At 68.5% G+C, this 57,671-nt stretch carries 47 protein-coding genes and 1 tRNA gene (1 of these 48 running past the window's edge); 26 read left to right on the top strand and 22 right to left on the bottom strand.

Annotation, left to right across the window (positions count from 1 at the left end):
* The 3 genes in view from pstA to phoU are tightly spaced (at most 4 nt apart) and all read left to right on the top strand, a layout consistent with a single transcriptional unit that may run on beyond the window.
* On the top strand, positions 1-350 hold the end of the coding sequence (gene pstA, locus RN901_RS11970; protein ID WP_310758518.1) for a phosphate ABC transporter permease PstA. It extends 535 nt beyond the left edge of the window; 350 of the gene's 885 nt are visible here — the last part of the coding sequence; its start codon lies beyond the left edge, outside the window; it ends in the stop codon at positions 348-350.
* A complete protein-coding gene (pstB, locus tag RN901_RS11965) occupies positions 347-1,108 on the top strand; it encodes a phosphate ABC transporter ATP-binding protein PstB (protein ID WP_310758517.1) in 762 nt (253 codons plus the stop codon). The genes pstA and pstB overlap by 4 nt, the downstream gene beginning before the upstream one ends.
* A 4-nt stretch (positions 1,109-1,112) precedes the next feature.
* Positions 1,113-1,781, top strand: a complete 669-nt coding sequence (phoU, locus tag RN901_RS11960; protein ID WP_310758516.1) for a phosphate signaling complex protein PhoU — start codon at positions 1,113-1,115, stop codon at positions 1,779-1,781.
* Positions 1,782-1,814: 33 nt separating this feature from the next.
* Here the strand turns inward: phoU and ppk1 are convergent, their stop codons facing one another.
* Both ppk1 and RN901_RS11950 read right to left on the bottom strand, forming a co-directional pair.
* The gene (ppk1, locus tag RN901_RS11955; RefSeq protein WP_310758515.1) at positions 1,815-4,217 is read right to left on the bottom strand and encodes a polyphosphate kinase 1; all 2,403 of its coding nucleotides are present in this window, start codon (positions 4,215-4,217) and stop codon (positions 1,815-1,817) included.
* Positions 4,218-4,332: 115 nt separating this feature from the next.
* Complete coding sequence (locus RN901_RS11950; protein ID WP_310758514.1) at positions 4,333-5,916, bottom strand: Ppx/GppA phosphatase family protein; 1,584 nt, start codon at positions 5,914-5,916, stop codon at positions 4,333-4,335.
* A 99-nt stretch (positions 5,917-6,015) separates the two neighbouring features.
* Here RN901_RS11950 and RN901_RS11945 point away from each other — a divergent pair, with 99 nt between their 5' ends.
* Together RN901_RS11945 and RN901_RS11940 are read left to right on the top strand one after the other, a co-directional pair.
* On the top strand, positions 6,016-7,350 hold the full coding sequence (locus tag RN901_RS11945; RefSeq protein ID WP_310758513.1) for an amidohydrolase family protein: 1,335 nt from the start codon (positions 6,016-6,018) through the stop codon (positions 7,348-7,350).
* The gene (locus tag RN901_RS11940) at positions 7,347-8,780 is read left to right on the top strand and encodes a glycosyltransferase (RefSeq protein WP_310758512.1); all 1,434 of its coding nucleotides are present in this window, start codon (positions 7,347-7,349) and stop codon (positions 8,778-8,780) included. The genes RN901_RS11945 and RN901_RS11940 overlap by 4 nt, the downstream gene beginning before the upstream one ends.
* Here the strand turns inward: RN901_RS11940 and RN901_RS11935 are convergent.
* The 4 genes from RN901_RS11935 to RN901_RS11920 all read right to left on the bottom strand — a co-directional run bounded on the left by RN901_RS11935 (position 8,679) and on the right by RN901_RS11920 (position 11,107).
* A complete protein-coding gene (locus RN901_RS11935; protein WP_310758511.1) occupies positions 8,679-9,965 on the bottom strand; it encodes a glycosyltransferase 87 family protein in 1,287 nt (428 codons plus the stop codon). The genes RN901_RS11940 and RN901_RS11935 overlap by 102 nt on opposite strands.
* Positions 9,966-10,015: 50 nt before the next feature.
* Positions 10,016-10,327 (bottom strand): hypothetical protein, encoded by a 312-nt coding sequence (locus RN901_RS11930; protein WP_310758510.1) that lies wholly within the window; start codon positions 10,325-10,327, stop codon positions 10,016-10,018.
* 20 nt (positions 10,328-10,347) lie between these two features.
* On the bottom strand, positions 10,348-10,731 hold the full coding sequence (locus RN901_RS11925; RefSeq protein ID WP_310758509.1) for a hypothetical protein: 384 nt from the start codon (positions 10,729-10,731) through the stop codon (positions 10,348-10,350).
* A gap of 187 nt (positions 10,732-10,918) precedes the next feature.
* On the bottom strand, positions 10,919-11,107 hold the full coding sequence (locus tag RN901_RS11920; protein ID WP_310758508.1) for a hypothetical protein: 189 nt from the start codon (positions 11,105-11,107) through the stop codon (positions 10,919-10,921).
* Positions 11,108-11,666: 559 nt separating this feature from the next.
* On the opposite strand from RN901_RS11920, the gene RN901_RS11915 reads away from it, so the two are divergent.
* Positions 11,667-12,470 (top strand): SDR family oxidoreductase, encoded by an 804-nt coding sequence (locus tag RN901_RS11915; protein ID WP_310758507.1) that lies wholly within the window; start codon positions 11,667-11,669, stop codon positions 12,468-12,470.
* A gap of 4 nt (positions 12,471-12,474) precedes the next feature.
* Entirely contained in the window at positions 12,475-12,693 is a 219-nt protein-coding gene (locus RN901_RS11910) for a hypothetical protein (protein ID WP_310758506.1), read from the top strand.
* Between the two features lie 6 nt (positions 12,694-12,699).
* Here RN901_RS11910 and RN901_RS11905 read toward each other — a convergent pair whose 3' ends face one another.
* Positions 12,700-14,148 carry an OmpA family protein gene (locus RN901_RS11905; protein WP_310758505.1) on the bottom strand — a complete coding sequence of 483 codons (1,449 nt, stop codon included), beginning with the start codon at positions 14,146-14,148 and terminating at the stop codon, positions 12,700-12,702.
* A gap of 157 nt (positions 14,149-14,305) precedes the next feature.
* Between RN901_RS11905 and pruA the strand changes: the two genes are divergently transcribed.
* The 11 genes from pruA to RN901_RS11850 all read left to right on the top strand — a co-directional run bounded on the left by pruA (position 14,306) and on the right by RN901_RS11850 (position 25,416).
* Positions 14,306-15,961 (top strand): L-glutamate gamma-semialdehyde dehydrogenase, encoded by a 1,656-nt coding sequence (gene pruA, locus RN901_RS11900; protein WP_310758504.1) that lies wholly within the window; start codon positions 14,306-14,308, stop codon positions 15,959-15,961.
* Complete coding sequence (locus RN901_RS11895) at positions 15,958-16,917, top strand: META domain-containing protein (protein WP_310758503.1); 960 nt, start codon at positions 15,958-15,960, stop codon at positions 16,915-16,917. The genes pruA and RN901_RS11895 overlap by 4 nt, the downstream gene beginning before the upstream one ends.
* A 60-nt stretch (positions 16,918-16,977) precedes the next feature.
* A complete protein-coding gene (locus RN901_RS11890) occupies positions 16,978-17,916 on the top strand; it encodes a Phenylacetic acid catabolic protein (protein ID WP_310758502.1) in 939 nt (312 codons plus the stop codon).
* Positions 17,913-18,374 carry a metal-sulfur cluster assembly factor gene (locus RN901_RS11885; RefSeq protein WP_310758501.1) on the top strand — a complete coding sequence of 154 codons (462 nt, stop codon included), beginning with the start codon at positions 17,913-17,915 and terminating at the stop codon, positions 18,372-18,374. The genes RN901_RS11890 and RN901_RS11885 overlap by 4 nt, the downstream gene beginning before the upstream one ends.
* The gene (locus tag RN901_RS11880) at positions 18,371-18,619 is read left to right on the top strand and encodes a hypothetical protein (protein ID WP_310758500.1); all 249 of its coding nucleotides are present in this window, start codon (positions 18,371-18,373) and stop codon (positions 18,617-18,619) included. Before RN901_RS11885 ends, RN901_RS11880 begins: the two co-directional genes overlap by 4 nt.
* Positions 18,616-19,440: a Phenylacetic acid catabolic protein gene (locus tag RN901_RS11875; protein WP_310758499.1), complete on the top strand. Its 825-nt coding sequence runs from the start codon at positions 18,616-18,618 to the stop codon at positions 19,438-19,440. Before RN901_RS11880 ends, RN901_RS11875 begins: the two co-directional genes overlap by 4 nt.
* Before the next feature lie 3 nt (positions 19,441-19,443).
* Positions 19,444-19,653, top strand: a complete 210-nt coding sequence (locus RN901_RS11870; protein ID WP_310758498.1) for a hypothetical protein — start codon at positions 19,444-19,446, stop codon at positions 19,651-19,653.
* Positions 19,654-19,831: 178 nt separating this feature from the next.
* Positions 19,832-20,398 carry a methyltransferase domain-containing protein gene (locus tag RN901_RS11865; RefSeq protein ID WP_310758497.1) on the top strand — a complete coding sequence of 189 codons (567 nt, stop codon included), beginning with the start codon at positions 19,832-19,834 and terminating at the stop codon, positions 20,396-20,398.
* 153 nt (positions 20,399-20,551) lie between these two features.
* Positions 20,552-20,758: a hypothetical protein gene (locus RN901_RS11860; RefSeq protein WP_310758496.1), complete on the top strand. Its 207-nt coding sequence runs from the start codon at positions 20,552-20,554 to the stop codon at positions 20,756-20,758.
* 79 nt (positions 20,759-20,837) lie between these two features.
* The gene (locus RN901_RS11855; RefSeq protein WP_310758495.1) at positions 20,838-23,297 is read left to right on the top strand and encodes a glutamine--tRNA ligase/YqeY domain fusion protein; all 2,460 of its coding nucleotides are present in this window, start codon (positions 20,838-20,840) and stop codon (positions 23,295-23,297) included.
* On the top strand, positions 23,284-25,416 hold the full coding sequence (locus RN901_RS11850) for a TonB-dependent receptor (RefSeq protein ID WP_310758494.1): 2,133 nt from the start codon (positions 23,284-23,286) through the stop codon (positions 25,414-25,416). The genes RN901_RS11855 and RN901_RS11850 overlap by 14 nt, the downstream gene beginning before the upstream one ends.
* A gap of 47 nt (positions 25,417-25,463) precedes the next feature.
* Here RN901_RS11850 and RN901_RS11845 read toward each other — a convergent pair whose 3' ends face one another.
* Positions 25,464-27,242, bottom strand: coding sequence for a proline--tRNA ligase (locus tag RN901_RS11845; RefSeq protein WP_345782387.1), 1,779 nt, complete (start codon positions 27,240-27,242; stop codon positions 25,464-25,466).
* 244 nt (positions 27,243-27,486) lie between these two features.
* On the opposite strand from RN901_RS11845, the gene RN901_RS11840 reads away from it, so the two are divergent.
* The gene (locus RN901_RS11840) at positions 27,487-28,893 is read left to right on the top strand and encodes a M28 family metallopeptidase (RefSeq protein WP_345782388.1); all 1,407 of its coding nucleotides are present in this window, start codon (positions 27,487-27,489) and stop codon (positions 28,891-28,893) included.
* A 36-nt stretch (positions 28,894-28,929) separates the two neighbouring features.
* Here RN901_RS11840 and RN901_RS11835 read toward each other — a convergent pair whose 3' ends face one another.
* The 10 genes from RN901_RS11835 to RN901_RS11790 form a co-directional block, all read right to left on the bottom strand.
* On the bottom strand, positions 28,930-29,601 hold the full coding sequence (locus RN901_RS11835) for a M50 family metallopeptidase (protein ID WP_310758491.1): 672 nt from the start codon (positions 29,599-29,601) through the stop codon (positions 28,930-28,932).
* 115 nt (positions 29,602-29,716) lie between these two features.
* Entirely contained in the window at positions 29,717-30,784 is a 1,068-nt protein-coding gene (locus RN901_RS11830; protein WP_310758490.1) for a DUF402 domain-containing protein, read from the bottom strand.
* Positions 30,785-32,962, bottom strand: a complete 2,178-nt coding sequence (locus RN901_RS11825) for a 3-hydroxyacyl-CoA dehydrogenase NAD-binding domain-containing protein (RefSeq protein WP_310758489.1) — start codon at positions 32,960-32,962, stop codon at positions 30,785-30,787.
* A gap of 96 nt (positions 32,963-33,058) precedes the next feature.
* Positions 33,059-33,820: a hypothetical protein gene (locus RN901_RS11820; protein ID WP_310758488.1), complete on the bottom strand. Its 762-nt coding sequence runs from the start codon at positions 33,818-33,820 to the stop codon at positions 33,059-33,061.
* Between the two features lie 73 nt (positions 33,821-33,893).
* Positions 33,894-34,835: a M23 family metallopeptidase gene (locus tag RN901_RS11815; RefSeq protein ID WP_310758487.1), complete on the bottom strand. Its 942-nt coding sequence runs from the start codon at positions 34,833-34,835 to the stop codon at positions 33,894-33,896.
* A 214-nt stretch (positions 34,836-35,049) separates the two neighbouring features.
* Complete coding sequence (metG, locus tag RN901_RS11810) at positions 35,050-36,573, bottom strand: methionine--tRNA ligase (RefSeq protein WP_310758486.1); 1,524 nt, start codon at positions 36,571-36,573, stop codon at positions 35,050-35,052.
* A gap of 33 nt (positions 36,574-36,606) precedes the next feature.
* Positions 36,607-37,671: a regulatory iron-sulfur-containing complex subunit RicT gene (gene ricT, locus RN901_RS11805; protein WP_310758485.1), complete on the bottom strand. Its 1,065-nt coding sequence runs from the start codon at positions 37,669-37,671 to the stop codon at positions 36,607-36,609.
* Positions 37,668-38,615, bottom strand: coding sequence for an acetyl-CoA carboxylase carboxyltransferase subunit alpha (locus tag RN901_RS11800; RefSeq protein ID WP_310758484.1), 948 nt, complete (start codon positions 38,613-38,615; stop codon positions 37,668-37,670). The genes ricT and RN901_RS11800 overlap by 4 nt, the downstream gene beginning before the upstream one ends.
* 134 nt (positions 38,616-38,749) lie before the next feature.
* On the bottom strand, positions 38,750-42,268 hold the full coding sequence (gene dnaE, locus RN901_RS11795) for a DNA polymerase III subunit alpha (RefSeq protein WP_310758483.1): 3,519 nt from the start codon (positions 42,266-42,268) through the stop codon (positions 38,750-38,752).
* Positions 42,269-42,318: 50 nt separating this feature from the next.
* Complete coding sequence (locus RN901_RS11790; protein ID WP_310758482.1) at positions 42,319-43,341, bottom strand: DUF4837 family protein; 1,023 nt, start codon at positions 43,339-43,341, stop codon at positions 42,319-42,321.
* A gap of 69 nt (positions 43,342-43,410) precedes the next feature.
* On the opposite strand from RN901_RS11790, the gene RN901_RS11785 reads away from it, so the two are divergent.
* The 4 genes from RN901_RS11785 to RN901_RS11770 all read left to right on the top strand — a co-directional run bounded on the left by RN901_RS11785 (position 43,411) and on the right by RN901_RS11770 (position 50,428).
* On the top strand, positions 43,411-44,985 hold the full coding sequence (locus tag RN901_RS11785) for an alkaline phosphatase D family protein (protein ID WP_310758481.1): 1,575 nt from the start codon (positions 43,411-43,413) through the stop codon (positions 44,983-44,985).
* An 86-nt stretch (positions 44,986-45,071) separates the two neighbouring features.
* Positions 45,072-45,146 (top strand) — tRNA-Ile (locus tag RN901_RS11780).
* A 60-nt stretch (positions 45,147-45,206) separates the two neighbouring features.
* Positions 45,207-47,564: an SLC13 family permease gene (locus RN901_RS11775; RefSeq protein WP_310758480.1), complete on the top strand. Its 2,358-nt coding sequence runs from the start codon at positions 45,207-45,209 to the stop codon at positions 47,562-47,564.
* A gap of 128 nt (positions 47,565-47,692) precedes the next feature.
* Positions 47,693-50,428, top strand: a complete 2,736-nt coding sequence (locus tag RN901_RS11770) for a TonB-dependent receptor (RefSeq protein WP_310758479.1) — start codon at positions 47,693-47,695, stop codon at positions 50,426-50,428.
* Between the two features lie 24 nt (positions 50,429-50,452).
* Here RN901_RS11770 and RN901_RS11765 read toward each other — a convergent pair whose 3' ends face one another.
* Both RN901_RS11765 and RN901_RS11760 read right to left on the bottom strand, forming a co-directional pair.
* On the bottom strand, positions 50,453-50,848 hold the full coding sequence (locus RN901_RS11765) for a type II toxin-antitoxin system VapC family toxin (RefSeq protein ID WP_310758478.1): 396 nt from the start codon (positions 50,846-50,848) through the stop codon (positions 50,453-50,455).
* Positions 50,839-51,099: a hypothetical protein gene (locus RN901_RS11760; RefSeq protein WP_310758477.1), complete on the bottom strand. Its 261-nt coding sequence runs from the start codon at positions 51,097-51,099 to the stop codon at positions 50,839-50,841. The genes RN901_RS11765 and RN901_RS11760 overlap by 10 nt, the downstream gene beginning before the upstream one ends.
* Before the next feature lie 211 nt (positions 51,100-51,310).
* Here RN901_RS11760 and RN901_RS11755 point away from each other — a divergent pair, with 211 nt between their 5' ends.
* Positions 51,311-51,793 (top strand): hypothetical protein, encoded by a 483-nt coding sequence (locus tag RN901_RS11755; protein ID WP_310758476.1) that lies wholly within the window; start codon positions 51,311-51,313, stop codon positions 51,791-51,793.
* 73 nt (positions 51,794-51,866) lie between these two features.
* Positions 51,867-53,336, top strand: a complete 1,470-nt coding sequence (gene hydA / locus RN901_RS11750; RefSeq protein ID WP_310758475.1) for a dihydropyrimidinase — start codon at positions 51,867-51,869, stop codon at positions 53,334-53,336.
* A gap of 293 nt (positions 53,337-53,629) precedes the next feature.
* On the opposite strand, the gene RN901_RS11745 is transcribed toward hydA, so the two are convergent.
* Together RN901_RS11745 and RN901_RS11740 are read right to left on the bottom strand one after the other, a co-directional pair.
* Positions 53,630-55,198, bottom strand: a complete 1,569-nt coding sequence (locus RN901_RS11745; RefSeq protein ID WP_310758474.1) for a DUF6119 family protein — start codon at positions 55,196-55,198, stop codon at positions 53,630-53,632.
* The gene (locus tag RN901_RS11740; RefSeq protein WP_310758473.1) at positions 55,164-55,694 is read right to left on the bottom strand and encodes a hypothetical protein; all 531 of its coding nucleotides are present in this window, start codon (positions 55,692-55,694) and stop codon (positions 55,164-55,166) included. Before RN901_RS11740 ends, RN901_RS11745 begins: the two co-directional genes overlap by 35 nt.
* Before the next feature lie 116 nt (positions 55,695-55,810).
* On the opposite strand from RN901_RS11740, the gene RN901_RS11735 reads away from it, so the two are divergent.
* The gene (locus RN901_RS11735; RefSeq protein WP_310758472.1) at positions 55,811-57,586 is read left to right on the top strand and encodes a chlororespiratory reduction 6 domain-containing protein; all 1,776 of its coding nucleotides are present in this window, start codon (positions 55,811-55,813) and stop codon (positions 57,584-57,586) included.
* Positions 57,587-57,671: the final 85 nt, after the last annotated feature.

Genomic DNA, 57,671 nt, shown 5'->3' with positions numbered 1-57,671 from the left:
CGCTGCGGGCAGCCGCGTATGCGCTCGGCGCCACGCGTTGGCAGGCGATCCGGCATCACGTGCTTCCGGCGGCCATGCCCCGCATCCTCTCGGGGACGGTTCTCAGTCTTTCCCGCGCAGGGGGAGAGACGGCCCCGCTTCTCGTCATCGGGGCCTTCACGTTCACCGCCTTCGATCCGGTCTCGGCCGTGGACCCCTTCACGGCCCTCCCGGTCCAGATCTTCAACTGGACGACCGAACCGCACGGGGAGTTCCGCGCGCTGGCGGCAGGAGCCATAGTTGTACTCCTGGGGGTTCTGTTGCTGATGAACGCCGCCGCGGTCCTGATTCGAAACCGATACGAGAGGTGATCGTGCCGTCGGATGCGGTCCTCGAGACCATCGGACTCGGCGTCCGCTATGGCGAGACGCGCGTGATCGAAGACATCTCCCTCCGGATACCGGAGAGGCGGGTCGTAGCCTTCATCGGACCATCGGGCTGCGGGAAGAGCACGCTCCTGCGCTGCTTCAACCGACTGAACGACCTCGTGCCGGAGGCCCGCATTACCGGGCAGGTGCTGTTTCGGGGACGGGATCTGTACGAGCCGGCGGTCGATCCGGCCGATGTGCGGCGCTCGATCGGGATGGTGTTCCAGAGGCCGAACCCCTTCCCGAAATCGATCTTCGAGAACATCGCGTTCGGACTGCGGATCAACGGCTTCAAGGACGACATCCGCGATCGGGTGGAGGTTTCGCTGCGGGCGGCGTCGCTCTGGGACGAGGTGAGCCACCGGCTCGACGCGGACGCCCTCGGCCTCTCGAACGGACAGCAGCAGCGGCTCTGCATCGCCCGGGCGCTGGCGGTCGAGCCGGAAGTGCTCCTCATGGACGAACCGGCGAGCGCGCTCGATCCGATCGCGACGGGCCGCATCGAAGACCTCATCGGGAATCTGCGCGGAGACTACACGATCGTCATCGTGACGAATAACATGCGGCAGGCCGCCCGCATCAGCGACGACACCGCCTTCCTCTACATGGGCGAACTCGTCGAGTACAAGGAGACGCAGCGCTTGTTCACCAACCCGGAGGACCGGCGAACCGAAGACTACATCACGGGCCGGATGGGCTAGCGCAGTGTCCTTCAGGCAGTTCGACGACCGGCTCGACGACGTCACGCGCACGCTCCACCGGATGGCGCACGACATCGAGCAACTCGTTCAGCGGGCCGTGGCGCTCGTGGGCCAGCCGGCCGTGGACGTGGAGGCGATCCGGGAAGCGGACGACGCCATCGACCGGGCCGAGGTGGAGGTCGAGGAATCCACGGTGGAGATCCTCGCCCTGCACCACCCGGTCGCGAGCGACCTGCGCGTGCTCGTCACAGTCCTCAAGATCAACAACGACCTCGAGCGGATCGGCGACCACGCGGTGAACATCGCCGAAGCGGCGGAGCGGCTGGCGAGGGCCGAGAAGAAGGTCCCGATCCCGCCCGAACTGGACGAGATGAGCCGCATGGCGAGGGCGATGCTGCGGGACGCGCTGGACGCGTTCGCGCATCGGAACGCGGAGGACGCCCGGTCGGTGATCGCGCGGGACGACCGGCTGGACCAGCTCCAGGACTCGCTGGGCCGGGTGATGATCACTCATATGCCGGACTACAACCTGTCGGCGTGCCTGCAGGTCATCCTGATCGGGCGAAACCTCGAGAGGATCGGGGACCTGGCGACGAACATCGGGGAGGATGTCGTCTACATGGTCCAGGGCATCACGATCCGGCACCAGGAGGGCGCACCGGACCCGGCTTAGCAGGCCGTGGTCGCCTGCGGGTCGGCCCGCCCGTCAGCCCGAGGCGCTCCAGTGGTCGTCCACTTTGCGGCGGCGTTTCCGGACCGCCTTCAGCATCCGGTTCTGGTAGTCGATGCGGCGTTCGCCCGGCGCGCGCTCGCACAGAACGTATTCCCCCGTCGGCTGCAGTTCCCAGGCTCGCTGATTGTCTCGAAGGGCGAAGCGCAGCGTCTTGCGAAGGCGTTTCCGGATCCGCTTGTCGCGGACGGGCAGCATCACTTCGACGCGGTCATCGAGGTTCCGCCGACGCCAGTCGGCACTCCCGATCCACACTTCAGGTTTCCCGTCGTTTTCCCACCAGAAGATCCGGTCGTGTTCCAGGAACCGTCCGACGATGCTGCGCACGCGGATGTTCTCGCTGAAGCCGGGAATCTCCGGGCGGAGTCGGCACTGGCCGCGGACGATCAGGTCGATCTTCACGCCGGCCGCGGACGCCGCATAGAGGGCGCGGATCACCTTCGGATCGTCGAGGCCGTTCATCTTCATGATCATGCGCCCCTTCCGGCCGGCCTCGACGTGTGAAATCTCGCGCTCGATCCGGGCGGTGAGGGCCCGCCGAAGATCGCGGGGAGCCACGACGAGTTCCTCGTACTGCTGGTCGGGAGCGTACCCGGTCAGGTAGTGGAACAGGTTCACCGCGTCGCGGCCGATTTCGGGACGCGCGGTGAGGATGCCGATGTCCGCGTAGATCTGCGCGGTCTCCGAGTTGTAGTTGCCGGTGCCGATGTGGCAGTAGGTGCGGATCTCGTCCCCTTCCTCGCGGACGACGAGCGCGACCTTTGCGTGCGTCTTCAGCCCGACGAGGCCATAGGTGACGTTGACGCCGGCCTCCTCCAGCACGGAAGCCCACTCCATGTTGTCGGCCTCGTCGAAGCGGGCCGTGACCTCCACGAGCACGGCGACCGCCTTGCCCGCCTCGGCCGCCCGAACCAGCGCGGCGATGATCCGCGAGTGCTCCGCCGTGCGGTAGAGCGTCTGCTTGATGGCGACGACCGCGGGATCCGCGGCGGCCTCCTCGATGAATCGCTGCACCGTCGCGGCGAAGGACTCGAACGGGTGGTGCACCATGACATCGCCCGCCCGAATCACCGTGAAGATGTCGGGACGGTCCTCCGTCTCGCCTTCGCGGATCAGACGGGGCGGGATCATCGGCTCCCAGGGTTCGTGCCGGTGCTCCCAGGGACCCTCGGCCGCGATCTGCCAGAAACCCGACATCTCGAGCAGGCCCGGTATCTCGTACAGGTCGTCCTCATCCAGCTCGAGCTGGCGAACCAGGAACTGTCGCACGTCGTCGGGCATGCCCGGCTCGACCTCCAGACGTACGACGCGCGCGAAGCGCCGCTCGCGAAGCTCTTCCGAGATCATCTGCAGGAGGTCGTCCGCCACCTCTTCGTCTCGGGCCACATCCGCGTTTCGGGTGACGCGGAAGAGTGAAGCGCTCTCGATCTTCATCCCCCGGAAGAGTTCGCCCGCGAAGTGCCGCACTACCTGCTCGACGGGGACCACGTGGCCGCTTTCCGGGAGTTCGACCCAGCGCAGCGCCGTGGGGATCTTCACCCGCGCGAAGTGGCGGGTCCGGCGTTCCGGGTGCTCGAGCATGAGGGCGAGCGAGAGGCTCATGTTGGACAGGAAGGGGAACGGGTGCCCCGGATCGACGGCCAGCGGCGTGAGGACCGGATAGATGCGATCCGCGAACACGCGATGTACGTGCTCGCGTTCCTCCTCGTTCAGGTCGCCGAAGTCGCGCACGGCGATGTCGAGTTCCGCCGCGAGGCGCGGCCGGAGGTCGTCCTCCCACACTTCCGCCAGCCGGGCCCGCATGGTGCGGACGCCCTCGCGCACGAGATCGAGTTGCTCGGCGGGCCCCCGGCCGTCCAGCGATGGCTTCACCACGCCGGCCCCGAGCACTCGCTTGAGGCCGCCGACCTGCTTCATCACGAATTCGTCGAGGTTGTTCTCCGTGATCGCGAGGAAACGGAGTCGCTCGAGCAGCGGCGTCCGCTCGTCCATGGCCTGGTAGAGCACGCGCCAGTTGAAATCCAGCCAACTGAGTTCCGCGTTGAAATAGAGCGACGGGTGGCTCGGCTTCGCGCCCTCGGGAACGGGCTTCGGCGCCGCCGCACGCGGGAGGATCGGGACGCCCTTTACCCGATGGCCGATCTCCAGGCCGGACGGACGGGGGGTCCAGTCGGCGTCGCCCCGGGGGGTGGAATCGGCGTCGTGCTCCGGAGCCGGTGCGGTCTCGGCGGGCGCCGGAGCCTCACGCGTCGAGGCCTCGCGCGCCGATGGGTTCACGGCGGCGGAGCGCGACGGCGCCGACGGAGAAATCCCGCCGGGACGGCGGCTCCCGCGATGAAGCCTCGGGCGGCGCGAAATCTCGTTCGACTCGGATGACATGCGGCTCTCCCAGCCCCTCTCTCCTGGTCACCTCGCCGGCCGTTTGCGGGCGCGGGGCCTGTAATATATGCCCGGCGCCGTATTTTCCGCTTGTTTCGGACGTCTCGGCCGAAGGTCAGTCGGAGGCCAGGTCGAAGGTGACGTACGGTTCGAGGCCGAAGATGCGGGCGAAGAGCTTCCCTTTCTTGCGCAGCGCCCACTGCTCGAGGAGCAGGCGTCCCTTGCGCTCGAGACGCAGTTCGAGCCGGTGCTCGTGCACGCGCGCCTCGACGCTGTGCACGCGTTGGAGGTGCTCGCGGTCTAGGGAGTCCGCGATGCGCAGGAGGGCGGCGAGCCGCTCCACCCGCCGGCGGTTGCGAGGACCGAGGTCACGGTACAGGTAGTGGCTGCGGCGCGGTTCGGCCCGCCGGTGGTAACGCGCCACCAGGGCGACGAGAGGCAGTTCATTCGGGGCGATCCCCGGTATCTCGCTGTGATGGATCAGGTAGAGCGAGTGCTTGTGGTGTTTCGCGTAGGAGATGTGCTGCCCGATGTCGTGCAGGATCGCTCCCGCCAGCAGAATCCGCCGGTCGCGCGGTTCGAGGCCGTGGACCTCGGTGAGCTGGTCGAACAGGGAGAGGGCCAGCGACGCGACGTGTCGTCCGTGATCCTCGTCGAAGAGGTATCTGCGCCCGAGCGTGAGCGCTCCCTCGTGGACGATCCGCTCCAGCCGCCCGAAACCGGCCCCGCTCGTCAGCTCATCGACGAGGTCGAAGAGCACGCCCTCCTTCACGCCGACCCCGGGCACGAGAATCTGCTCGGCTCCGGCGAGCTCGGCGACGCGGTCGTACACGATCGCGGCGGGGAGAATCACATCGGCCCGGTCTTCGCGCAGGCCGAGCCGTCCGATGCGCTGGCTGTAGGAGAGATGGGAGAACTCCTCGATCGCCATCGCGAGTTCGGCCCGCGTGATGCGGCGGGTCCCGCCCGCGTCGCTGTGACCCGCGAGGCGCGCGAGTGCCTCGATATTGCCGCCGGTGGCAATCAGCTGGACGGGCGTCCAGTGCTTGCTCGCGTGGGGGATGCAGAGCGTGGCGGCGTACTCCGCGAGCAGATTCGCGAAGTGCGCGGGAGCATCGTCCGCCCCCGTGAGTTCCTCGAGCAGCCGCACCGATCCCATCCGGTGCGACTCGCTCCACATGATCCCGGACTCATCCGCCAGCGAGACTTCGACGCTCCCGCCGCCGAGATCCACGAGCATCCACTTCGAGTCGCCGAAATCGAACCGCTGCTTGACGGACATCCACACGAGCCGCGCCTCATCCGTGCCGGAGATGAGATCGAGCCGGATTCCCGCGTCCTCTTCGACGCGGCGGACAAGGTCCGCGCCGTTCCGGCTCTCCCGGACCGCGCTCGTGGCCACGGCGCGCACATGCTCGATGCCCAGGCGGTCGATGTCCTCCCGGAAGCGGCGGAACCCTTCGACCGTCCGGTCGATGGCGGAAGGCGACAGTTCGCCGGTGAGGAAGGCGGAGTGTCCCAACCGGACCGGGACCCGCTCCGAGGCCAGTTCCACGTAGTGGTTCGGGTCGCTGAACTCGGCCGCGACGAAGCGAAACGCGTTCGACCCCACGTCGATGGCCGCGACGCGCAGCGGGAACGAAAGCGGCTCCCGACCGCCGGCGGTCTCGCGGGGCAGTGGTGGCGTCGTTTGCGGCATTCGGGGCAACGTAGCCGAATCGGTGTCGGCGCGCTCCTGTCCCCGACCGACGGCCGAAGGCATCTTGGTGCCTTACGGTCAAGATTCCGGAGGTTCCGAATGTCTGTCAGCATTTCAGCCGCGACCGCGTCCCGACGCTTCCGACTCGCCCGCTGCGTGGGCGTCCTGGTGGCCTGCCTGGCCGCACCGGCGCAGGTGGCGGGCCAGAGCGAGGCGATCGCCTTCACCGGCGCCGCGGTGATCGACCCGGCGACCTCCGGCGTCCTCGCGAACGCGACGGTCGTGGTTCGGGACGGAGTCATCGTTTCCGTCGTGGCGGAGGGAGAGATCCCCGCCGCGGCGCGCACGATCGACCTCGGCGGCCGCTTTCTCGTTCCCGGGCTGATCGACGCCCACGTCCACATCGGGACGCTCGAGGCGGCCCGCCGGGCGCTGCTCTCCGGAGTCACGACGGCGCGCAGCATGGGGGCGGGCTTCTTCGCCGATGTCGGTCTGCGGGAACTGTCCCGGCGCGGGAGCCTCGCGGGTCCGGAGATCCTCGCCGCGGGCTACCATGTGCGGCCCCGCCCGGCGGAGGGACTCTTCCTCGATGAGCCGGGGCTCAGCGATCTCCTCGGACGCGATGTGCGGGGCCCCGAGGCGCTGGGGCGGGTGGCGCGCGCGATGCTCGATCGCGGCGTGGATTTCATCAAGGTCAACGCGACCGAGCGCGCGGGCCTGCCGGAGACCGACCCCCGCAAGCCGTTCTTCACGGAGTCGGAACTGGCGGCGCTGGTGGCGGAGGCGTCGCGCGGCGGCGTTCCGGTGGCCGCGCACGCGCACGGAGACCGCGGCGGCCGGGCCGCCGTCGCGGCGGGCGTCCGAAGCATCGAGCACGGGACGTACCTCGGTGATGAAACGCTCCGCCTCATGCGGGAACGGGGCACCTACCTCGTGCCGACGATCGCGGTCGTGTCGGACCTCACGGTCCCCGGCGGCGACTACGACGATCCGGTGCTCCAGGTGCGCGGACGACACATGCTCCCCCGCGTCCGGGAAACGGCGGCGGCGGCCCACGCGCTCGGGGTGCCGCTCGTCGCGGCCACGGACACCGGCTACGGGTCCGGGAGCGTCCTCCGCATGAGCCACGAACTGATGGAATTCGTGGGAATCGGGATGAGCGAACTCGATGCGATCCGGGCCGCGACCACCGTTGCGGCGGAGTTGCTCGGCATCGCGGACCGGACGGGACGGGTCGCGGCGGGGTTCGAGGCGGATCTTCTCGTCCTCGACCGCAACCCGCTCGACGACATCGGCCAGTATCAGGATGTGCTGTTCGTGATGAGCGACGGCGTGATCGCGCTCGACCGGCTCGACTTCCGCGCGGATGTGATCGGGGCGGATGCGATCGGGGCGGATGCGATCGGGACGGAGGAGGTCGGGACGCGGCCATGAGCGAGGTCGCACCACTGGCCTATCTCGCGCTACTCGCGCTACTCGCCCCGTTCGGGGCGCATCGCCTGCGCCTGCTCTGGCTGCGGCTGCGCCGGCCCGCGAAGGTGGAATCGCGCGCGTGGGACGGCCCGCTCCCGGTCGTCACGGTGCAACTGCCGGTCTTCAACGAAGCCAATGTGGTCGAACGGCTCATCGACGCGGCCTGCCGCCTCCGCTATCCGGCGGACCGCCTCGAGATCCAGTTGCTCGACGACTCGGACGACGAGACGGTGGCGATCGCGGCGCGGCGGGTGCGCGAGTGGCGGGCCCGCGGGATCGACGTCCGGCACGTGCGGCGGGGATCCCGCGAAGGATTCAAGGCCGGCGCGCTCGCCCACGGCGTCTCCCTCGCCCGCGGTGATTTCCTGCTCGTGCTGGACGCGGATTTCGTCCCGCCCCCGGAGTTGATCCGGGAGTTGCTCCCCCCCTTCGCCGACCCCGGCGTGGGGGCGGTGCAGGCGGCCTGGGACCACCTCGCGCCCGACGCGACCTGGCTGACGCGGGCACAGGCGCTCTTCCTCGACGCGCATTTCGCCATCGAGCACGAGGCGCGATACCGGGCCGGCCTTTTCTTCAACTTCAACGGCTCCGGCGGCATGTGGCGCAGAGCGTGCGTACAGGCGGCCGGAGGCTGGCAGAGCGACACCCTGACCGAGGATGTCGACCTCAGCTACCGCGCCCAACTCGCGGGCTGGCGATTCGTGTACCGGGACGACGTCCGGGTTCCCGCCGAGCTGCCGGCGAATCTGCGCGCGGTTGAGATCCAGCAGAGCCGGTGGACGCAGGGCGGAATCCAGAGCGCGAAGAAGCTGCTGCCGCGGATCTGGCGCGCCCCCGTGCCGGCGGCGATCAAGTTCGAGGCGACGGCCCATCTCGTCGGACACGTCGTCCATCCGCTGACGCTGACGATGGCGGCGGCGCTGGCGGGGGCCGGGTGGGCGACGGCGACCGGCTTCGGTCTTCCGACCGCCGTACATGTGGCCGCCGTGCTCCTCGCCACGGTCCCGTTCGTGCTCTTCTACGGGTCCGCCGGGTGGATCCGCGGGCGGCGGCGGCTCGGTCGCCGCATCGTCGAAGCCCTGCTCCTCGGGCTGGGACTCGGCGTCCCCCTCACCTTCGCCGTCGCGCGGGGCTGCCGCGGGACCCGAACCCCCTTCGTCCGCACGCCGAAACGCGGCTTCCACCCCGTCGTGGCGTATCGAGTACGGCTCTCGGGCGGCCCGGCGCTCCTGCGCCTGTCGCTCGCCGCCGCGCTCGCCGGCGCCGTCGTGAACACGGCGCTCGTCGGATCACCCGCCGTCCTGCCCTTCACGGCCCTCTTCGCCGCGGGCTACGCGCTCACCACGCGCGAGTCCCTGAGAACCGCGCCCGCGCCAGCCGTCCCAGGCTAGAAGGGCCAGCGGCGGCCCGTGGATCAGCCACACCAGCCAGACAGGTTCCGGCCACGCGCCGGTGGCGAGGTAGGCGTCCCGCCCGGCGTATGCGAGGAACACGGTTCCGCTGAACAGGAGCCAGCCCCGATTCGCCGAGAGACAGGCGAAGGGGAGCACCCATAGCAGATACCATGGGTGGAGGGTCGGAGAGAGGACGAGGGCGGATCCGATCGTCCACAGGAGAACGCGCTCCAGCGGCCAGCGTCGGAGGGCAGCGCCCAGCGCGATGGCGCCGACGATCGACGCACCGATCCATTTCGCGAGATCGGGATGCCCCGGCAGCCGTTCGAGTACCCGGTAGAGGCCGCCGTTGAACGCCCAGAGGTCCGCGTAGGTCCGCAGGCCGTCGAAGAGGGCCGGTCCCGCGCCCATGTAGGGCACGTAGAGAAGGACGGGCACGAGGACGGCGGCGGCGAGCGCCCCGGCGCCGCGCAGCCGGAAGAGGGCCGGGAGCGCGGCGAGAGGGGCGAACTTCAGCGCGGCGCCGAGCCCCAGGAGGGCACCGGAGCGCCACGCCGGAAGGGCCGCGCTGCCCGCGAGCGCCACGGCGCCCAGCATGGGCGCGACCCCGAGCGGGTCCAGGTGCCCGCTCCAGGCGACTTCGATGACGACGAGCGGAGACCAGAGGTAGAGCAGAAGCGGGAGGACGCTCCGGCCGGAAGAAAGCCGGTCGATGAGTCGCGCCACCAGCAGATCCGCCGCCAGCCACGCCAGCTTGAAGATCCACCACGCGGGGCCGACCGAGGCCAGGAGCGCGAACACGATCTGGGCCCCCGGCGGATAGATCGTGGATACGTCCGCGTGATTGATGAGCGGCCACCATGCGGTGCGCAGCTCTTCGAGCGCGGACGCGGAGGGGGGATGCGCGTAGGGATTCACTCCGTTGGACTGAACCCAGCCGTCCCACATGTAGCGGTAGATGTCTTCGGAAAGGGCGGGCGCCGCGAGAAAGACCCCCGCCCGGAGAGCGATCCCGGCGGTCCATGCCTGTCGGCGGATCGAACCCGCCCGGCGCGGCGCGGCGGCGTAGCGGACCGCCCCGAGATAGGCCGCGAACGCGACGATCCACAGCGGAATCGCCGGCCACGGCGTGCCGGATCCACCCCAGGTCATTCCCCAGAGCGCCGCCGCCTCGACGGCCACGAGAAGCCAGAGCCGGCCTGCGCCTGCGTCAGCGGGTGGACCCGCCGACGTCACCGCCGAGCCGAACCGAAGAGCTGTCGCAACATGGGCTCGGGGAGTTCGACGGCCCGCTCGACGACGCGCGCCACCGTTTCCTCCATGATCACCGGCGCCGTGTCGTACTTCTCGTCGTCGAGCCGAAAGGAGAGCCAGCCCCGCACGAGGTCGTCGGCGACCGGTTCGGCGATGACCAGGATCTTCCACCGGCGTTCCCCGTCATCGAGGCTTCCGATGGCCGTCTCCTGGCCCGTTTCGTCCCACATCCGCAGTTGGGGGCGTCCTTCTTCGGCGCTGTCCGGTGCGTCGTGCTGATCTCCAGCCATCCCCCCTCGATTCCACCGATTCAATCGGTCTCCGGGGTCTCCTCCTCCGAACCTTCCTCCGAACGCTGCCGCCACAGGCCCATCAGGTACTCCTCGTACTCTTCGGGGGCAGCTTCGTAATCTCGGCGCCACGTCTCGAAATCGGGCAGCGGCACGCTCTCCCGCAGTCGCTTGGTCGCGAGTCGGACCATCGTCTGAAACCCGAGGCGCTCCTGGCCGAAGGCCTGCGCCCGGGCTTCTTCTTCCACGATTTCGTAGATGCGCTCTTCAGACAGGGAGAGGAATACTTCGGTGAGTTGAGCCGAGCAGTAGTCGGCGTATTTGGCCCGCAGGACGCCTTCGTCGGACTCCGATCCCCTCTCGGCATCCCGACCGGGCGATGGACGCTCCGTATCGGAGGACACGGCTATACTCGGCTCGCAATCGCTGGCCAACCCCTCACCTCCCCACTCACCAACTCCCTGCGCGATTTAGCCCCGGGCGGGACGGGCGTCAACGCCTGACAGCCCGTGCCACGGGCTGCCGGAACTGCGGCGGGGACCTCACCTGGCGGCCGGAGCCGCGCCCGGGCGGGCGCACCGGCCATCCTTCTCAGCGGTGTCTCGAAGCGTGGGTCTTGAGTTCTTCGAAGATGACGCGGCGGGCCAGGACGTACTGAATGGCTCGTTCGAGGAACTCCGGATCCCGCTGCCGCACGGCCTCCACATCCGCAGCAAGCTCCTTGGGGAGATCCACGACGACGTTGACGAGGCTACAGTCGGATGATGCCATCATAGTCAAGGATACACTCGCAAGAAATTCGAGGGTTTCGCTCTCTGTATCGGAACGGACCGCGGAGGTCCGCTGCAATCGGGCGCCGTGCATTTCCCATCGCGCTTTGAGGATAGGATCGACGTTCCCGCTCCTGCAAGCAGACGACCCGTCCCCCCCAGGAATGGGGGATTGTGAAATGAGATCGTAACATGCTGCACAGTAGCGCGTTACGTGACTGTTGAATGATCGTCCAAAACTTCAGATCGTGTGTGGATTGTGCCGCTAATCCGCTTCGCGTCCAGGCCGCTCCCGCACAGCGTACATGCCCGTGATATGCGGCGATGAACGGGCTGCGATGGCGATTCGGGAGAACGGGCGCGCGCATGATTTTTTTCGAAAAATATGGATTGCCGCCGATGCACGGCCGGCTCGCCGGATGCTTCGCCGTTGGGCGTCGCCGCGGGCCGTCGGAGGGTCCTCGACCGTGCGACCCGGGGGGTGGACGGCTATGCTGTGCGCACCGACTCCCGCGGGGTGACGGAGGCGCGGGGATGGCCTTGTGACGGACGGAAACGGAGGGACGCGAGTGACGGATTCCGCGCCTGGCGCGTTGATTCTCGGAGCCTCGAGCGGCTTTGGCGGAGCGGCCGCGCTGGGGTTCGCCGAAGCCGGCTACGACATCTACGGGGTACACCTGGACCGGCGAGCGGGGCTCGCCCATGTCGGAGAGATTCGGGACCTGATCGAATCGCGCGGACGGCGCGCCATGTTCTTCAACGCGAACGCGGCGTCCGCGAAGAAGCGCGACAGGATCCTGGACGAAATCGCGGAGAGCGCGGGCCCGGGTTCCGTTCGCGTGCTGATGCACTCCCTGGCCTTCGGAACACTGCTGCCCTTCGTGCCCGACGACGCTCCCGGGATGAGTCCGGAGCAGATGAACATGACGCTGGACGTCATGGCCCATACGCTCGTCTACTGGACCCAGGGGCTGCTCGAGCGCGACCTGATGGGCGAAGGCGGCCGGATCTTCGCCATGACCTCGTCCGGCGGCGACCGCGTGATCCCTTCCTACGGGGCCGTTTCCGCGGCCAAGGCCGCGCTCGAATCGCACTGCCGCCAACTCGCGCTCGAGCTCGCCGGGAAGGGCATTACGGTCAACTCGATCCGCGCCGGCGTGACGGATACGCCCGCGCTTCGAAAGATCCCCGGCGCGGAGCACATGATCGCCGAAGCCGCGGCCCAGAACCCACACGGGCGACTGGGAACCCCGGAAGACGTGGCGCGCTGCATGGTCGCGCTCGCCATGCCGGAAACGGGGTGGATGACGGGGAACACGATCCGCGTGGACGGAGGCGAGGACTTCGTCGGCTCAAAGCCGCCGGGGGATTGAGGACGTGGACCCGAGGCGACTGGCCGGCCCGGCCGCGGAGGTGGCCCGGGAGCTGATCTCCGGCGAAGTGGAGTACTGGCAGCGCGAGATCACCCGGCCCTGGCGGACGGGACGGCCCGGACGCTGGGCGGAGGTCGGCCGCTGGATCGGGACGGGCCTCGCGGTGGGAGCGGCGGTGTGGGGTGTGATCGCCGCGGTACAGGCGGAGCGCTCCCGCGACTGAGGCGCGTCAGTTCCCGGGCAGCGTGAGGACGATCTCGATCCGGCGGTTCCGCGCGCGTCCTTCCTCCGTCTCGTTACTCGCGATCGGGCGTTCCTCGCCGAGGCCGGTCGCCTCCACCCGCGAGGACGGAATGGGCACCCGGGCGAGCAGGTGCTCGCGCACGGCGATGGCCCGCTGCTGACTCAGCGCCTGGTTCCCGCGCGTCCCGCCCTGTGAGTCGGTGTGCCCTTCGATCCGCAGACTGGCACCCGGAAAGGTCGTGATGACGCGCTGAACCTTCGTGAGCAGAGGGTACAGCGCCTCGTCGATCTCGGCCCGCGCGGGCTCGAAGGTGAGGCCGAACAGCCGGAGGACGAGCCGGTCTCCGACGAGCAGGACTTCCCCTTCCGAAGGCGTGAAGAGGCCCTGGACCTCGCGCAGCCGCGCCTCCCGCTCGCGGACCGCGAGCAACTCGTCCCGAGCTCCCGTGAACCGCCGTTCGAAGTCGGCCAGACGTTCTTCGAGCGAGGCCAGCCGGCTGCCGAGTTCCGACGTCCGCGCGCGTTCGTCCGCCAACTCGGCGCCCAGCCGCTCGTTGTCCGCCCGCAGGCGCGAGATGGCCCCCGCGATGCGCGCGGCCGTTTCGCCGGCGTCGCTCCGGATGGGCTCCACATCCGCGGCTTCCGCGAGGCGCGCGAGGTCCGCCTCATGCGCGTCGACCAGTCGTTCCACCGACACATGGCGCCGGCGCACGCTGTCGAACAGGGCGGCGATGCGGTGCGCGCGGGAGAATGCGGCCAACGCGGCTTCTCCGGACCGCGCCGGCCCCTCCACCGGAGCGAGGATCTCGATCGCCGCTTCCGCGCGCGCCAGGTGCGCCTCGCCCGCGTCGAACGCGCCCGGGGCCAACGCGCTCGCGCCCGCGTTCATCGCGGCGGCGCGCGCCTGGACCGCCGCTCCCAGAAACTCGTCGCGCCGCGCGGCCCGGGTCGCCCGCCGGTAGAGCACGGTCGCGCGGGCCGTTCGCACGGCGACGTCTTCCATATCCTCGCGTTCCAGGCGGCGGCCGGCCGCCTCGAGTTCTGACTCGGCTCTCGCCCACCCTTCGACCGCCCGGGTCTCGGCTTCGGAGGCGCGGGCTTCGTCCCGGGCCGCGAGCGCCTCCCGGAAGTGCGGCCGGCCCGCGGCCGCGATCCCCTGCGCCGCGGCGAGCCAGCGGCCGGCTTCGCCCAGCAGCTCCTCGAACCGCGCGTCCTGTCGGCCGTCCCTCAGACGACGCGACGCGTCCTCCAACCGGTCCGCGGCCTCCTCGAACGAAGACGGCGCGAGGAGGTGGATCGCGTTCTCGCGCGCTTGGCCGAGGCGAGCTTCGAGGGCCTCCAGCAAGTCGGCGGCTTCCTGGGCGACGGCCGAACCGGGACACAGGAGGCACGACGCGACCAGTACGACCGTGACGAGTCCTCCGAACCTCCGCATGCCCATTTTTTCCGTGCTCTTTCCTCGTCGGCGACCAAACGAATCCGGCGCGAATCCACTGCACGATACGAAGCGCACCCAGCACCTTTCAATCTCACTCCCCGGCTACCAGATTGCGCCTCCCTTCGCGAAACATATTCACCAGGGGGATCCCTTCATGAAACCACTTGTCGACGAGGTTCAGCAGGGCGCCGATTCCAGGATTCCGACTCCCGTCAACGAACCTGTCAACGACTATGCCCCGGGCAGTCCCGAACGGGCCGCCCTGAAGGAAGAATTGCTCCGCCAGCGCGGCGAGGTCGTCGAAATCCCGCTGATCATCGGCGGACGCGAGGTGCGGACATCCCGGACGTTCGACGTGACGATGCCGCACGACCACGGCCACACGCTGGCGCGCTGCCACATCGCCGGGGCCGCCGACGCGCAGGCCGCCATCGACGCCTCGCGCGTGGCCTGGGAGGAGTGGTCGAGCCGGGCCTGGGAGGACCGCGCCGAGATTCTCCTCCGCGCCGCCGAACTGCTCGCCGGTCCCTGGAGGATGAAGCTCAACGCGGCGACCATGCTCGGGCAGAGCAAGACGGCGTTCCAGGCCGAGATCGACGCCGCGTGCGAGATCGTCGATTTCTGGCGCTTCAACTCGTTCTTCGCGGGGCGCGTGCACGCGGAGCAGCCGATCTCCGGCCCGGGCGTACGGAACCGCATGGACCACCGTCCGCTGGAGGGGTTCGTCTACGCCATCAGCCCGTTCAACTTCACGGCCATCGGGGCCAACCTGACGACGTCCCCCGCGCTCATGGGCAACGTCGCGGTCTGGAAGCCCTCGACCACCGGCGTGCTCGGGTCCTACTACGTGATGAGGCTCCTCGAAGCGGCGGGACTCCCCCCGGGCGTGATCAACTTCATCCCGGGCGTCGCTTCGGAGATCAGCGATGTCCTGCTGTCGAGCCCGGAACTCGGCGGCATCCACTTCACCGGTTCGACCGGCACGTTCCAGCATCTCTGGAAGTCCGTCGCGCAGAACGTGGAGAACTACCGCGCCTATCCGAGACTCGTCGGCGAGACGGGAGGGAAGGACTTCATCCTCGCGCACGAGAGCGCGGACCCGCAGGCGCTCGCGGTCGCGATCGTGCAGGGCGGGTTCGAGTACCAGGGACAGAAGTGCTCGGCGACGTCCCGCGTGTACGTGCCCGACACGATGTGGGAGGACGTGCGGGACCGGGTCGTCGCGATGACCGGGGAACTGCGCATGGGCGACCCGGCGGACTTCCGGAACTTCCTCGGCGCCGTGATCGACCGGACGGCGTTCGACCGCATCAAGTCGTACATCGACTACGCCCGCGAATCCGGCGATGCGCGCATCCTCGCCGGCGGCGGCTGCGATGACAGCCGGGGCTACTTCATCGAACCCACCGTGGTCGAAGCGGACGATCCCGGGCACAAGCTGATGTGCGAGGAGATCTTCGGGCCGGTCGTCACCCTGCACTCGTACCGCGCGTCGGACTGGGAATCCACGCTTGCCCTGGTCGACGGGACGTCGCCGTACGCCCTCACGGGCGCGGTGTTCGCGCGCGACCCGGACGCCGTTCGAAGCGCGGGCGCGGCGCTTCGGAATGCGGCGGGGAACTACTACATCAACGACAAGCCGTCCGGCGCCGTGGTCGGCCAGCAGCCCTTCGGCGGCGGCCGCGCGAGCGGGACGAACGACAAGGCCGGATCCGTGCTGAACCTCGTGCGCTGGGTCTCCCCCCGGACGATCAAGGAGACCTTCGATCCCCCCACCGACTACCGGTATCCCTTCATGGAGGCGGAGTGAAGAGGGGCGTTTGGCTGCTCGTCGCGGCGCTCGGAGTCGTCGGGTGCGACGACGGGCCCGAAGCCATCAGTCGGGAAGCGTTGGAGAACGCGACCTTCCTCACGCTGGACGGTGGCGAGATCACGCTCACGGCCGGAGCGACGACCAGTCAGGACAACGTGCGACACGAGCTTCTCCTCACGGCCGACGGCGATCTCGATTTCGATTCGGACATCGACGCCATCGCGGTGCTCGCGGCGGATCGCGGGCGGGAACGGTTTCTGACCCTGCATGCCGTTCTGAGGGACGGCGATGAGATACGGGACGTGTCCGCGCGCCTCATTGGAGACCGGATCGAAGTCCACCGGGCGGAGATTCTCGACGGCATGGTCCGGGTGAACGTCCGCGTGCGGAGGCCGGGCGACCCGGTCACGGTCCGTCCATCGGTCGACCGGACCCCGTATTTCGCGCTCACGAATCGGGGACTGACCTCCGTCTCGCTCATCGATGTCGCCGACGGCGAGGACGCACAGGCGGACGGCGCCGAGGCCGGCAACGGGATGCCGCCGGCGGCGCCCGCGCTGCACACGCACGAGTGGGAGCTCGAGTCGTTCGACAGCGGGGACTGGAGCGCGAACCTTCGCGGGCTGCGCGAACCCGTGACGCTCAGATTCCAGGCGGAGCCGCGCGGCGCCCCGCAGGTCACCGGGGAGATGGCGGGATTCGCGGGCTGCAATCGGATCTTCGGGAGCTTCCGGATGCACGAGGCGGAGGCCCTGCGATTCTACGGCGTTACGGCCATGCGAAGGCTCTGCGGGGACCGGCAGGCGGACTTCGAGCGGCGCTTTCTCGAGGCGCTTCGTTCCGTGAGGGCGTTCCAGGTCGACGGCGACCGGATGACGCTCGCGCTCACAGGGGGCACGATTCGTTTCCGTGCCGGACGGCGGCTGGTCTCGCACACGCCCGGCATGATGTAGATTCACGGTTCGCCCCCGGGGTGGAAGACCCCCCGGTGCGGGCGGGAGAGGCGCCACGGTATGGGACGTTTCACAGACGAGGAACTGCAGCGGAAGGTGCAGGAAGGGTTCATCGTCGAGTCCGAAGAGGACATGACGGAGACCTACAAGCGGGCACTGATCACGCAGCTCACCGTCCAGGGCGACACGGAACTGATCAGCGCGCCGGCCTACTTCATGGCCGCCCGGGATGCGCCGTCCACGAACACGATGGTCTCGGCCACGGCGATCATTCAGGACGAACTGGGGCACGCGAACATCGCCTACCGCCTGCTCGAGGATCTCGGCGTCGACCGCCACTGGCTGCTCTACGAGCGCGAACCCGCCCACTTCAAACACCCCTACGGCTTCGACCAGCCGCTGATGAACTGGGCTGAGCTGGTTTCGGCGAACGCGCTCTACGACCGGGCCGGGATCACGCTGCTGGGCGACGTACACCGCAACACGAGCTACGGGCCGCTCAAGCGCGGCCTCGTCAAGGTGAGCATGGAGGAGAACTTCCACCTGCGGCACGGGGAGGTCTGGATCCGCCGCTTCGCCGAGGCGGGGGGCGCCGCGAAGGAAGCGGTGCAACGGACGCTCGACTGGATGTTCCCGATGGGGGTGGAGTGGTTCGGCATGCCGGACGACCGGAAGCATCACAACGCCCAGCTCGACTTCCGCCTCAAGGGGATGACGAACGACCAGCTCCGCCGAACATGGCTCAAGGCCGTTGTGCCGCTATGCGAGGAGCTGGGGTACGACCTTCCGGCGCAGTACGACCCCGACACGGATGAAGTGGAGCTGACCTACGAGCTTCCCTGCCAGTACGACCCGGAGGCGCGACGCTGGCTCTTCAATGAGACGATCACCTGGAAGCAGGTGTTCGAACGCTGGAAGGCGCGGGGCCCGATGAACGAGCAGTACGTCGATTCGCTGCGGAGAAGCCGATTCGCGGTCGAGCGTCTGCTCGCGGCATGAGCGCCGACAGCCCGGCTCGCGGCGTGGCGCTCCCGCGGTACCTCCCGCGGGTCGAGGCGGGCATGGACTTCGGCGCCGTTCTACGGGAGACGCGGGGCGGACGGCAACTGCCACCCCCTCCCGCCTTCGCCGAACCCGCCGCGGACCTCGCGGAAAGGGCGCGGCGGGCGCTCTATGAAGTCGCGGATCCCGAGTTCCCGATTTCGATCGTCGACCTCGGACTCGTCCGCGGGATCGAGGGGGACGAGGCGGCCGGGGCCGTCACCGTCCACCTCACCTTCACCGCCACGGCCTGCCCCTGCATGGACTTCATCGAATGGGACGTGCGGCAGCGCCTGCTGGAGCTGGACGGAGTCCGCACGGTCGAGATCGTGACCGGGTGGGATCCTCCGTGGACCACGGCCGCGATCTCCGCGCGCGGACGGAAGCTCCTGCGCTCCGTCGGAGTCGTCACGTGAGCGGGAACGGACGGGTGTACGAGGTGTTCGCCCGCAAGAAGCGAGCGGACCGCTTCGAGCACGTCGGCGCGGTGTCCGCCCCCAACGAGCAACTGGCGCGCGTCTACGCGTGGCAGACGTACGACGAGGCCAAGTGGTTCGAGATGACCGTCGCGCCGCGCGATGCGTTCGCGGCGGTGAATCGGCCCCAGGCTCCGTTCACGCTCGGCGGCTCGGCCGGGCGCGCGGCGGCGGATTCGCGATGACGGAGAGCGGCTTCCGTTCGGCGGAGGACCTGCCGGAGGGCGTGCCGGGACACCTCGGCAACCTCATTCTCGCCCTCGCCGACAACAAGCGGCTGCTCGGCATCCGCTACTCGGACTGGATTCTCGGGGCGCCCTCGGTCGAGGCCGGCATCGCCTGCTCCGCGATGGCGCAGGATGAGTGGGGGCACGCCCGCATCCTCTATGCGATGCTGCGCGACTTCGGCCACGATCCCGTCGCGCTCGAGCACGAACGCGGGCCCGACGAGTACCACAGTTCGGAACTGCTGGACCGCGACGTCGCGTCGTGGGAGGAGTTCCTCGCCCTCAACTTCCTGTGGGACACCGCGCTTTCGGTCCAGTTCGAGATGCTCGTGGAGAGCCGGTACGAGCCGATCCACTACAAGGTGCGCAAGCTGCTCGAGGAAGAGCGGTTCCATTTCGACCACGGACAGGGGTGGACCTCCCGCCTGCTGAGCGCCGGGGGCGGGCGGGCGGCGCTGGCCGAAGCCTTCGGAGCGGCCTGGAACGCGTGTCTGTGCTGGTTCGGGCCCGACGACGACCCGCTCGTTTCGACGCTCGCCGTCCACGGGATCGTGGGGCGGGATGGGGGCGGGGCGCGGGCGCGCTGGCTCGAGCGGGTGGGGCCGCTCGCCGCGGAGACGGGCCTTGCCCGGGCGGCCGAGGACGGTTGGGCCAGCACGCGCGAACCGGTCTGGGAGGGCTACCGCGCCAAGCGTCGACGCGCGGCGGGCGGCGGGCCCGATGAGGACTCTCTCGCGCGGGTCCGAGGCGACCGCAACCGCGCGCTTCTCCTGGACTGAACCGTGGCGCGCGACGCGAAGCCCGACATGCCGGCGGGGAGGCCGACGCTCGACGATCCCGTCGAGTCCTCCGGCATGCCCGCATCGATCCCCTGCCCCTTCTGCGACTCGGACGATTCCGACCCGTTCGCCACCTTCGGGGGACAGGCGTCGACGGCCCAGTATTACTGCAACGCCTGCCGAACCGTGTTCGAGGCCGTGAGGTGGCGCTGAACTGGTAGCGCTCGAGCCCGGCTGCTATTGCGGGCGAGCCCCGCCGCTCGCCCCGTTCGCAAGCGCGCTGGCCGCGTTCGCGGCGGGGGAATCCGATCCCGGACTTCGGCTGCGCTGCAGTCTCGGGGAAGATGCATCGCTGCCGGCCGGGTTCTTCTTCCGGACCCCGGATCAGTGGATGGACTTCGAGCGCCATGCCGTCGAGTTGTGCCGCGGCCGGGTGCTCGATCTCGGGGCCGGGGCGGGACCGCACACGCTCGCGCTCGAGGCGCAGGGATCCCCCGTCGTCGCGGTGGAAGGCTCCGCCGACGTCGCTCGCCTGCTGCGGGCGCGCGGGGCGGCGTCGGTCGTGCACGCCGACTTCCGCCATTGGTGGCAACCGGGATTCGACACGGTCCTCATGCTCATGAACGGGCTGGGGCCGGTGGGAACGCTGGCGGGCCTCGATCGCTTCCTCGCGCACGCCCCCCGGTTCCTTTCGCCGGGCGGACAGATCCTGGTCGACGGCGCGGAAGCCGTCATTCGCGGATCCTCGCCGACGGCGGGCTGGCCACCCGCCGGCGATTATCCCGGTCAGGCCTGGATCGAGCTTTCGCACGCGGGCCGCGTCGGCCGCCCCTTTCGCGAGTTGTACATCGATCTCGAAACGCTCGCGCGCCACGCCGCGAGGGCCGGCTGGCGGTTGGAGGTGGCGTTCGAGGGCGGGGACGGGGTCTATCTCGCCCGCCTCACGAGGCCGTGGTGACCGTCCGCTAGATCCGCGGACGCCGGGCGGTCTGCCAACCTTTTCTTCGATTCCGGAGTCGAAGGTTCAGGACGCGGAGGAAACTTCCTCGCTTCCTTTTCGTACGACGAGAGTACAGATCGCAACCGCCCGTTCCGAGGAAGGAAGGGTCACATGGACAGATTGTCGAAGTGGGCGAGCACGGGCTCTCTGGCCTGGCTGGTGATGGCGGTGGGGCTGATTCTCGGCACGCACAGCGGGTCCGTGCAGGACGCGCGGGCGGCCGGGACCCAGACCACGCCGGCAACCGTCACGTGTCCGGAGACTCCCGTCGCGGCTGCCCCCGCCACGGGGGATTTTGCCGCCCACAAGAGGTCCTGAACGGAGCCGTATCGCTCGCGACGCCGCCCGTCGGGCCGGGTCCGTACCGGGACCCGGCCTTTTTTTTTAGTTTCCGCCCATGCCACAACGAGAGCGTCTGGATTTCATCCGTCAGATCGTCGCCGAAGATGTCCTGAGCGGGCGGCACGGGGGGCGCGTGCTCACGCGCTTTCCGCCCGAACCCAACGGCTTCCTCCACGTGGGCCACGCTTCCGCCATCTGCCTCGACTTCGAGGTGGCGCGGGAGTACGGCGGCCGCACGACGCTGCGCATGGACGACACGAACCCGACGACGGAGGACCCGTCCTACGTCGAGGCGATCGCGCGGGACATCCGCTGGCTGGGGTTCGAGTGGGACGGCGAGATCCGCTACGCGTCCGACTACTTCGGGGCGCTCTACCGGATGGCGCTGCGGATGATCGAGGATGGCTTCGCCTACGTCGACAGCCTGTCCGAAGAGGAGATCCGCGCCCACCGGGGGTCGGTGCGCGAGCCCAGCCGGCCCAGCCCGTACCGGGATCGCTCGACGGAGGAGAACCTGGATCTCTTCCGGCGCATGCGCGCCGGGGAGTTCGACGATGGCGCCCACGTGCTTCGCGCGCGGATCGACCTCGCCTCGTCGAACATGAAGCTGCGCGACCCGCTGATGTATCGAATCCGGCACGCGCACCATTACCGGACGGGCGATGAGTGGCCGATCTACCCCTTCTACGACTGGGCGCACGGCCAGTCCGACGCCATCGAGGGGATCACGCACTCCTTCTGCACGCTCGAGTTCCAGGACAACCGCGCGCTCTACGACTGGTTCATCGAGCACACGCGTCCCGCTTCCGCCCGCATCGACCGCGTGCCGGGGGCGGAGGGCGGCGGCGGAGAGGCGCTCGGCTCGTGGGATCCGCGGCCCCGCCAGTACGAGTTCGCGCGCCGCAACCTGGACTACACGATCGTGAGCAAGCGGAAACTCCTCCTCCTGGTGGAGGACGGACATGTCTCGGGCTGGGACGATCCGCGCATGCCCACGCTGGCCGGGTTCCGGCGCCGCGGCATCCCGCCGGATGCGATTCGCGCCTTCTGCCGGCAGGTCGGGATCGGGAAAGCCGACAACCGGGTGGAGATCGCTACGCTCGAATGGGCCGTGCGCGAGGCGCTGAACCGGCGGGCCCCGCGCGTGCTCGCCGTGCTGCGTCCGCTCGAGGTCGTCGTCGAGAACTGCCCGGAGGGCGAGGTGGACTGGATCGACGCCCCGTACTTTCCGCGCGGCGCCGATGCCCCGCCGGAAGGGTGGCCCAAAACGCGGAAGGTCCCGTTCACGCGGGTCCTCTATATCGAGCGGGATGACTTCGCGGAGGAGCCCGCGCCGGGCTTCCGCCGGCTCGCCCCCGGGCGCGAGGTGCGCCTGCGGCACGGCTATTTCATCACCTGCCGCAGTGTGGAGAAGGACGACGCCGGCAGGATCGTGCGCCTGCGCTGTACGTACGATCCGGAGACGCGCAGCGGATCGGCGCCCGACGGGCGTCGGCCGGCGGGTACCATCCACTGGGTGTCCGCCACGGAGTCGGTGCCGATGGAGGTCCGTCTCTACGACCGCCTGTTCCGCCTCTCGAACCCGGATGGAGACGCCGAAGGCCTCCGGGAGAGCCTCAACCCGGATTCGCTGCAGGTCCTGACCGACGCGCGCGGCGAGCCGAGTCTGGCTGAAGATCCGCCCGAGACCGCCTATCAGTTCGAGCGGTTGGGCTACTTCGTTCCCGACCGTGCCACGAGAGCCGCGGCTGCGGCCGGCGAGGCGGGCGGCGAAGCTCCGGCCGGCGGCCGGCTCGTCTTCAACCGGACCGTGACGCTCCGCGACGCCTGGAGCCGGCGCGCGAAGCCGGACGGGACCCGCGACACGGACGCCCCGGAGGCGCGGACCCCGGCGGAGGACGGATCGCCCGGGCCCGCAACGCCCGGCATCGACTCGGCGCGGGAAGCCCGCGATGCGGCGAGGCGCGCCGACCCCGCGCTCCAGGCGGCCTTCGACCGCTTTCGGGATCCGCTGGGGCTGCCGGACGAACTCGCCGACCTGCTCAGTGGTTCCGCCGACTCGGTGCGCTATTATGAGCGCGCGATCCGCGGCGGAGTGGATCCGGCCGCCGTCGCGACCTGGCTCGTGCATGAGGTCCGCGGCGCCGGGGGCAGCGAAGGCGACGCGGGCGCCCTCGAGCCGGAGGCGCTGGCCGAGCTTGTGGAACTCGTCCTCGAGCGCTCGATCTCGCGGGCGGTGGCGAAGTCGCTGCTGGCGCGGCTCGTGGAAGACGGTGGAAGCCCCCGGGAGATCGTTCGGCGCGAGGGGCTGGGCCGGATCGGCGATGCGGAGCAGATTCGCGAGGTCGTGCAGGGCGTCGTGGCCGCTCACCCGGCCGAGGTGGCGCGCTATGCCGCCGGCCACACCGGCCTCGCCGGTTTTTTTGTGGGTCAGGTGATGCGCGCGACGCACGGACGCGCGGACCCGGCCATCGTGAGGGAACTCCTCGAGGAGAGTCTCAATGACGCTACGTGAAGCGGTGCTTCCAGCGCTCCGTCGTACTCGCCGCGGGTCTCTCGTGCTTGCCCTCTGGGGGCTGTGGCCGGCCGCGGCGCTCGAAGCGCAGGATCCGGTGCCCGCGGACAGCGTGATTGCGCTGGGCGAGTTGATCGTCTCGGCGCTGCGGGCGCCCACTTCCGTGAGGGACGTCACGGTCAACGTGACGACGGTCACGCGCGAGGAGTTGCGCCTTTCCGCCGCCCAGACGCTTCAGGACGTCCTGCAGGAGGTGCCGGGCCTCAACTTCCGCTTCCCGTTTCAGGCCGGCGTCGCGCATCCCTCCTGGCAGGCCGTGACCATTCGAGGATTGGGGGGCACCGCCGCCAGCCGGACGCTCGTGCTCGTCGATGGCGTGCCGCTGAACGACCCGTACTTCGGCTGGGTGCGCTGGAGCCAGGTTCCGGTGGAGGTCATCGAGCGCATCGAGATCGTGCGGGGCGGCGCCACGGTCAGCTGGGGCAGCCAGAGCCTCGCGGGCGTCGTCCACGTGATCACGCGCTCGGGTGGCGGCGGCGGGCTCTCCGCGAGCGTGCAGGGCGGGAGCCAGTCCACCTTCCGCGGCGATGCAATGGCGTCCTTCGGCGACGACCGCGCCGGCGGTTACGTGGCCGGTGAGCTTTTCGACAGCGACGGCTACGTCCTGACGGAGCCCAGCCTGCGTGGCGCCGTGGACATCCCGTCCGCGTCGAGCCACGGGGCGTTGCGCGCAAAGGTCGAGTTCCAGGCCGGGGACCGCCTGCGCATCCACGCCCAGGGGAACTACTTCGACCAGGACAAGGACAACGCGACACCCCTCCGCAACAACACCACCGAAGCGGGCTTCGGACAGGTCGGGGCCACGCTCACGACCGGCGAGACGTCCACGCTCGCGTTCAACGCATACATGCAGTCGCAGACGTACGTGAACTCGTTTTCGGGGGTCGGTGCGGGCCGGAACAGCGAGGAGCCGTCCATTAGCCAGGACGTTCCCTCATCGGGAGTGGGCGCCAACCTTGTCTGGGGCGGGGGGGGCTTCGCTCTGGGTGCCGATTTCCTGCGGGCGACGGGCGAAGCGACCGAGCAGTACCTGTACCGGGACGGCGCCTTCCAGAGACAGCGTGAGACCGGCGGCGATCAGACGCTGTTCGGCCTCTTCGTCCAGGGTCACAACAACCTCGGCGAGCGCTGGCGGTTGTGGACCGGCGCACGGCTCGACGTGTGGCAAAACTCGTCCGGCTCCCGGCACATCCTCAACACGGCCGACCGCAGCGTGCTCACCGACGACGCGTTCGAAGACCGCAGCGGGACGCAGTTCAGCTCGAATATCGGCCTCTCGTTCGAGGCCTCCGAACGCACCGCGCTGCGGCTGAATCTCTACACCGGCCTCCGGGTCCCGACCCTGAACGAACTGTACAAGCCGTTCCGGGCGGCCGGGAACGTCGTCAACGAGTCCAACGCGGCGCTGAATCCGGAAAAGGTCAGCGGCGCCGAGATCGGGGTGGACCTTCAGCCCGACCCCTCCGTGCTGATCCGGCTGACCGGCTTCCTGGCGAACGTGAGCGATGCGATCACCGACGTCACGATCCAGGAAGCTGAAACGTCCGGCGTCATTCAGCCGTGCGGCTTCGTGGCGGCCGGGGGCGTATGCCGCCGCCGCGACAACGTGGGCACGTTCTGGAGCGCCGGAATCGAGACCGAAATCGAACTGCGTCCGTCCGCCGCCTGGCTGCTGGCGCTGAACCACCAGTACAACCCGACGGAAGTGACGGACGCGCCGGGCCGCCCGGACCTGATCGGCAACGAGGTGCAGGGGAGCCCGACGCACCGCGCCATGCTGCGGGTCGGGCACATCGATCCGACGACGCTCGAAGTGGTCGCCACGGCGCGCTATCTGGGCGCCCGCTTCGACAACGACCTCAACACGGGGGAGATCGCGGGCTCGTTCCTGGTCGACCTCCGCTTCCGCCGTCAGCTGACGAGCCGGCTGAGCGCCTTCGCGAGCGTACAGAACATCTTCGATGTGATCGCGGAGATGTCCCACGACGCGAACGGCTTCATCCGGGTGGGCGCGCCACGAACCCTGGTCGGCGGCCTGCGGGTGCGGTTCGGCGGCTGAGCGAGGCGCGGCATCCGGCTACAGCCCCGCCGGCCGCGTCCGGGGCGTCAGTCGTCCAAGGCGAGCTGTGACATGAGGGTGTCGATTTCCTGGCGGAGTTCGGCCACGAGGTCGTCGAGCGGGATGATCCGGCTCTCGCGGACGCCGCGGTGGCTGAGTTCGGCACCCCCCGCTTCGAGCGAACGCTCTCCGATGACGAGGCGCAGGGGGAGGCCCCGCAGGTCGGCATCGTTGAACTTCACGCCGGCGCGGAGTTCCCGCCGGTCGTCGTAGATCACCTCGATCCCGGCGGCGCACAGCTCCTCGAACACCCGGTCCGCGGCCGCCCACGTCTCCTCCTCCCGCGCGAGCGCGACGAGCGCGACGTGATACGGGGCAACGGAAATCGGCAGCTTGAGGCCGTAGTCGTCTCGGTGCTCCTCGGCCACGCAGGCGAGGAGGCGCCCGGTCCCGATCCCGTACGAGCCCATCCAGATCGGGCGCTCGGCCCCGTCCTCATCCGTGTACGTCGCCTCCAGCCCCTCCGAATAGCGGGTGCCGAGCTGGAAGATGTTCCCCACCTCCACGCCGCGCGCCATGCGCAGCCCTTCGCCGCAGCGCCCGCACGGCGCCCCCTCGAAGGCGAGTGCGACAGCGCCGACGTGCGTGGGCTCGTAGTCGCGGCCGCAGCACACGTTGCGGAGGTGGTAGTCCGTCTCGTTCGCCCCGAGCACCAGGTTGGGCGATTCCGCGACCCAGCGGTCGACGACGAAGATCGCGGCCGCCGGCTCCACCCCCACCGGCGAGGCGAACCCCGGCACCATGCCGGTCGCCGCGATCTCCTCCTCGTGCGCCGGGCGAAGCTCGAGCGCGCCCGCGAGGTTCTGGACCTGGATCGGGTTCACCTCCAGGTCGCCGCGCACGATCGCCGCCACCAGCTTCTCCTCGCGAGCCCCTTCCTCCCCCGCGAAGCTGCCCATGTAGAAGACCATCTTCGCGGTCGCCCGGGGGGCGATCCCGAGCAGTCCCGTCACCTCCTCGATCGTCGCCGTTCCGGGCGTGTGGACGCGCTCCAGCGGCGACATCTCCCCCTCCCGAGGCTCGAGCGTGAACTCGGCGACCTCCCGGTTCGCCGCGTAGCCGCAGGCGTCGCAGAGCGCGAGGCTGTCTTCGCCGATCGGCGTCACGTACATGAACTCGTGGGCGATCTTTCCGCCCATCATGCCCGTGTCGCTCCGCACGGCCGTGAGCGGCAGGGCGCAGCGGCGCCCGATGCGCTCGTACGCCTCGTAGTGCCGGTCGTACTGCTTCGCGAGCCCCTCCGGGTCCCGGTCGAGCGAATAGGAATCCTTCATGATGAACTCGCGCACGCGGATGAGCCCGCCGCGGGAGCGGAGTTCGTCCCGGAACTTGGTCTGCATGTGATAGACCATGGCCGGGAGTTGCCGGTAGGACTGGATCTCGGACGCCGCGTGGAAGGCCACGACCTCCTCGTGCGTCATCGCCAGGAGCAGGTCGCGCTCGCGCCGGTCGACGAACCGGGCCATGGTCGCGTCGATGTCGTACCAGCGGCCGGTCGCCTGCCACAGCTCCGCCGGATGCACGACGGGCATCGACAACTCCTGCCCATCGATCCGGTCCATCTCCTCGCGCAGGATCTGCTCGATCTTCCTCAGCGAGCGCCACGCGAGAGGGAGATAGGAGAAGATGCCCGCCGCGAGCTGGCGGACGTAGCCGGCTCGCACGAGGAGGCTGTGGGACTCGATCTCGGTTTCTCCCGGCGCCTGGCGCAGGGTCATGCCGAAGAGATTCGAGACTCGCTGTCCTGTACGTTCGGTTCGATTCACGGGTCGACCGCTCAGGGTGGTGACGAATGGGCTCGGAATGGTCACGAGGTCCGCGGGACGGCGCGCAGAGACACGCGACGCTAACCGGCCCGCTGTCCGGGGGCCAGCATCTCGATAAGATATCGGCCGGACACCGACTCGGCCCGACACCGACTCGGCCCGACAGCGGCGCGACGCCGACACGACTTCATCCCCGGAGTGACCCGTGCCTCGAAGGTTCGCAGTGCTCAGCGTGAAGCCCCTCATGATCCCCGTCCTCGCCACCGCCGTGGCGATCCCGCTCGGCGCCCGGCCGCTGCGGGGCCAGGAAGCCGGGCAGCCGGCGGCGCAACTCCAGGCGCTGCACGACATCGTGGCGGCCGTCTCGGCCGAGCGCGTGGAGGCCGACATCCGCCGGCTCGCGGGCTTCGGCACCCGCCACACGCTGTCCGACACGCTGTCCGACACGCGCGGGATCGGGGCCGCCCGGCGCTGGATCAAGGCCGAGTTCGATGAGATCTCCGCGGCATGCGGCGGGTGCCTGGAGGTCTCGTACCAGACGTCGATGGTCATGGGCGCGGCGCGCATCCCGGAGGAGACGGCCATCGTCAACGTGCTCGCGATCCAGCGCGGGACGACGGACCCGGGCCGCTACGTCGTGATGTCGGGCGATATCGACTCGCGCGCTACGGGCGCCCTCGACGGCGTCACCGACGCGCCCGGCGCGAACGACAACGCCTCCGGGATGGCCGGCGTGCTGGAGGCCGCGCGCGTCCTCACGCAGTACGAGTTCAACGGGTCCATCATCTACGCGGGGCTGTCCGGCGAGGAGCAGGGGCTGTTCGGCGGACGGCACATGGCCGAGGTCGCGCTCGAAGAGGGCTGGCGCCTGCAGGCGGTGCTGAACAACGACATGATCGGCAACATCCAGGGCCAGAACGGCGTCTCGGACAACACCATCGCGCGCATCTTCGCCGAGGGCACGCGGGCGGACGAAACCGAGTCGGTCGCCGCCCGGCGGCGCGTCACCGGGGGCGAGGTGGACTCCCCGTCGCGGAACCTGGCCCGCTTCATCGACCGCCTCGTCGACGGCTACGTCCCCAATCTCGACATGATGATGGTGTACCGGCTGGACCGGTTCGGGCGCGGCGGGCACCACCGGCCGTTCAACGACGCCGGCTTCCCCGCCGTGCGGATCATGGAGGCGAACGAGGACTACCGGCGCCAGCACCAGGACATCCGCGTGGAAGACGGCGTCGAGTACGGCGACGTGATCGATGAGGTCGAGTTCGACTTCGCCGCGAAGCTGACGGCGGTCAACGCGATCTCGCTCGCCGCCATGGCGTGGGCTCCCGCGCCGCCGCGGAACGTCGCGATCCAGGGCGCCGTCCGGCCGTCCACGACGCTGCGGTGGGACCCCGTTCCCTCAGACCACGCCCCGAACCTGGCGGGATACCGCGTCTACTGGCGGCTCACCGATGCGCCGCAGTGGCAGTGGAGCGTGTTCGCGGGCGACGTGACGGAGCACACGCTCGAGAACATCGTCATCGACAACTACCTCTTCGGCGTGGCCAGCGTGTCCGAGGACGGCTACGAGAGCCCCGTCGTCTTCCCGTGGCCCATCGGCGCGTTCGAGCCGCTGGAGTGGACCCGGCCCGACCCGGGCAGCTAGCAGCCGCCGGGCGGTGACTCGCGTGGCCGGAAAGTGCTAGGCGCGCCGCCAGGCCCAGCGGAACAGGACGAAGCAGAACAGCAGCGCGATGCCGATCCACAGGCCGCCCCAGGCGAGCGTGGGGATGCCGGTGAGTTCGGCCAGCATCCGGGCGTCCGACCGCAACTCCGGACGGTCGAGGATGTCGCTCTTGATGTCCAGCACCGCGTAGAGGCAGCTCGTGAGGCCGAGCGCCGTGAGCAGGACGCGGTTCACGCCGGCGCTCGCCCGCCACGCCACCGCGAGCAGCGCCGCGGAGAAGGCGAGCCCGAACGCGACGGCAAAGGACTGCTGCGCATAGAACAGCGTCATGCCCCCCACGATCACGGCGAGGACCGCGGAAAACCACGAACTCAGCGTCGGGAAGCGCTCCGCACCCCAGATCATCAGCCCGCCCCACAGCAGGCTTCCGAGATACCCCGCGGACAGGCTCAGGAACGCGTTCCCGCCGGGGCACCGGCACAGTCCTCCTTCGCGCGGCGTCACCTCGATGGCGAGGATCTGGCCCCCCGTCGCCACCGTCGCCAGCCCGTGGCTGATCTCGTGCAGGAGGACGACGAAGAGTTTCACCGGATACACGAAGGGCGTGTCCCAGAGGAACCACACGGCCGCAAAGAGACCGACGAACGCGGCCAGGAAACGGACTCTTCGTTTCGATTGATCGTTCATGCGTTCCTCGTACGGGCTGCGCGCGGCGCCGGTGTCGGGCGACGAGGCGCCGGTGTCGGGCGACGAGGCGCCGGTGTCGCGCGGCCGGGCCCCGATGTGGGGGGCGCGCGCGTCGTCACGTTACGATCAGCAGGGCGAGCGCGACGAGCGTCATGGCCACGCCCGCGAGCGCGAATACCGGCACTTTCCGGTCGAACCGCCACCGGCAGACGGTAAAGACGAGCGAGAAGAGACCCAGCGTCGCGTACACGGGGAGCAGGGCCCCGGCCCATTCCGTGCGCTCGCTGAGCGCGAGCACCGCCAGCCCCGAAGCGAGGGTCGCGATGAAGAGGGAGCGCTCGTCGGCCAGCGGCGGCTGCGGCCAGCGGGTCGCGGGCAGCCAGCCCCCGAGCGCGAGCGGGGCCAGGACGAGCGCCTCGCCCAGCACGGTCAGCCGCCAGGCGTCCTGTGCCGGACCCGCGATCAGGAAGGCGTCGGTGAACGCGGCGAAACCGGCGGACGTCGCGGAGACCGCGCCCAGCAGATAGAGCCCGAAGGCGATGATCCGACCCGAGATCCGCGCGGCATGGAAGGTTCCCGGGGCGTCCCGGCGCAGGCGGAGCGCCGGCACGGATTCCGCGGGCGCTCTCCCGACGCTTCGGGGCAACCACCGGGGGCGCCCGGGCCGCCTCGACTGGGCGAGCAGCCGCGCGCCGGTCTCGCGCACCTCCTCGGCCTCCGCGGTCGACAGCTCGGCGCGGTCCACGGCCGCGTCCAGTTCATCCTCGTCCAGCAACACGCCGCCGCCGCCCTCGGGCAACCACACGTCGAGGTAGAGGTCCTCGATGACCCAGGGTGAGGACTGCAGTCGCGGAGGCCGGATCAGGTTGATGTAGTAGCCCTGGAAGGTGCCGCGGCCGTGGTAGAAGGCGCCGACCTCGAAGGGCTGCCCCGGCCGAAGGAACCACATGAGAAGGGAGCCGGGCCGGAGGGTCGTGGCCTCGTCGATCTTCACCGGCTTGAAGCCCGCATCGAGGATCTGGAGCGTGATCTTCCACCCCGGGCCGTCCGCGAGCAGCTCCTGGCGAAAGCGTTGCACCTGGCTCCCGCGGCGCACCTCGACGTCGACGCGGGGTGCATCTTCCGGGATCCGGCGCGCGGCCCGCAACGCGCGGCGCCGTGCCCCCAGGAGGTCGAAACCCACCTACATGTCCAGCGGAGACCCCGGGTCTCGCCACACGGCGTCGGATGTGAACGATCCATCCGCGTCGGCGAGCCTATCCAGTCCCGGCGCCGGAGTGAAGCGGTCTCCGTGCTGCTCCGTCAGTTCGAGCAGACGGTCGCGCACGGACCGCGCCCCGCGAGACTCCGCCCACGCGAGCGGGCCGCCGCGGAACGGCGGAAATCCGGTGCCCATCACCATCGCGAGATCGACGTCTCCCGGCCCCGCCACGACGCGTTCCTCCAACGCGTACATGGCTTCGTTCACGGAGATCAGCAGGCAGCGATCGATGATCTCCTCCGGGCGCACGCCGCCGCCCCCCGAGCCGAAGGCGCGGCCTACCTCCCGGTCCACGCGCTCCTCGCGATCCGAGTAGGTGTAGAAGCCGCGACCGTTTTTCTTCCCGAGGCGGCCGAGGTCCGTGAGCGTGTCCAGGGCCGCGGAGGGGCGCATGCGGTCGCCGAACGCTCGGGCCATCTCCTTCGCGACGTGCGCCGCGACGTCGAAGCCGACTTCATCGAGCAGTCGACATGGCCCCATCGGCAGCCCGAACTCCGTCAACGTCCGATCGATGCGGGCCACGTCCGCACCATCGTTCAGCAGGAATCCCACTTCGTTCAGGTACGGCGCGAGGAGCCGGTTGACGATGAACCCGGGCCGATCCGCGACCAGCACGGGCGTCTTCCCGAGCCGCCGCGCGAGCTTGAACACGGTGGCGAGCGCCGCGTCCGAGGAAGACTCGCCGCGGATGATCTCCACGAGGGGCATTCGGTGCACCGGGTTGAAGAAGTGCAGGCCGACGACCCGGTCCGGCCGGGCGGCGGCCTCGCTCAACTTCGTCACGGACAACGAGGATGTGTTCGTCGCGAAGACGGCGTGCGGGGGAAGTTCCGCCTCCACGTCCCGCAGGACCTGCTGCTTCACGTGAAGCCGTTCGACGACGGCCTCGATGACGACATCGACATCGCCGAACTGCTCGTAGCTGAGCGTGCCGTGGACGAGCGCGAACTTCAGCCCCACCTCCTCCGGCGCGATGATGCCGCGCTTGCCCGCCTTCTGGAGCAGTTCGTGAGCGTGGCGCAGTCCCAGATCGAGCGCCTCCCGGTCGATGTCCTTGAGGACTACGGAGATGTCGTGCGCGGCGGCGAGTTCGGCGATCCCGCCGCCCATGACGCCGGCCCCGAGGACGGCGACTTTCCTGACGTCCCGCTGCTGTGCCGCGATCTCCGGAGCGAACGTCCTGTTCGCGGCTCGACCTCCCCGGAACAACCGCACGAGGTTGCGGCAGACGTTCGTCGTGGCCACTTCCCCGAGGGCCTCCGCCTCGACGGCGAGGGCCTCATCGATCGGCAGGTCCAGCGTTTCCTCGATGACATCGATCGCCTTCAGGGCCGCGGGGTATCGCGTCCCCGAGGCGCTGCGTACGCGCTTGCGGGCGCCCCGAAACAGGAGGCGGCGGCCCAGGCCCGTGTTTTCCAGGAAGCGGTCCCGTGTCGTCGCATGCGGGAGCTCGCGCTCTACCCGCCCGAGCACGGCGTCGAGGGCCACCTGCGCGGCGGAATGTTGGAAACCCGCGTCGTCGAAGACCTGGTCGACGAGGCCGTATCGGTACGCGTGCGCGGCCGAGAGGCTCCTCCCCGTGAGAATCATCGAGAGCGCCCGCTGAATCCCCACGAGGCGCGGCAGCCGCACCGAGCCGCCGAACCCGGGAATCAGCCCGAGCTTGATCTCGGGCAGGCCGATGGTCGTGGCGGGCGTGTCCGCGGCCAGGCGCCAGTCGCACGCCAGGGCGAGTTCCGTGCCTCCACCCAGACAGGCGCCGCGAATCGCGGCGATCTTCGGGATCCCGAGCCGTCCCAGCCGGCTGAAGATCCGCTGCCCCATGGCGCTCTTCCGGCGGCCGTCCTCCTCGTCCTCGATCTCGGCGATCTCGTTGACGTCGGCGCCGGCGATGAACGTGTCGGGCTTTTCGCTCCAGATCACGACCGCGATGGGGTGTCCGGTGGCGATCCGCGACTCGAGTTCGGCGAGATAGCCGTCCAGGTGCCGCATCACCTCGGAATCGAGGAGGTTCACCTGCGAGTCGGGGGCGTCGAAGATCAGCCAGCCGATCTTGTCCGCGTCGATCTCGAGCCTGAGCGACCTGGGCTTATCGGCCATGCGTCCCCCAGCTACCCGGCAGCCGGGGGACCGCGGGTTTGCGCGCGGCGTGAAAGCCGCTCATCGCGACACTACGCTAGTAGCGCGGACGCACGATTAGCAGCGCTGACGCACACCCTGTCGCAGATCGGCGTTGCCCGGCTGCAGCCGCAGCGTGTCCGACGGAGCCTCGTCGACCATCACGTTCCAGTAGAGTTCGCCGGCCGCGGTGTTCACCCGCGCGTGGATCCACCAGGGACCGCCGGACGCCGACGCCGCTGCCACTCCATCGGCGTCCGTCGTGTCCGCCAGCACCTCTCGTCCCAGCGCCATGAGGAGATCGTCCTCTATGTCGCCGTACCCCGCGAAAGCCGCTTCTTCCCAGGAATCGATGACGATGCAGATCGAGTCGACGCGCTGCTGGGTGGCCTGCTGCATCTCGTTGAACTCGTCGAAGGCCGCCTGGCGCTGCCGGTTCAGGGCCCGTTCGCGATCCTCGAGATCGCCGAACCGGTCGAACAGTTCCCGGTACTCCACGCTGCGGTCGTCGAGGTTATCGAGCCGCGCGGTGATCGACCGCATGGAATCGCGGACGTTGTTCCAACTCGACTCCGCCGTGCTCCATGAGTCCCGCAACTCCTGCTCCGTCAAGGAGGCCTCTTCGAGATCCGCCGGGATCGACGGCTCCGGCGTCGCGGCCTGTCCGACGATGATCGCGAACAGGGAGTCGCGGTCGAACGGGAGAAACTGAACTTCCAGGTCGTTCACGGGTTCGGCCGCGGCGTCGTCCGTCGTAACCTGCACGGTGATTCTGCCGCCACAGGCGGCCAGCAACGGGAGGATCGCCAGAAGCGGGATAGCCACACGCAACTTCGACATCAATCGAACTCCGGTTGGGGTGTTCCGGTAAGTGGGCGGAATCTAAGAAGCTCCTGCCGGGGGCGGTAGCTGTCTAGGGGCGGAAGGTGTCCAGGAAGTAGCCGACCGGGTTCACCGGGCGGCCGCCGACCGAGACCTCGTAGTGGAGATTCGGACCCGTTGCCGTGCCGGAGACGCCTACCTCCCCCAGGATATCGCCACGCTGGACCCACGCGCCCGCGCGAACCGCGATGCGGCCCAGGTGGGCGTAGAGGCTCGCGTAGCCATCGCCGTGATCGATTTCGACGAGCCGGCCGTACCCCTGCTTCGAGCCGGTGAACGTGACGCGCCCCGCCCCCGTCGCGACGACGGGACTTCCGAAATCGGCCGAAATGTCGACCCCGGTATGCGGACGCCGGAGCCCGAGCAGCGGATGCAGCCGGTTGTGGCTGAAGCCCGAGGAGAGGAAGGACTCTTCCGCGATGACCGGCCAGATCGAGGGAATGCGCTGATACCGCTCGCGCTGAGTTCCCACGGAATCCGCCGCCTCGGTGAGACTGCTTCGAAGCAAATCCGCGCGCCGGAGCAACTGTTCGATGTCGACGACCACATCTCCCGCCTCGCGCGCCAGGTCCGGGGCGATCTCGAAGAACTCGTCGTTCGTCGGGGTGACGCCGCCGGGGCCGCCGACGCCGACCGAGTAGACATCGGGATCGAGCAGCGGAAGGCCGGCGACGAGCCGGAATCTCTGTTCCCGCGCGGAGAGGTCGTCGAGCGCCTGGCTGAATTGTCCGCTGCGGCGCTCCATGGCCTGCAGGCTGCTGATCAGCTGCCGGTTCTCGGCCCGATAGCGCGCAAGCTGCTCCGCCGCGTCCTGCCGCCCCAACACGGTGGCGACGAAGGCGGACGCCATCATCAGGAGTACGGCCGCGGCGATTCCGGCAGCTTTCGCACGGCGCTTCTCCACGCGATAGCTGCGCGCGCGCCCTCCACTCCCGGGCAGTATCTGTATCGTCCAGTACGAAGATTTTCTCAAGTCGTCCAGCCGTAAGATGGGCGAAAAAAAAGCCGGTCGAACTTCCCGGCAGGTCGCCGCGAACCGGCAAACCACCCGTCCGCAGCCGTAACATCGGCCCGTAAAGCTAGTCCCGGGCGGCAACCAGTGTCAACGTTTTACCCGCCCGGGGCGGAAGCGTTCCGGGCGTAAGCGTCCCGGGCGGAGATGGGCCGTGCGGAGACGGGGCGAGCGATCAGGGGCGCGGAAAGAGCACGCCGCCCGGGCGCACGGTTCTGAGCCCGGCCACGGACGGTTCGAGTTGTTCGAAAGCCGGCGGCGATCCGTCGCCCCCCAGGGTGCCCCAGAGTTCGGCGGCCTTCGCCGGCGTGAAGGGGGCGAGCATCGCAGCCACCGCGCCGAGCGCCCCGATGAGTTGTGACAACACCCCGTCGAGCGCGCCCGCGTCCGCGCCTTCGTCGCGCTCCGCCTTCGCCAGCGTCCACGGCTTCGTCTCGTCCACGAACCCGTTCGCCGCGCGCACGACGTCGAACGCCGCCGCCAGGCCCCGATGGAGCAGATAGCCCTCCATGGCCGCGCGGTAGTCCCCGAGGGCGAGCGCCGCCTTTTCCGCGAGTGCTCCGCCTTGCGACCGCGGCACCTCGCCTCCGCGATACCTGGCCACCATCGACACCACGCGGTTCAGGAGGTTGCCGAGGTCGTTCGCGAGATCCGTCGTGTAGCGGCGGTCGAACTGCTCGATGAAGGCCTCCGTCGACGGGTAGTCGCGGTCGCCATCCCAGGGCACCTCCCGCAGCAGGAAGTACCGTAGCGCGTCCGGCCCGTGCCGCTCGATGAGTTCGATGAGGCCCAGTTCCGTCCCCGCCGACTTCGAGAGCTTGGCCCCGCTGATCGTGATGAAGCCGTGGCCCCACACGCTCTTCGCGGGCTCCACGCCCGCCGCCAGCAGCATGGCCGGCCAGTACACGCAGTGGAAGCGGGTGATGTCCTTGCCGATGATGTGGAGGTCGGCGGGCCAGAACTTCCCGAACGCCTCGCCGTCCGGGTAGCCGATGGCCGTGATGTAGTTCGACAGCGCGTCGAACCACACGTAGACCGTATGCTCCTCGTCCCCCGGAAAGGGGACGCCCCAGCGAATCCGGGAGCGGGAGGCGGAAATGTCGTCGAGGCCGGACTCGAGGAGCCGCGTGATCTCGTTGCGCCGCGTCGCGGGCCGCACGGAGTCCGGGTCGTTCCGCAGACGTTCGAGGAGCGTGTCCCGGTAGTCGGAGAGCCGGAAGAACCAGTTCTCCTCCTCCGTCCACTCGACCTCGCGCCCGGGGTGGAGCGGACAGCGTCCGTCCGCCAGTTCATCGTCCTTCTTGAAGGCTTCGCACCCGGTGCAGTAGTGGCCCTCGTACTTCGAGCGGCGGAAGTCCCCGTTCCCGGCGATCCGCTCCATGAGCGCGGTGACGCCGCGGTGGTGGCGCGGTTCCGAGGTCCGGATGAAGTCGTCGTTCGACAGGTCCAGGCGCCCCCAGACATCGAGGAAGGCTTCGGCGATCCGGTCGACCCATTCCGCGGGGGCCGATCCCTGCTTCTCCGCCTCCTGCTGGACCTTCTGCCCGTGTTCATCCATTCCGATGAGGAAATGGACGTCGTCCCCGCAGGCGCGCCGGTACCGGGCGATCGTGTCGGCGCCGATCTTCTCGATCGCGTGCCCCAGGTGCGGGTCGCCGTTGGAGTAGTCGATCGCCGTCGTGAGATAGAATCGGGGCACTGGCAGTCCGTGTCGGGGTTTCGTCGCGGGCTGCTAGCGGCGGTCCAGCTCGGCGCGGCGCGCGGCGCGCCTCTCGTCCTTCAGCTGTGCGAGCGGAATCGTGCGGGTCTCTCCGTCCCCCGCCTCGAGCGACACGGTCTCCTCGAACAGGTCCCACGACTTCACGTTCTCGCGGCCCTGTGCGGTCCGGATCGTCTTCCCCACGGGCGGGAAGCGCTTCCTGGCCTGCGCGTACACGGCGTGCTCGTAGCGGAGGCAGTTCATGAGACGGCCGCAGGCGCCCGAGATCTGGCTTGGATTGAGCGAGAGGCCCTGGTCCTTCGCGAGCTGCAGCGTGACCGGTTCGATGGACGTGAGCCACGAGCGACAGCAGAGTTCGCGGCGACAGCGGCCCATCCCCCCGAGACGGCGCGCCTCGTCGCGGACCCCGATCTGGCGGAGGTCGATCCGGGTGCGGAACGAGCGGGCCATGTCCCGCACGAGGGCGCGAAAGTCCACCCTCTTCTCCGCGGTGAAATAGACCGTGAGCTTGTTGCGGTCCCATTGCCACTCCGCCTCGCTCACCTTCATCCGCAGCCGGTGCTTCATGGCGAGTTCGCGCGTGCGCCGGCGCACCTCGAGTTCCTGGTCGCGCAGCTGCTGCAGCCGCAGGACATCGGCCGGCGCGGCGCGGCGGATCACGCGGCGGGACGGCGGCGGGACCGCGCGCTCGCCCACGGCGTCGCACCCCCCCTCGCACGCCAAGTCCCCTGTCGCGGCCGCGCGCTTCACCCACCCGATGTCCTGCCCGCGGTCGGCCTCCACGACGACGTACTCCCGCTCCGTCAGCGGGGGGGCGCCGCTGAAGCCGAAGAAGTCGGAGCGAAGGCCCTTGAACCGGACCTCGAGGACCTGGCTCGGGCCTCCGGCCGCCGGACCCGGCGACGCGACGGGATCCGGCGACGCGACGGGACTCGGGGGCGCCGCGGGGCTCGGGGCCGCCACGGGCTCGGGCCGGGGCGGGCGCTCGCGGGAGGCGCCGTTGCCGGACTCCCCGGCGGGGCGCGCGGGACGAGGAGGGGCCGGCCGCACGGGGCGCGGCCGCCGGCCCTCGCTCACCTCTCCTCCCAGGCGCCGATGTCGTAGTACTTGTCGCGCCGTGACTCGACCAGGTCGACCGGTTCCAGCTTGGCGAGTTCCCGCAGGTGGCGCCGGATCGCGGCGCCCATGGCCTCGACCGCGGCGTCCGGATCCGCGTGCGCCCCTCCCCGCGGCTCCGGAATGACCTGGTCCACCACGCCGAGGTCCTGAAGGTCGCCGGCGGTGAGCTTGAGCGCTTCCGCCGCCTTGTCGGAGTGCTCGCGGCTCCGCCACAGGATCGCGGCGCACCCTTCGGGCGAGATCACGGAGTAGATCGCGTTCTCCATCATGAGGACGCGGTCCGCCACGCCGATGCCGAGGGCTCCGCCCGAGCCGCCCTCGCCGATGACGCAGCTCACGATGGGGACCCGCAGGCCCGCCATCACGGCGAGGTTGCGGGCGATCGCTTCCGCCTGGCCGCGCTCTTCGGCGCCGATGCCGGGATACGCGCCCTGCGTGTCGATGAAGGTGACGACGGGACGGCCGAATTTCTCGGCCAGCCGCATCAGGCGCTTTGCCTTGCGGTATCCCTCGGGATGGGGAGAACCGAAGTTGCGGCGCAGGTTCTCCTTCATCTCCCGGCCCTTCTGGTGCCCGATGACCATGACCGAGCGGCCGTCGAGCTTGAGCCAGCCGCCGACGATGGCCGGATCGTCGCGGAACACCCGGTCGCCTCTCAACTCGAAGAAATCCGTGCCGATCCCCTGGATGTAGTCGAGCGAGAAGGGGCGGTCCTGGTTGCGGGCGAGTTTTACGCGGTCGAAACGCGACAGCCGGGCCATGGCCTCATCGTGCGCGGCGGCGAGCTGGGCTTCCAGCGGCCCCAGCTCGGCGCTCACGTCGATTCCGCGCTCCCTGGCCTTGTTCCGAAGCTCCTTCACCTGGCTGCGGAGCTCGGCCAGACCTTCCTGTTCTATCGACATACGCGATCATCTCTCGGTCCCGAAGCCGACAGCCATCCGTCATCCTGCCGTCGGCCGACTGCATAAGGCGTCTGCATAAAATGGGCCCGCCGATGGTGATCCGGCCAGCGGGCGGCCGAAGGAGGGTGGAACGGTCAGCGATTCCGGACCATTCTCACGCCGCTTCCGCCCAGCAGTCCACGCAGCTCCTCGACCAGGGTCGGAGTCGGGGCCACGCGCAGCGACCGCGACGCGAATCGCGAGGGTCGCGCATCGTCTTCCGGCATCCCGGGATCCCCGTTCGCACCGCCGTTCTCCTGGCCCCGGCCCGCCCTCACATCCAGGTAGAGCGGCCCGCGTCCCGGGGAGGCCTCGATCAACGCGCGCGCCTTTTCGAACGCGCCGGGCTCCAGCCGTTCGTCGTCGCGGAGTTCGATCAGGATCCCGAACTGTCCCTCGTCCCGCACTTCCGACAGCGCCCGCACGGAGTCGAGGAAGATGGGCGGATCGTCGTCGTCCCGCGAGTTGCCGGACACCGTGCCCGTGATCAGGACCGGGCGGTCGTCCGTGAGGATATCGCGGTGCTTCTGCCAGACATCGCCGAATACGAGCGTCGCCGCCGTCCCGTGGAAGTCCTCGATCGTGAGGCGCGCCCACTCCCGGCCGTCCTTGCGCGCCGTGCGCACGGACGTCTCGGTGATGACGCAGGTGATCTCCACGTTCCGGTCGCGGTGCTCGCGCAGGTTCGTCGTGTTCGCCTGCTGCGCGTACAGGTCGACGAGATCCCGGTAGCGCTCGAGCGGGTGCCCCGAGATGTAGAAGCCGAGGCGTTCCTTCTCCTCGCGCAGGCGGTCGCGCTCGCTCCACGCGGACACGACCGGGAGTTCGACTTCGGGCCGCGTCTCCGCCGCGTCGCCGCCGAACAGGCTGGTCTGCCCGCTCTCGGCCTCCTGCCGGCGCAACTGCGCCTCGTTGAGCATGACCTCGAGTCCGGCCCAGAGGGCGGCGCGGTCGCCCAGGTCGTCGAGCGCCCCGGCCCCGATCAGGGCCTGGATCACTCGCGAGTTGTTGAGCCGCAGGTCGATCCGCTCGAGGAAGTCGAGGAAGCTCTCGAACGGCGCCTCCTCCCGGGCCGCCTGGATGGACCGGATCGCGGAGTGTCCCACGCCCTTGATCGCGCCGAGCCCGAAGCGGATCGCCGACTTGCCGGCGTCCTCCGGATCGTCGACGACCGTGAAGCGATACCCGGACTCCATCACCGAGGGGGGAAGCACCCGGATCCTGAGCGAGCGCGCCGCCGCGATGTACGACACGACCGCATCCGTGCTCCCGATTTCCGACGAGAGGAGGCCGGCCATGAACTCGGCCGGGTAGTGCGCCTTCAGCCACGCGGTCCGGTAGGAGAGGAGCGCGTACGCCACGCTGTGCGCCTTGTTGAAGCCGTAGCGGCCGAAGGTGCGGATGAGTTCGGCGATCTCGCCCGCTTTCGGTTTCGCGACGCCGCGCTCGACCGCGCGCTTGACGAATTCCCCGAGGACGCGGTCCGTGAGTTCCGCGTCCTTCTTGCCGACCGCCTTTCTGAGCACATCGGCTTCGGCGAGCGAGAACCCGGCGAGCAGGTTCGCGGCCCGCATCACCTGCTCCTGGTAGGTGATGACCCCGTACGTCGGCTCGAGGACCTCCTGCAGGTCGGGGTGGGGATAGTCGACCGCCTGGAGCCCCCGCTTGCGCTTGATGTAGACGTCCGTCATCCCGGAATCGAGGGGACCCGGGCGGATGAGCGCGTTGACGGCGACGAGGTCGTCGAAGCGGTCGCAGCGCATCGCGCGCAGCTTGTCCGTCGCGAGGCTGGACTCGAACTGGAACACGCCGCTCGTGCGGCCGGCCGCGAGCATCTCGTACACGGCGGGGTCGGCGAGGCCGATCTCCTCCCAGTCCACGCGGATCCCGTGCCGTTCCTCCACGTTCCGCGCCGCGTCGTCGATCACGGTCAGCGTGCGCAGGCCCAGGAAGTCCATCTTGAGCATGCCCGCCTTCTCGAGCGCGTTCATGTCGAACTGCGTGATCACGGCGCCGCTCTTCGTGTCCGAGCAGATCGGCACGTAGTCGTCCAACGGTCCCGGCGCGATCACGACGCCCGCCGCGTGCACGGAACTGTGGCGCGAGAGTCCCTCGATGCGTTCCGCGTAGTCGAGGAGTTTCCTGACCTGGGCGTCCTCGCGGTCGCTCTCGGCGAGTTCCCCCACCTTCTTCCTCGCCTGCGCCACCGTGAGCGAGAACCCCGGCGTCGACGGCACGAGCTTCGCGAGGCGGTCCGTGTCCGAGGGCGAGAAGCCGAGCACCCGGCCCACGTCCCGGATCACGGCGCGCGCCTTCATCGTCCCGAACGTGATGATCTGCCCGACCGAGGCCTGTCCGTACTTCTCCCGCACGTAGTCGATGACCTCGCCGCGGCGCTCGTAGCAGAAGTCGATGTCGATGTCCGGCATGGAGACGCGTTCCGGATTCAGGAAGCGCTCGAAGAGGAGGTCGAACTCGAGCGGATCCACGTCGGTGATGCCGAGCGCGTAGCAGATGATCGACCCCGCAGCGGATCCGCGGCCGGGGCCGACCGGGATGTCCCGTTCGCGCGCCGCGACGATGAAGTCCCACACGATGAGCAGGTAGCCCGCGTACCCCGTGTTCTCGATGACCCCGAGTTCGTAGTCGAGGCGCTCGCGCGCTTCGTCCGGCAGGGTATCGCCGTACCTGGACTTCGCCCCTTCCGTCGCTTCGTGGCGCAGCATCGCCATGGGTTCGGCGAAGCGGTCCGGGAGCGGGAAATCGGGCAGCCGGTACTGCTTCTCGAACTGGACGTCGCAGCGCTCGGCGATCTTCACCGTCTCGGCGAGCAGGCCGGGCAGGTCGGGGAAGAGTTCCGCCATCTCGTCGGCGGTCTTGAAGTAGCTCTCCTCGCCGTGGAAGCGGAGCCGGTCGGGGTCGTCCTTGTCCTTTCCGGTCCCGATGCAGAGGAGCGTGTCGTGCGCGTCCGCGTCTTCCCGCCGCATGTAGTGCGCGTCGTTGGTGACGACGAGCGGGAGCCCGAGTTCCTCGGAGAGCCGGATGATCCCCTTGTTCACGACGTCCTGCTTCGGGATCCCGTGGTCCTGGAGTTCGAGCCAGTAGCGGCCCTCGAACACCCGCGCGTGCCACTCCGCCGCCCGCTTCGCGTCGTCGTACCGCTCGTGCTGCAGGTAGCGCGCGACTTCGCCGGCGAGGCAGGCGGAGAGGCAGATGATCCCGTCCGCGTACTGCTCGAGCACCTCGTGGTCCACGCGGGGGCGGCGGTAGAAGCCTTCCGTGTACCCGATGGAGGAGAGCCTGATGAGATTCGAGTACCCGCGCGCGCTCTCGGCGAGCAGCACGAGGTGGGCGTAGTGGGCCGGGGCTCGCTCCTCCAGCTTGCGGGAACGGCGGTCGCCGTACGCGACGTAGGCCTCGCAGCCGATGATCGGCTTGATCCCCCTGGCGCGGGCCTTCTCCTGGAACTCCCACGCGCCGTGGAGGTTGCCGTGGTCCGTGAGGGCGAGGGCGGGCATGCCGAGTTCGACCGCGCGGTCGACGAGGTCGTCGATCCGGTTCGCGCCGTCGAGGAGCGAGTACTCGCTATGTGTGTGAAGGTGAACGAACTGCATCCAGGCGACCCTGTCCGGCCAGGTGTGTCAGGTTTGGCTGTGGCGTTCGGCTACTCGACGCAGCGGAACGACCCGAGTATCTCCTGCAACTGCAGCATGTACTCGTACTTGGGCCGGTTCGGCGAATAGAGCCACGCATCGACGAAGTACGTGCGCGCCGGACAGTCGACCAGCCAGACGATGAACGGGCCCGCCGCGGGGAATCCGCCCGACTCGTCCTGCCACACGCCGGTCACTTCCAGCGCCGGACGGCCCTCCCACATGAAGCTGACCACGCTCGAATTCGAGTCGTCGATCCGCTGCGGGACGTTGTAGTGCGTGGCGTCGATCTCCGCCCGCCACTCCAGCGCCAGTTCCCTCGTCAGCGAGTCGACGCCCGTGCGCGACGCGATCAGGACCGAGCGGATGAGCTGGCTCGGGTCCGGGTTGTCGTTGCGCAGGATGACCAGGCTGTCGCCGCCGCCGAGATCGCGGGCGATCCGGTCGTAGACCTCGGGGACGAGCATCGAGAACCCGAACCGCCGCCCCAGATCCGTCCGGAGCGCGGTGTCGGCGGCCGTCGCGAACATCCGCCGCAGCACGAGTTCGCGGTAGTTCGTGTCCACCGCGTTCAGGACCGACGGCAGGGCGGCCACCCACGACTCGGTCTCGCGGCCGGAGCGCAGCAGCACGGCCGTCACCGTCTGGGCCAGGGCCCACACGTTCGACGCCTGGAAGACGCGGCCCGGCTCGAGCGCGGCGAGATCCTGGCCCGCCTCGGCCGCCACCTCGAGCATGAGGGGATCGTCCGCCGTCCCGAACACGATCAGGTTACGGAACCGTTTCAGATCGCCCGCGTTTTCGTGGCCCGGATCGACGAAACTCACCTCGTACTGCTTCTCGTCCCGGCTCGTGAAGATCGTGGGTTCGAGGACCCGCCGGGTCTCCTCCTCCACTTGCAGAGAGAGAGAGTCGGGGGCGAGGATGATGAGGCTGTTCGCCTCTCCGAAGGCCGTCTGCTTGCTGCAGGCGGAGAGGCTCAAGAGCACGGCCGCGAGGAGCGCCATCGGGGCGCCGAAGGGACGGATTTTCATGCGAGTGAAGCTAGACCGGCGGGCTGGCGGCGGCAATCGAACAGAGGCCCTCGCGGGACGGATTTCGCCGTGAGTACGCGCCGGGATTTTCTCGCCGCGTGGTCGCGTTCCGCGGCGCTCTGCGCGCTCGCGCCGCTTCCCTTCGCGCAGTTCGGGGCGGCGGCCCGGGCGAACGGCGGCGGGATCCGCGTGGCGGTCGGCCACTCCGCTTCCGCCGACCGGTTTCCGTTCGAACTCGGGGTGGCCTCCGGCGAGCCGGCCGCCGACGGCGTCGTCCTGTGGACGCGGCTGCTCGACCTGCCCGGCGATCCCGGCGCCGGCGTCCCCGTTCGGTGGGAGGTCGCCACCGACGATGGCTTCGGGCGTGTCGTGCGGCGGGGGGAGGCCGCGGCGCTCGCGGAACTCGGCCACTCCGTTCACGCGGAAGTGGACGGCCTGGAGCCCGGCCGCGACTACTGGTACCGATTCCACGCCGCCGGGGCGACGAGTCCAGTCGGCCGCACCCGTACCGCCCCCGCCCCCGGCACCCTGCCCGACCGCTTCGATTTCGTCTTCGTCTCCTGCCAGCACTACGAGCGCGGCTGGTACACCGGCTTCCGCCACATGGCCGCCGAGTCCCCCGCCCTCGTCATCCACCTCGGCGACTACATCTACGAGAGCGGTCCCGGAGAACGGGACGACCTCGTGCGACGCCACGACACGGAGGAACCGCGCACGCTCGACGGCTACCGCGCGCGCTACGCCCTATATAAGAGGGATCCCGACCTCCAGGCCGCGCACGCCGCCGCCCCGTGGGTCTTCACCCCCGACGACCACGAGGTGGACAACGACTGGGCCGGCGACCACAACACCGAGGAGATGACCCGGGAGGCGTTCCTCGCCCGCCGCACCGCCGCCTTCCAGGCCCTGTACGAAAACTTCCCCCTCCGCCGGACGTCGCTCCCCAGCGGCCCCGACGCGCAACTCTACCGCCGCCTCGACTTCGGCTCGCTGATGCGGCTCCACGTCCTCGACACCCGGCAGTACCGCACCCTCCAGCCGTGCGGCGGGCGCCGGCAGCCCCCCTGCGCGGAGCAACACGCGGAGGGCGCCACGATCCTCGGAGCGTCGCAGGCCGACTGGCTGCTCGACGGACTCGACTCGTCACCCGCCCGCTACAACGTCCTCGCCAACCAGGTCTTCATGGCCCGGCTGCTGGAGGGCGAAGACGAACTCACCCTCGCCATGGACAAGTGGGACGGCTACCCCGCCGACCGCGACCGCCTCATGACCTTCCTCCACGAGCGCCGCCCCTCGAACCCCGTCGTCCTGACCGGCGACCTCCACACCAACTGGGTCAACGACCTCAAACTCGACTTCGAGCGCGCGGATTCTCCGATCGTCGGAACCGAATTCGCCGGCACGTCCATCAGCTCGAGCGGAGACGGCGTCGACACGGGGCCGCAGGGCGAGAACGCCCGCGGCCACAACCCCCACATCAAGTTCTTCAACGCCCAGCGCGGTTACGTCCGCTGCCGCCTCTCCCCCGCCCGCCTCCGCACCGACTTCCGCGTGATGCCCTACGTCACCCGCCCCGACGCCCCGATCACCACGCGCGCCAGCTACGTCGTCGAGAACGGAACCCCCGGCGCCCAGGAAACTTGAACCCGCCGCGCGGTGTCCTTAGGATGGACGCCGCCCGGCGCCCGACCCTCCGCCTACGCGAAGCGGTCGTGCGCCGGTCTTCTTCGGGGCCCGTAGCTCAGCCTGGTTAGAGCGCACGCCTGATAAGCGTGAGGTCGGTAGTTCAAATCTACCCGGGCCCATACTTCCCACCACCGGAGGCAACTCCCGCTTTTGCGTTCCCGCGCCCCAGGACCCCCTGAATGAACTTCGAGGTTTTCGTCGTCGGGGGGATCCTGCTGGTCGCGGTGGTGCTGTTCGTCACCGAGAAGATCCGGGTGGATCTCGTCGCGTTGATGGTGATGCTGGGGCTCGTGGTGACCGGCATCCTCGAGGGCGAGGCGGCGATCATGGGCTTCGCCAACGAAGCGGTCATCACGATCGCTTCGGTGCTCGTCCTGAGCGGCGCGCTCATGCGGACCGGGGTGGCTCACTTCATCGGGCAGCGGGTGCTGGCGGCATCGGGCGATGGGGTCGGCCGTCTCACCGCGGTGATGATGGCCACGGTGGGCCTCCTGTCGGGCATCATGAACGACATCGGGATCACCGCCCTCATGCTGCCGGTGGTGCTGGACATGGCCCGCCGCACGGGGACGCCGCCCTCCAAGCTGCTCATGCCCCTCGCCTTCGGTTCCCTGCTCGGCGGGATGACGACCCTGATCGGAACGGCGCCGAACATCCTCGTGAACGGGGCGTTGCGGGATGCCGGGTTCGAGCCGTTCGGGATGTTCTCGTTCACACCGGTCGGGCTGACCGCGCTGGCCGCAGGGATCGTCTACATGACCTTCCTGGGGCGGCGCCTGTTCCCGGACCGCGATCCGAAGAAGGAATCGACTCCGGCGGACCTCGGCGGCCTTTACGACCTGGGCGGCCTGATCGGCATGCTGAAGGCGCCCCACGATTCGACCCTCGCGGGCAAGACGCTGCAGCAGAGCCGCCTGGGCCAGGCCCTGGGCCTCAACGTGGTCGCCGTGCAGCGAAGCGGGCAGATGATCCTCGCTCCCGGGACGGACTTCGTTCTGAGCGGGGGAGACGAGATGGTCGTCGAGGGAACCCTGGACAGGTTCGAAGCCCTGCGCGCGTGGAAGCACCTGCAGATCGAGTCGAGAGACCGGACGCTGGAGCGGATTGCCGATGCCTCGATCGAGGTGGCGGAACTGGAGTTGCCGGAAGATTCGCCGCTCATCGGGCAGACCGTTCAGAAGGCGAACCTGCGCCGCACCCGCCGCCTGCACGTCCTCGCGATACTGCGGGGCGATCAGGTACGCCGCACGGGACTGCGGTCGATGACGCTCGCTCCCGGGGATCGCCTGCTGGTCGCGGCGAAAAGCGGGCGACTCGCCGCGCTGGAGGAGGACAGGACCTTCGGAGCGATCCATTCCGTGGCGGCCAACGAACTGATCTCCCGCTACCAGATGGAACGCAGGATCCAGAGCGTCAGGATCTCCGAAGAATCGCTCCTGGCCGGCCAGTTGCTCGCGGAAACCCGGCTGGCCGATGCGTTCGGCCTGACGGTCGTGGGCATCCTGCGGGCCGACGAAGAGCTACTCATGCCGGACCCCGATACGAGACTCGAGGGAGGGGACGTCCTCCTGCTCCGGGGACGGTTCGAGGATCTCGAGATCCTGGAGGGTCTCCAGGGACTGACCGTGGGCGACAACCGCCCGCTGGACGTGAGCGGACTGGAGTCCGACACCGTCGGCCTCGCGGAGGCGTCGCTCTCTCCACGCACGACGTTCGCGGGGAAGACGATCGAGGAACTCAAGTTCCGCAAAACCTTCGGCGTCTCCATCCTGGCGATATGGCGGAATGGAGAGATCTACCGGAGCGGGCTCCGGCGCATGGAACTGCTCCCGGGCGATGCGTTCCTGCTGCACGGCGACAGGAGCAAGCTCGCGCTGCTGGCGGACCACCCGGACTTCCTCGTCATGACCGAGGGAGCGGCGGAGGTGGTGCGAAGCGGGAAGGCTCCGGTCAGCGCCCTCATCATGGCGGGCGTCCTGACCTCGGTGGTCTCGGGCCTGCTGCCCATCTTCATCGCGGCGCCGATCGGAGCGGTGCTGATGGTGCTCACGGGCTGTCTCAACATCGAAGAGGCCTATCGGTGCATCGAGATGAAGGCGGTGGTCCTGATCGCGGGGATGCTCAGCCTGGGGATGGCGATGCAGGAATCCGGAACCGCCGCGCTGGTGGCCGAGGCGGTGCTGGGATCGCTGGCGGACTTCGGTCCGCTGGCGGTGGTGGCGGGACTTTTTCTGATTACCGCCCTGTCAGCTCAGATGATGCCGACGGCCGCGGTGGCGGTCCTCATGTCGCCCATCGCGCTCAGCACGGCCGTCACTGAAGGGCTCTCGCCGCAGGCGCTGATGATGACGGTGGCGGTCGCAAGTTCTTGCGCCTTCATGAGCCCGGTGGGACACCCGGTGAACCTGCTGGTGATGGGGTTCGGAGGGTACCGGTTCGTCGACTTCATCAAGGCGGGATTCCCGCTGTTCATCCTGGTCATGGCCGTGGTCCTGACCGTGCTGCCCCTCGTATGGCCGCTGGTGCCGGCAGGCTGAAGCCCGACGCGTCGACGGAGCCTGCGGACGACCGGGTCGAGGCTCTACCGGGGCTGGCGTCTTTGCTATCTTGCAGGATGGCGGGAGAGCAGGGATCGACCATCGCAGCAGCAACCGGGGAGCCGGCCATGACGAGTCGAGGCCAGTACCACACGAACGGCAGGGAGATGCTGAACGCGCCGGGGTTGAAGCCGGGGCGGAAATGGACGTTCGCCATCGTGGCTCTGGCGATGCTCAGCCCCCTGCAGGTCCTCGCCCAGCAGGCCGACATCACGGGCCGGGTGACCGACCTGGAGACCGGCGGCCCCGTGAGCGGCGCCGCCATCGAGGTCCTCGGCCGGCAATCGGGCCCGGTCATCGCCAACGAGTCCGGCGCCTTTACGGTCACGGTCCCGGCGGGCACCTACTCCATTCTCGTGACGCGGATCGGCTACGAGACGGCCCGTATCGACGGAGTCAGCGTCGAGGCGGGGGGAACGGAAACCGTCACGGTCGAACTCCGCTCCCGCGCGCTGGCGCTGAACCCGCTGGTCGTCACCGCGTCGCGCCGCGAGGAGAAGGAACTCGACGCCCCGGCCTCGGTCTCGACGCTCACCGGCGAGCAGATCTCGAGGATGATCGCGCGCACGCCGGCGGACCACATCAGGACGCTGCCCGGGGTCGACCTCGCGAGCACGGGACTCACGCAGAGCTACGTGGTCGTGCGGGGATTCAACAACGTCTCGTCCGGCCGGTTGCTCAGCATCGTGGACAACCGTTACGCGCGCATCCCGGCGCTGAGGATCAACGCCATCAACATGATCCCCACGACCGACATGGACATCGAGAGGATCGAGCTGGCGCGTGGACCGGGGGCCGCCCTCTACGGTCCCAATGCGGCCGAGGGCGTCATGCACATCATCACGTCCTCGCCGATCGACAAGCCGGGCACGACGGTGTCCATGGCCGGCGGGGAGCGGTCCGTATACCAGCTGCTCTTCCGGAGCGCGACCGCCGTGTCCGAGCGCTTCGGGCTCAAGCTCTCCGGCCAATACCTGCGGGGGAACGACTGGGAGTATGTGGACCCCTGGGAAGAGGCGGCGCGCGAGGCAAGCCCCGGCCATCCGCGCATCGGCGTGCGCGACCCGGTCAACGAGCGCTACTTCGCGGATCTCCGCACCGACTTCCGGTTTTCCGACGACGGCGAATTCATCCTGTCGGGCGGTGTCAACAACTCGCTGAGCAGCATCAACCTCACCAGCATCGGGTCCGCGCAGACGCACGACTGGCAGTACCGCTACGGGCAGGCGCGGCTGCTCAAGGGCCGGCTGTTCGCGCAGTTCTTTCTCAACCAGACGCACTCCGGGGACAACAGCTATCTGCTGCGGAGCGGGGAGCTGATCGTCGACCGGTCGCGCACCATGGCGGCCCAGCTGCAGCACGGGTTCGACCTGGGCCCCCGGCAGCGCTTCACCTACGGGGTTGACTGGCAGCGCACCGAGCCGCGCTCCGAGGGCACGATCTACGGTCGCAACGAGGACGACGATCTGCTGGTCGAAACCGGCGTCTATCTGCACTCCGAGACTCGCCTGGGCGACCGGTTCGACCTGGTGACCGCACTGCGGGCCGACCACCACAACCGCCTGACGGACGTCAACCTCTCCCCCCGGGCGGCTCTCGTGTTTCGTCCCGAGGACGGCCACAATCTGCGCCTGACCTACAATCAGGCGTACGCGACGCCCTCGACGTCTGCCCTGTTCCTGGACATCCCGACCGGCATGCTCCCGATCGCACCGGGCGTCGGATACACGCTGCGTGCACACGGCGTCCCTTCCGGGGGCATCACCTTCGCGGACCGGTGCCAGGGGGGATTCATGGGGCACTGCATGCGTTCCCCGTTCCTCCCGGGCCAACTCCCCGCCAACGCCGCGCTGTTCTGGGACTCGCTGATCGAGCAGTTTGCGCCCGCAGCGCTGCGCCCCTTGCTGCTGGAACCCGGCGCGCGGCCCACCGATCCCGCACTGGGCACGGTCTTCCGGCGTCTCAACACCGACGCGCTCGGACCGGCCGGTGGAGAGGTATTTCCGCTAGACTCCGGGCCCGTCGAGCTGCCCGAACTCGTGCCGACCGTCTTCAACACCATCGAGGCGGGGTACAAGGGGTTGATCCGGAACCGCGTGAGGCTGGCCGTCGACGTGTATTTCGCCAACGTCGAGAATTTCGTCGGCGCGCTGAAGGTCGAATCCCCCAACGTCTTCCTCGACCCGGCCTCCACGGGCGCGTTCCTGGCGAGCCGTCTCGGACCGCTGGTTCAAGCCGGGCATGTCACGACCGAACAGATCGCCGAACTGGCCGCCGGTCTCGCCGGAGTCCCGGTCGGCGCCGTCACTCCGGACCAGTTCGACGCGCCGGATCTGCTGATGGCCTCGCGCAACTTCGGCTCGGCCAGCTACTGGGGCGCCGACTTCTCCACCCAGTTCATCGTCTCCGACCGGGTCAGCCTGACTGCGGCCTACTCCTTCCAGAGCAAGGAGTGCTTCGACTTCGACGAAGACGGGGACTGCCCGGGAAGCGACGACCTGGCGCTCAATGCCCCGAGCCACAAGGGGTCCGTGGGGTTCGCGTTCACCGACCGCGCCCGCGGATTCGTGCTCGACGGGCGCTGGCGCTTCACGGACGGGTTCGACATGAGGTCGGGCGTGTTCGCCGGGGCCGTGGACGCGTACCACGTCCTGGACCTGACGACGGGCTATCAGCTTCCGTTCCAGCCTAACGCACGCCTGGAACTGACGGTGTACAACCTGCTCAACAACCTGCACCGGGAGTTTGTGGGGGCGCCGGAGCTGGGGAGGTTGGCTCTGTTGCGGCTGCGCTACGATTTCTGAGAGCGGCGATGTGCGGTCATGGTGCTAGAGGCGGACCCAGGCGATGCCTTCCACGTGCTCGAAGTGGCGGTCGGCCGACAGCAGGTCGGCTCCCGTCTGCATGGCGTGGGCGGCGATCCAGATATCGTTGGTGGGGATCGGGCGGCCCCTTGCACGCAGAGCCGCCGCGATTCTCGAGTACCGGTCGGCCGTGGTCTTATCGACCGGCACCACGGTGACGTAGGGATTGTCGAGGAAGGCGCGCAGCGCGCGGGCGTTGCGCTCGTAGCGCGAGCCGTAGCGGAAGCCGTACAGCAGTTCGCCGAGCACGATCGTCGACAGCAGAACCTCCTCGGCTCTCCGCACGATCCCGGCTGCCTTCTCGCTCCCCCGCATGAGCTGCACATAAGCGTTCGAGTCGAGCAGCACCCTCAATCCCACATGGCCTCGTCGATCGTCTCGAAGTGCCTGAGCGCCCGTTCGGTCTCGTCCGCCTCCGCGTCGCTCCAGGAGCCGATGAAGCGATCCAGCGACGACCCGACCGCGTCGGCCGCCTGTCTACCCTCCAGCCCCGCCCCCCGGCGCAGCAGTTTGACGGCGGCTCGGTTGAGCGATGTGCCGTCGCGGTTCGCCAGGCGGCGAATCGCCCCGGTCAGATCGTCCCCGAGGCCTCTAACGGTGAGCTGTTTCATATCCTGATCCCACGATGACTCATATTATGATTTGATCTGACTCACAATACGAATCGCCGCTGTGAACGGTCAAGCGACCGGTGAGGATGGTGCGGTTCGCGTTGCCGGAGAGGAACGGCAGCCTTCTTGACCGTTATTGATAATCCGCTATCGTTACCGTCGAGGTCATGCCCGAGGCGGGCAGATCCAATCAACGGAACGAGGTGAGAACGTGAGACATCTTCAACGGAAACTGCCACTCGTCCTGGCGACCGCGGGACTGCTGGTCCTTGGCGCCTGCGGCGGCGACGACCCCATGGAGCCCATGGACGACGACTTTCACGCCGACGAAGTCGAGGGCGTGACCCTGTCGCTCAGCGGCCAGACCGTCGCGTCCTATGACGGGCACGATGGGACGTGGACCGGAGAACTCGAGGTCGAGCCGGGCGAGGAAACCGCCCACATCGGCGTGCAGTTCACAGACCACGACGGGCACGCGGTTACGCTCGGCAGTGACTTCTACCTGAGGGTGGACGTCGCGAACGAGTCCATCGCGGAGTTCGAGCAGGACACTCCCGGCGAGTTCGGGGGACACCTGCACGGAGGGGCGGAGGGCGATACCGAGCTTACCTTCAGCCTCATGCACGGCGCCGTCGGGTCGGGACACGCCGACTTCGTCACCGCTCCCCTCCACGTGCACGTGCACGAGCACTAAACCGGGCGGCTGGCGATCCGTCGAGCGGCCCGGCTATGGTGTCCGTCAGCGCCGCCGCCGCCCGGAGGATCCCATGGCCGCCTCGAAGGACTTCGCCGCCCACCCGCTCCACTCCGCCGCGACCGCTGCCGTACTCCTCGCAACGCTGGCCGCAACCACCCCGCTCGAGGCCGCCACGGCCCCCCAGGAGATCCTCATCAGCGGGGGCACCGTGGTCACCTCGGAGGGACGGTTCGACGCGGACGTGCGGGTGCGGGACGGGACCATCGTCGAGATCGGGACCGGGCTCGCCGCGGGGGCCGGCGCCCGCGAGATCGATGCCACCGGGCTGCTCGTCATGCCGGGCGGGGTGGATCCGCACGTCCACCTGGGGGGACGCACACGCGACGACTACCGCACCGGGTCGCAGGCGGCGCTCGCGGGAGGCATCACCACCATCTCGAACTTCGCCTTCCCGGCGGAGGGGCGGACGCTCGCCCAGGCGATCGAGCGCGAGGCGGCGCTCATCCGGGAGCAGGCCATCGCGGACGTCATCCTGCACGCGGGCATCAACGACCCCGAAGCCCAGGAAGACCAGATGGCCACCCTGGCCGCCGAAACCGGCCAGACCAGCACCAAGACCTTCATGGTGCGAACCCTGTTCGACGCCGCCGTGCCCGACTACATGGCGACCATGGACGCGGCCGGGCGCGCCGGCATGCTGAGCATGGTGCACTGCGAGGACGGGCCCATCCTCGCCCGCGCGGTGGCCCAACTCACCGCCGCCGGACGCACCTCGCTCGAGTACTTCCCGGACAGCCGGCCGGTGGTCGGCGAAGTCGTCGCCACCCAGCGCGCGGTCGCCATGGCCGAGGCCACCGCCGCGCCCATCTACGCGGTTCACGTCTCCTCCGCAGGCGCGCTGCGGGTGCTGCAGGAAGCCCGGGACCGGGGGCTCAACGTGTTCGTCGAAACCCGCCCCATCTACCTCCACTTCACGCGCGAGCGCTTCGAGGGCCCCGACCGCGGGCTCTACGTGGGACAGCCGCCGCTTCGCGAGCAGGCCGATCAGGACGCCCTGTGGGCGGGCATCGCCAACGGATCGGTGCACGTCCTCGCCACGGACCACGTCGCCTATCGACGCGACGAGAAGATGGACCCGTCGCAGACCATCAGCCGGCACCGGGCCGGCCTGAACAACCTCCAGGTGGTGCGGCCGATGCTCTATTCCGAGGGCGTCGTCCAGGGGCGCATCTCCGAGGAGCGCTTCGTGGCGGTGACCTCGACCAACGCCGCCAAGCTCTTCGGACTCTATCCCCGCAAGGGCACGGTCGCGGTGGGCTCGGACGCCGACATCGTCCTCTGGGATCCGGACGAGACGCGCACCATCCGCGACGAGGACATGTTCTCCGGCGCCGGTTTCTCGGTCTACTCGGGGTGGGAGGTCACAGGCTGGCCCGTGATGACGCTCCGCCGCGGCGAGGTGGTGTACGAGAACGGGGAGATCCTGGCGGGGCCGGGTAGCGGTGAACTGCTGCGCCGCGGGAGGTGGCGGGCGCCGTAGCGCGCGAGCCGACCGTCAATCAGCCTAGTCGATCTGCGTTCTCACCTCATGCCCCGGCTGTGAAAGCAGAGTTCGCCAGTCAGTCGTCCGCGCGACGAGCGCTCCGGTCCAATCGAGCGCGGCTGCGGCATGGAGGCGCGGACCCCGTACCATGTCTTCAGGAACGGAATCCGACGTCCAGGAGCCGGAAGAAGTCAACCGGAAAGGAAGTGACAACGGCAGCCTGGAGCGCTGATCTCGGCGAAGCCGGGTGTCAGGTGAATACCGTACTTGTACATACCGTACTTGTACATTCAGGTGGACACATGGTTCGGAATCACCGTTAGGGTCGGCTTAAACCCTATCCTCTCCAACGTCTGAGCAGCAGTCCTGAGATTCACGAGGCTGAAGAATGGGAGCTGAACTTGATCCTGTCCCGTCTTGGCTATCACGGCGTATGCGACCTCGTATTCGGTGGGATCGAAATCGCCCTCGGGAAGGCCGCCGTCGGGGAACTTCTCGATCGCGCGGCGTTGAAAGTCACGATGGTAGAGCAGGCTCTGAGCTGCAACGTAGCCCTGGGCGAATAGATGGCTCATCGTGCTCGACGAACTGTATTTCTTCACATGCACGAAGATCTTCTCGACAGGATGGTAGAGGTCGCAAATCTCAACCGTGCCCCGCCCTCGCCCAGAACTCACCGTCTTCTTGTCCATCAACCTCAACGAGTCGTTGCTCTCTTTGGCCACTCTTGCGTTGTAGCAGCCCTCCTTCTCGCTCTCACACGCCGGTAGAGACACGCCAGTGGCCACCATCGTGGACTGAAACCCCGCCACCTCATCTGCGAAGCCCCGGTCAATACGATACCACTGCGACTCGTCAAGGATATACAAGTCATCCTCAAGCCTCACCTCTGCATACAGGCAATCGTAGACGCTCCACCGAGGGTCGGCAGCGCCTGTTTCATTCGACTGGGCCAGCACCTTGTCGTCCTTCATTTTCTTGATACTCGCCTCGGATTGCTTCCGGTACCTGTCAGCGAAGTAGATGTCGAACTCAAGCTCTTGGCAAAGCGGCTGGTTCTTGTTTCTGAACTTGAAACCGTCGATATCGGCCCAGTCCAGTATCTCGGGCGGCATGAGCCAAATCTTCTCCAGGTCGCCATCTCGGATCCGCGCTTCAAGAGCGCTGTCCAAGCTCAGACTCTTGGTCGGGTCGCGTTCTTCAGCGATGTTGTCCACCCAGAGGAACGAACCCTTGTACTCGTCCCTTTGACTCAGCTCATACCAAGACGCCACGCTTTCGAGGACCTCACTGAGTTCCGTCCGCCCCGTGATGGCGAAGGCGTCCTTCCCCGATACGCGCGTCCCTACCCCTTGGTCCTTGCTCGCTCCGGTGATTGACCGTAGCAACTCACGCTCGGCGTCAATCGTAAACGCGTTGAGACCTGAACCGCGACCAGCTTGCTCACGGGTGTACATCGCCACTGACTCAAGACGCTTCCGGTCCATCGACCTGATCTGATCGGGGTCGACGAGATTCAAGGCGGCCCGCAACCCGAAGCGCCGTGTGATGGCGGCAGGCTCGATCATCGAGTAACCATACCCGAAGGAGAGGGCGAACCTTCTGCCTGCCGTTTCAACCAGGAGAACGGCCGAGTGGCTCCGATTCCATAGATCCAGTGCCTTGATTTCAGGCACTTCATCGAAGAAATCAAGCCACTGAGGCCGTGTCAATCTTGAGTTCTTGATGTAGAGGGTTCCGATGCGGCTACCGCCGACGGAAATCTCATGGGGCGTACAGCTACTCGAGTCCTTCAAGATGTCGGCGGGCTCTGTGAAACCTGCCCTAAGCGCGAAGGTCCTGAGTGTCACCGACTTCATGGATATCGCCTGCCTCTCGCGGAGGAGTCCTGGGCTGCGGATGCGGGGCCTCTTTGCGGCCGGAATTTATCAGGAACACCTCGGAAAGCCACCACCGCGCGTTTCTGTGAATAAGATGTGGCCGATTCCAAGTTCTCGGAGCGTCCTCTGGAACCGTTTCGACCCGTAGCAGCCCCCGCTTGTCGGTCATGAGCTGGCTGATCTTCACGCCCTGACGCCCGAAGAAGGCGACCACGCGCAGGAGGAACGCCACCGCGTCCTCCTTCCGTTCGCCGGACAGCACCTCCCCGTAGGCGATCCGCGACGCGTCATTGACCGGCGCGTGGTAGTACTCCCACCCTTCACTGTCTTGCTCCAGTCGCCGTCGATCCGGGGACAACTCCAGCGCTCCCGTCTCAACCGCTCGATCTGGCGGCGGCGCTGGCGAGGGATCCGCCGCGGGTGACGGTGTGGCTCGCCCCGCGGACGTCAACCTCGCATCCTTGTGCACGCTCACCGGATCCTCCCACGAGTAGGGTGTGAGCTCTCTGACAGGAACTCGCAGATTGCGCGTCGATCCGGTGAACAGCCCTGGTAGCACCTACAACTAGGCAACCCTCTGGAGACTCCCTGATGCGGCTCACCGTTACAAACCCGGAGGTTCAAGACATACTCGCGGACTGGCCGGGAGGCGTATGGCCCATGCGCCGCGGTCGTGACTCGCGGATCATCCTCATCGTGAAGGCCGCGCGAGAGATGGCCCAAACGGCCAGACTACGGGGAGGGTTCAGTTTCTATTGGGTTCCCGTCCACGTGGACGATGTAGCTACGCATGGTCTGGTGACAGCCTTCTTCGATGACAGCGACGAGCCACTGGTCATCCGCACGCCCCTCGACGAGGAGATGGCCCGCGACTTCCTCTTGCTCCTCTCGTCGGACTCCTTCTACGTCCACTTCTTCGACGAGCTAGGTCGAGAACTGCTGGGCTTCCGAGCCGAGAATCCGAGTGCTCATCGTTTCCGTGCCGTCTCGAACACGATGCGCTTCACGTCCCTAACCGTCGCTGGCGCCCGGAAAGTCGTCGACGACCTGCAAGCCTGGTTTGGTGCGCGTTCGCGGAGTGACGACGTCAATGCGTTCACGATCCACCTGCGGGAGCGGCGGTTCCCCGACAACTTGGCTGAGGACGTCGCGAACCCGGGCGATCTCAACGAGCCCGACATCGCCACAGCTCTCCATCGCCCGTTCGGAGGTGCCCGGGTCTTCAAGAACCCGATTCGCGCCGACAACGGACGAGAGTTCGTAGACGTCCTCGTTGCCACGACCAAGACTCTACTGCTGATTCAGGCCAAGGGCAGCCCAAGTACGCAGGCCGGACTGACACGGAAGATCGTTCGCAAGAGGGCCACTGCCGTCAAGCATGTAAGGAGGGCGAGTACTCAGTTGAAGGGGTCCATCAATCACCTTCGATCTGCTCAGTCCATCGAGATCGTCACCGAGGGGAAGCGCCGTCGGGTGGCCATGTCCGGCCGCGATGTCTTCGGGCTCGTCATCGTCAAAGAGTTATTCGACCCTGACCGCCCAGACTGTAGCCCACCTGTCCTTACCGTATACGGCGAGACGGGCACTCCTTGTCTACTGATGGATCATAGTGAATTCCACCAGCTTACGTTCTTCCGGACCAATGAGGAGAGCTTCGTGGCGACGTTGGGGGAGATCTTCGCAGCCGCCCGCGCGGTGGGTGTGTTCCCACGTAACCGATTCGGCCTTCGTACGAGGAAGACGGTGCTGTACGATCCAACCGCAACAGGGAACGCGGCAGACCCGACTACGCATGAACCGGCTCAGGCGGTCACGGAGGGCAGCCACATCATTTCCCGTCCCATATCGGGCGATCCGATAAGCGCAGAGGTTGCTGGAATGGGTTCCGGGGAAGACTTGGATGTCGACTGGCTGCGTGTGGTCGTAGATCGCTCAGATGTGGAAGCCCTCGACGTGTCCGGTACGACCGCAACCCTGTCGCGTGTGCTCGCTGACCAGGACACCGTCGAACGGTTTCGGGGGCGCGTAGAGTTGGCCTTTCTCGGGTACTCCAACGATCCGCGAGAACTACGTGACATCCCGGAGGTGAGGCGCTTCTGCGCCAAGCTGGATGAAGCATTTCCCTATTGGTTCTATTTCCTTTCCACGGACGGAGTGACGCTGGGGGTGATCGCATCCTGCCTGTGTTCGGTCACGCCGGTACGGCCGGGGGTCATCAGCTTTGGTCCTGACCTCCTTGATTTCCTGCACCGTCACTACAGCGCGCTGAATTGGCTGTTCGATAACTACTCCCTGGACGAGAAGTTCAACGTCGAGATAAGCGGCAACGTCGCCGAGTACTTCGGACAGTTCGAACCGGTTCAATAGCGCCCAGGATGTACCAGTACGGTAATCACCTGACAGGGGGGGGGGGGGGGGGGGGGGGGGGGGGGGGGGGGGGGGGGGGGGGGGG

The sequence above is a fragment of the Candidatus Palauibacter soopunensis genome, assembly GCF_947581735.1.
GTDB lineage: Bacteria > Gemmatimonadota > Gemmatimonadetes > Palauibacterales > Palauibacteraceae > Palauibacter > Palauibacter soopunensis.
The sequence above is the reverse complement of the archived record's forward strand: the minus strand, read 5'-3'. Positions and strand labels throughout refer to the sequence as shown.

Excerpts from the sequence above, each read along its gene's own strand:
- RN901_RS11835 (WP_310758491.1), bottom strand. The coding sequence starts at position 29,601 with ATGAACGATCAATCGAAACGAAGAGTCCGTTTCCTGGCCGCGTTCGTC.
- RN901_RS11760 (WP_310758477.1), bottom strand. The coding sequence starts at position 51,099 with ATGAAACAGCTCACCGTTAGAGGCCTCGGGGACGATCTGACCGGGGCG.
- RN901_RS11790 (WP_310758482.1), bottom strand. The coding sequence starts at position 43,341 with ATGAAAATCCGTCCCTTCGGCGCCCCGATGGCGCTCCTCGCGGCCGTG.
- RN901_RS11825 (WP_310758489.1), bottom strand. The coding sequence starts at position 32,962 with ATGGCCGATAAGCCCAGGTCGCTCAGGCTCGAGATCGACGCGGACAAG.
- RN901_RS11770 (WP_310758479.1), top strand. The coding sequence starts at position 47,693 with ATGACGAGTCGAGGCCAGTACCACACGAACGGCAGGGAGATGCTGAAC.
- RN901_RS11850 (WP_310758494.1), top strand. The coding sequence starts at position 23,284 with ATGACGCTACGTGAAGCGGTGCTTCCAGCGCTCCGTCGTACTCGCCGC.
- RN901_RS11735 (WP_310758472.1), top strand. The coding sequence starts at position 55,811 with ATGCGGCTCACCGTTACAAACCCGGAGGTTCAAGACATACTCGCGGAC.
- RN901_RS11885 (WP_310758501.1), top strand. The coding sequence starts at position 17,913 with ATGAGCGCCGACAGCCCGGCTCGCGGCGTGGCGCTCCCGCGGTACCTC.
- RN901_RS11950 (WP_310758514.1), bottom strand. The coding sequence starts at position 5,916 with ATGCCGCAAACGACGCCACCACTGCCCCGCGAGACCGCCGGCGGTCGG.
- RN901_RS11875 (WP_310758499.1), top strand. The coding sequence starts at position 18,616 with ATGACGGAGAGCGGCTTCCGTTCGGCGGAGGACCTGCCGGAGGGCGTG.
- RN901_RS11945 (WP_310758513.1), top strand. The coding sequence starts at position 6,016 with ATGTCTGTCAGCATTTCAGCCGCGACCGCGTCCCGACGCTTCCGACTC.
- RN901_RS11745 (WP_310758474.1), bottom strand. The coding sequence starts at position 55,198 with ATGAAGTCGGTGACACTCAGGACCTTCGCGCTTAGGGCAGGTTTCACA.
- hydA (WP_310758475.1), top strand. The coding sequence starts at position 51,867 with ATGGCCGCCTCGAAGGACTTCGCCGCCCACCCGCTCCACTCCGCCGCG.
- RN901_RS11820 (WP_310758488.1), bottom strand. The coding sequence starts at position 33,820 with ATGTCGAAGTTGCGTGTGGCTATCCCGCTTCTGGCGATCCTCCCGTTG.
- RN901_RS11800 (WP_310758484.1), bottom strand. The coding sequence starts at position 38,615 with ATGTCGATAGAACAGGAAGGTCTGGCCGAGCTCCGCAGCCAGGTGAAG.
- dnaE (WP_310758483.1), bottom strand. The coding sequence starts at position 42,268 with ATGCAGTTCGTTCACCTTCACACACATAGCGAGTACTCGCTCCTCGAC.
- RN901_RS11855 (WP_310758495.1), top strand. The coding sequence starts at position 20,838 with ATGCCACAACGAGAGCGTCTGGATTTCATCCGTCAGATCGTCGCCGAA.
- RN901_RS11930 (WP_310758510.1), bottom strand. The coding sequence starts at position 10,327 with ATGGCTGGAGATCAGCACGACGCACCGGACAGCGCCGAAGAAGGACGC.
- RN901_RS11840 (WP_345782388.1), top strand. The coding sequence starts at position 27,487 with ATGATCCCCGTCCTCGCCACCGCCGTGGCGATCCCGCTCGGCGCCCGG.
- RN901_RS11775 (WP_310758480.1), top strand. The coding sequence starts at position 45,207 with ATGAACTTCGAGGTTTTCGTCGTCGGGGGGATCCTGCTGGTCGCGGTG.
- ppk1 (WP_310758515.1), bottom strand. The coding sequence starts at position 4,217 with ATGTCATCCGAGTCGAACGAGATTTCGCGCCGCCCGAGGCTTCATCGC.
- RN901_RS11860 (WP_310758496.1), top strand. The coding sequence starts at position 20,552 with ATGGACAGATTGTCGAAGTGGGCGAGCACGGGCTCTCTGGCCTGGCTG.
- RN901_RS11940 (WP_310758512.1), top strand. The coding sequence starts at position 7,347 with ATGAGCGAGGTCGCACCACTGGCCTATCTCGCGCTACTCGCGCTACTC.
- RN901_RS11865 (WP_310758497.1), top strand. The coding sequence starts at position 19,832 with ATGGACTTCGAGCGCCATGCCGTCGAGTTGTGCCGCGGCCGGGTGCTC.
- RN901_RS11890 (WP_310758502.1), top strand. The coding sequence starts at position 16,978 with ATGGGACGTTTCACAGACGAGGAACTGCAGCGGAAGGTGCAGGAAGGG.
- pruA (WP_310758504.1), top strand. The coding sequence starts at position 14,306 with ATGAAACCACTTGTCGACGAGGTTCAGCAGGGCGCCGATTCCAGGATT.
- RN901_RS11905 (WP_310758505.1), bottom strand. The coding sequence starts at position 14,148 with ATGCGGAGGTTCGGAGGACTCGTCACGGTCGTACTGGTCGCGTCGTGC.